This window comes from Virgibacillus senegalensis (assembly GCF_000821245.2).
GTDB lineage: Bacteria > Bacillota > Bacilli > Bacillales > Amphibacillaceae > Sediminibacillus > Sediminibacillus senegalensis.
In genome coordinates this window covers 840,413-898,083 of the sequence record NZ_LN611425.1, presented here as the reverse complement: position 1 = coordinate 898,083, position 57,671 = coordinate 840,413, and the positions used below count along the sequence as shown (strand labels likewise).

The 57,671-nt window shown below is 43.1% G+C and carries 62 protein-coding genes and 1 pseudogene (1 of these 63 cut by a window edge); 62 read left to right on the top strand and 1 reads right to left on the bottom strand.

The annotated features are described in order from the left end of the window. The 7 genes from recG to rnc form a co-directional block, all read left to right on the top strand. Window positions 1–941: the 3' end of an ATP-dependent DNA helicase RecG gene (gene recG, locus BN1067_RS15325; RefSeq protein WP_407701374.1), read on the top strand. The gene continues 1,105 nt to the left of window position 1, outside the view; the window shows 941 of its 2,046 coding nt (coding positions 1,106–2,046); its start codon lies beyond the left edge, outside the window; its stop codon occupies window positions 939–941. Between the two features lie 90 nt (window positions 942–1,031). Further along, entirely contained in the window at window positions 1,032–1,625 is a 594-nt protein-coding gene (fapR, locus tag BN1067_RS15320; RefSeq protein WP_053219703.1) for a transcription factor FapR, read from the top strand. Further along, complete coding sequence (gene plsX / locus BN1067_RS15315) at window positions 1,609–2,610, top strand: phosphate acyltransferase PlsX (RefSeq protein ID WP_053219702.1); 1,002 nt, start codon at window positions 1,609–1,611, stop codon at window positions 2,608–2,610. The genes fapR and plsX overlap by 17 nt, the downstream gene beginning before the upstream one ends. Window position 2,611: 1 nt before the next feature. Beyond that, window positions 2,612–3,559, top strand: coding sequence for an ACP S-malonyltransferase (gene fabD, locus BN1067_RS15310; protein WP_053219701.1), 948 nt, complete (start codon window positions 2,612–2,614; stop codon window positions 3,557–3,559). 2 nt (window positions 3,560–3,561) lie between these two features. Beyond that, window positions 3,562–4,302, top strand: coding sequence for a 3-oxoacyl-[acyl-carrier-protein] reductase (gene fabG, locus BN1067_RS15305; protein ID WP_053219700.1), 741 nt, complete (start codon window positions 3,562–3,564; stop codon window positions 4,300–4,302). Between the two features lie 37 nt (window positions 4,303–4,339). Beyond that, window positions 4,340–4,573: an acyl carrier protein gene (locus tag BN1067_RS15300; RefSeq protein ID WP_053219699.1), complete on the top strand. Its 234-nt coding sequence runs from the start codon at window positions 4,340–4,342 to the stop codon at window positions 4,571–4,573. Window positions 4,574–4,691: 118 nt separating this feature from the next. Next, window positions 4,692–5,378, top strand: a complete 687-nt coding sequence (gene rnc / locus BN1067_RS15295; RefSeq protein ID WP_053219698.1) for a ribonuclease III — start codon at window positions 4,692–4,694, stop codon at window positions 5,376–5,378. Between the two features lie 161 nt (window positions 5,379–5,539). On the opposite strand, the gene BN1067_RS15290 is transcribed toward rnc, so the two are convergent. Continuing rightward, on the bottom strand, window positions 5,540–5,761 hold the full coding sequence (locus BN1067_RS15290) for a DUF1128 domain-containing protein (RefSeq protein ID WP_053219697.1): 222 nt from the start codon (window positions 5,759–5,761) through the stop codon (window positions 5,540–5,542). 168 nt (window positions 5,762–5,929) lie between these two features. Between BN1067_RS15290 and smc the strand changes: the two genes are divergently transcribed. The 55 genes and pseudogenes from smc (at window position 5,930) to BN1067_RS15010 (ending at window position 57,537) form a co-directional block, all read left to right on the top strand. Continuing rightward, window positions 5,930–9,496, top strand: a complete 3,567-nt coding sequence (gene smc, locus BN1067_RS15285; RefSeq protein WP_053219696.1) for a chromosome segregation protein SMC — start codon at window positions 5,930–5,932, stop codon at window positions 9,494–9,496. 22 nt (window positions 9,497–9,518) lie between these two features. Then, the gene (gene ftsY, locus BN1067_RS15280; RefSeq protein ID WP_053219695.1) at window positions 9,519–10,520 is read left to right on the top strand and encodes a signal recognition particle-docking protein FtsY; all 1,002 of its coding nucleotides are present in this window, start codon (window positions 9,519–9,521) and stop codon (window positions 10,518–10,520) included. A 67-nt stretch (window positions 10,521–10,587) separates the two neighbouring features. Beyond that, entirely contained in the window at window positions 10,588–10,914 is a 327-nt protein-coding gene (locus BN1067_RS15275; protein ID WP_053219694.1) for a putative DNA-binding protein, read from the top strand. Between the two features lie 13 nt (window positions 10,915–10,927). Then, window positions 10,928–12,271, top strand: coding sequence for a signal recognition particle protein (gene ffh, locus BN1067_RS15270; RefSeq protein WP_053219693.1), 1,344 nt, complete (start codon window positions 10,928–10,930; stop codon window positions 12,269–12,271). Between the two features lie 82 nt (window positions 12,272–12,353). After that, on the top strand, window positions 12,354–12,626 hold the full coding sequence (rpsP, locus tag BN1067_RS15265) for a 30S ribosomal protein S16 (protein WP_053219692.1): 273 nt from the start codon (window positions 12,354–12,356) through the stop codon (window positions 12,624–12,626). Window positions 12,627–12,640: 14 nt separating this feature from the next. After that, on the top strand, window positions 12,641–12,868 hold the full coding sequence (locus tag BN1067_RS15260) for a KH domain-containing protein (RefSeq protein WP_053219691.1): 228 nt from the start codon (window positions 12,641–12,643) through the stop codon (window positions 12,866–12,868). A gap of 187 nt (window positions 12,869–13,055) precedes the next feature. Further along, window positions 13,056–13,442, top strand: coding sequence for a YlqD family protein (locus BN1067_RS15255; RefSeq protein ID WP_053219752.1), 387 nt, complete (start codon window positions 13,056–13,058; stop codon window positions 13,440–13,442). Between the two features lie 11 nt (window positions 13,443–13,453). Next, window positions 13,454–13,972, top strand: coding sequence for a ribosome maturation factor RimM (gene rimM / locus BN1067_RS15250; RefSeq protein ID WP_053219690.1), 519 nt, complete (start codon window positions 13,454–13,456; stop codon window positions 13,970–13,972). Then, window positions 13,969–14,700 carry a tRNA (guanosine(37)-N1)-methyltransferase TrmD gene (trmD, locus tag BN1067_RS15245; RefSeq protein WP_053219689.1) on the top strand — a complete coding sequence of 244 codons (732 nt, stop codon included), beginning with the start codon at window positions 13,969–13,971 and terminating at the stop codon, window positions 14,698–14,700. The genes rimM and trmD overlap by 4 nt, the downstream gene beginning before the upstream one ends. Window positions 14,701–14,879: 179 nt before the next feature. Next, entirely contained in the window at window positions 14,880–15,224 is a 345-nt protein-coding gene (rplS, locus tag BN1067_RS15240) for a 50S ribosomal protein L19 (RefSeq protein ID WP_053219688.1), read from the top strand. 199 nt (window positions 15,225–15,423) lie between these two features. Further along, complete coding sequence (gene lepB / locus BN1067_RS15235) at window positions 15,424–15,981, top strand: signal peptidase I (protein WP_053219687.1); 558 nt, start codon at window positions 15,424–15,426, stop codon at window positions 15,979–15,981. A gap of 81 nt (window positions 15,982–16,062) precedes the next feature. Beyond that, the gene (gene ylqF, locus BN1067_RS15230) at window positions 16,063–16,911 is read left to right on the top strand and encodes a ribosome biogenesis GTPase YlqF (RefSeq protein ID WP_053219686.1); all 849 of its coding nucleotides are present in this window, start codon (window positions 16,063–16,065) and stop codon (window positions 16,909–16,911) included. A gap of 114 nt (window positions 16,912–17,025) precedes the next feature. Beyond that, window positions 17,026–17,799: a ribonuclease HII gene (locus tag BN1067_RS15225; RefSeq protein ID WP_324777918.1), complete on the top strand. Its 774-nt coding sequence runs from the start codon at window positions 17,026–17,028 to the stop codon at window positions 17,797–17,799. A 14-nt stretch (window positions 17,800–17,813) separates the two neighbouring features. Beyond that, complete coding sequence (locus BN1067_RS15220) at window positions 17,814–19,652, top strand: hypothetical protein (protein WP_053219685.1); 1,839 nt, start codon at window positions 17,814–17,816, stop codon at window positions 19,650–19,652. Continuing rightward, entirely contained in the window at window positions 19,649–19,918 is a 270-nt protein-coding gene (locus BN1067_RS15215) for an EscU/YscU/HrcU family type III secretion system export apparatus switch protein (protein WP_053219684.1), read from the top strand. Before BN1067_RS15220 ends, BN1067_RS15215 begins: the two co-directional genes overlap by 4 nt. 107 nt (window positions 19,919–20,025) lie before the next feature. Further along, window positions 20,026–21,186, top strand: a complete 1,161-nt coding sequence (sucC, locus tag BN1067_RS15210; protein ID WP_053219683.1) for an ADP-forming succinate--CoA ligase subunit beta — start codon at window positions 20,026–20,028, stop codon at window positions 21,184–21,186. 91 nt (window positions 21,187–21,277) lie between these two features. Further along, entirely contained in the window at window positions 21,278–22,180 is a 903-nt protein-coding gene (sucD, locus tag BN1067_RS15205; protein ID WP_053219682.1) for a succinate--CoA ligase subunit alpha, read from the top strand. A gap of 59 nt (window positions 22,181–22,239) precedes the next feature. Further along, window positions 22,240–23,109 carry a DNA-processing protein DprA gene (gene dprA, locus BN1067_RS15200; protein ID WP_053219681.1) on the top strand — a complete coding sequence of 290 codons (870 nt, stop codon included), beginning with the start codon at window positions 22,240–22,242 and terminating at the stop codon, window positions 23,107–23,109. A 229-nt stretch (window positions 23,110–23,338) separates the two neighbouring features. Continuing rightward, a pseudogene (topA, locus tag BN1067_RS15195) lies at window positions 23,339–25,066 on the top strand (type I DNA topoisomerase); the annotation flags it as partial. Beyond that, window positions 25,053–26,741 carry a type I DNA topoisomerase gene (gene topA, locus BN1067_RS15190; RefSeq protein WP_110943515.1) on the top strand — a complete coding sequence of 563 codons (1,689 nt, stop codon included), beginning with the start codon at window positions 25,053–25,055 and terminating at the stop codon, window positions 26,739–26,741. The pseudogene topA (BN1067_RS15195) and the gene topA (BN1067_RS15190), both read left to right, overlap by 14 nt. Window positions 26,742–27,425: 684 nt before the next feature. After that, window positions 27,426–27,794 carry a hypothetical protein gene (locus tag BN1067_RS15180; protein ID WP_053219679.1) on the top strand — a complete coding sequence of 123 codons (369 nt, stop codon included), beginning with the start codon at window positions 27,426–27,428 and terminating at the stop codon, window positions 27,792–27,794. A gap of 251 nt (window positions 27,795–28,045) precedes the next feature. Continuing rightward, window positions 28,046–28,963, top strand: a complete 918-nt coding sequence (gene xerC, locus BN1067_RS15175; protein ID WP_053219678.1) for a tyrosine recombinase XerC — start codon at window positions 28,046–28,048, stop codon at window positions 28,961–28,963. 16 nt (window positions 28,964–28,979) lie between these two features. Beyond that, entirely contained in the window at window positions 28,980–29,528 is a 549-nt protein-coding gene (gene hslV / locus BN1067_RS15170; protein WP_053219677.1) for an ATP-dependent protease subunit HslV, read from the top strand. Between the two features lie 19 nt (window positions 29,529–29,547). Then, window positions 29,548–30,942, top strand: coding sequence for an HslU--HslV peptidase ATPase subunit (hslU, locus tag BN1067_RS15165; RefSeq protein ID WP_053219676.1), 1,395 nt, complete (start codon window positions 29,548–29,550; stop codon window positions 30,940–30,942). A gap of 21 nt (window positions 30,943–30,963) precedes the next feature. Next, window positions 30,964–31,743, top strand: a complete 780-nt coding sequence (codY, locus tag BN1067_RS15160) for a GTP-sensing pleiotropic transcriptional regulator CodY (protein WP_053219675.1) — start codon at window positions 30,964–30,966, stop codon at window positions 31,741–31,743. A gap of 445 nt (window positions 31,744–32,188) precedes the next feature. Continuing rightward, window positions 32,189–32,587, top strand: a complete 399-nt coding sequence (flgB, locus tag BN1067_RS15155) for a flagellar basal body rod protein FlgB (protein WP_053219674.1) — start codon at window positions 32,189–32,191, stop codon at window positions 32,585–32,587. A 3-nt stretch (window positions 32,588–32,590) separates the two neighbouring features. Continuing rightward, window positions 32,591–33,046: a flagellar basal body rod protein FlgC gene (gene flgC, locus BN1067_RS15150; RefSeq protein ID WP_053219673.1), complete on the top strand. Its 456-nt coding sequence runs from the start codon at window positions 32,591–32,593 to the stop codon at window positions 33,044–33,046. A gap of 28 nt (window positions 33,047–33,074) precedes the next feature. Beyond that, entirely contained in the window at window positions 33,075–33,389 is a 315-nt protein-coding gene (gene fliE, locus BN1067_RS15145; protein ID WP_053219672.1) for a flagellar hook-basal body complex protein FliE, read from the top strand. 85 nt (window positions 33,390–33,474) lie between these two features. Continuing rightward, window positions 33,475–35,082, top strand: coding sequence for a flagellar basal-body MS-ring/collar protein FliF (gene fliF, locus BN1067_RS15140; RefSeq protein WP_053219671.1), 1,608 nt, complete (start codon window positions 33,475–33,477; stop codon window positions 35,080–35,082). A gap of 12 nt (window positions 35,083–35,094) precedes the next feature. After that, entirely contained in the window at window positions 35,095–36,105 is a 1,011-nt protein-coding gene (gene fliG / locus BN1067_RS15135) for a flagellar motor switch protein FliG (RefSeq protein WP_053219670.1), read from the top strand. Next, the gene (gene fliH, locus BN1067_RS15130; protein WP_053219669.1) at window positions 36,098–36,853 is read left to right on the top strand and encodes a flagellar assembly protein FliH; all 756 of its coding nucleotides are present in this window, start codon (window positions 36,098–36,100) and stop codon (window positions 36,851–36,853) included. Before fliG ends, fliH begins: the two co-directional genes overlap by 8 nt. Further along, complete coding sequence (gene fliI / locus BN1067_RS15125) at window positions 36,843–38,159, top strand: flagellar protein export ATPase FliI (protein WP_053219668.1); 1,317 nt, start codon at window positions 36,843–36,845, stop codon at window positions 38,157–38,159. Before fliH ends, fliI begins: the two co-directional genes overlap by 11 nt. Window positions 38,160–38,161: 2 nt before the next feature. Then, window positions 38,162–38,608: a flagellar export protein FliJ gene (fliJ, locus tag BN1067_RS15120; RefSeq protein WP_053219667.1), complete on the top strand. Its 447-nt coding sequence runs from the start codon at window positions 38,162–38,164 to the stop codon at window positions 38,606–38,608. A 3-nt stretch (window positions 38,609–38,611) separates the two neighbouring features. Beyond that, on the top strand, window positions 38,612–39,196 hold the full coding sequence (locus tag BN1067_RS15115) for a MotE family protein (protein WP_053219666.1): 585 nt from the start codon (window positions 38,612–38,614) through the stop codon (window positions 39,194–39,196). A gap of 20 nt (window positions 39,197–39,216) precedes the next feature. Beyond that, window positions 39,217–40,608 (top strand): flagellar hook-length control protein FliK, encoded by a 1,392-nt coding sequence (locus BN1067_RS15110; protein WP_053219665.1) that lies wholly within the window; start codon window positions 39,217–39,219, stop codon window positions 40,606–40,608. Window positions 40,609–40,617: 9 nt separating this feature from the next. Continuing rightward, a complete protein-coding gene (gene flgD, locus BN1067_RS15105; protein ID WP_053219664.1) occupies window positions 40,618–41,058 on the top strand; it encodes a flagellar hook assembly protein FlgD in 441 nt (146 codons plus the stop codon). Between the two features lie 14 nt (window positions 41,059–41,072). Next, window positions 41,073–41,444 carry a TIGR02530 family flagellar biosynthesis protein gene (locus tag BN1067_RS15100; protein ID WP_053219663.1) on the top strand — a complete coding sequence of 124 codons (372 nt, stop codon included), beginning with the start codon at window positions 41,073–41,075 and terminating at the stop codon, window positions 41,442–41,444. 95 nt (window positions 41,445–41,539) lie between these two features. Beyond that, on the top strand, window positions 41,540–42,436 hold the full coding sequence (flgG, locus tag BN1067_RS15095; protein WP_053219750.1) for a flagellar basal body rod protein FlgG: 897 nt from the start codon (window positions 41,540–41,542) through the stop codon (window positions 42,434–42,436). A 43-nt stretch (window positions 42,437–42,479) separates the two neighbouring features. Then, the gene (locus BN1067_RS15090) at window positions 42,480–42,698 is read left to right on the top strand and encodes a flagellar FlbD family protein (protein WP_053219662.1); all 219 of its coding nucleotides are present in this window, start codon (window positions 42,480–42,482) and stop codon (window positions 42,696–42,698) included. 4 nt (window positions 42,699–42,702) lie between these two features. Then, complete coding sequence (locus BN1067_RS15085; RefSeq protein WP_234400712.1) at window positions 42,703–43,113, top strand: flagellar basal body-associated FliL family protein; 411 nt, start codon at window positions 42,703–42,705, stop codon at window positions 43,111–43,113. Between the two features lie 35 nt (window positions 43,114–43,148). Next, the gene (gene fliM, locus BN1067_RS15080; protein WP_053219660.1) at window positions 43,149–44,147 is read left to right on the top strand and encodes a flagellar motor switch protein FliM; all 999 of its coding nucleotides are present in this window, start codon (window positions 43,149–43,151) and stop codon (window positions 44,145–44,147) included. Next, window positions 44,137–45,330, top strand: coding sequence for a flagellar motor switch phosphatase FliY (fliY, locus tag BN1067_RS15075; protein ID WP_053219659.1), 1,194 nt, complete (start codon window positions 44,137–44,139; stop codon window positions 45,328–45,330). Before fliM ends, fliY begins: the two co-directional genes overlap by 11 nt. A gap of 21 nt (window positions 45,331–45,351) precedes the next feature. Next, on the top strand, window positions 45,352–45,714 hold the full coding sequence (locus BN1067_RS15070) for a response regulator (RefSeq protein ID WP_053219658.1): 363 nt from the start codon (window positions 45,352–45,354) through the stop codon (window positions 45,712–45,714). A gap of 16 nt (window positions 45,715–45,730) precedes the next feature. Continuing rightward, entirely contained in the window at window positions 45,731–46,405 is a 675-nt protein-coding gene (gene fliO / locus BN1067_RS15065; protein ID WP_053219657.1) for a flagellar biosynthetic protein FliO, read from the top strand. Then, window positions 46,398–47,063 (top strand): flagellar type III secretion system pore protein FliP, encoded by a 666-nt coding sequence (gene fliP / locus BN1067_RS15060; protein ID WP_053219656.1) that lies wholly within the window; start codon window positions 46,398–46,400, stop codon window positions 47,061–47,063. The genes fliO and fliP overlap by 8 nt, the downstream gene beginning before the upstream one ends. Before the next feature lie 21 nt (window positions 47,064–47,084). Further along, the gene (gene fliQ, locus BN1067_RS15055; RefSeq protein ID WP_053219655.1) at window positions 47,085–47,354 is read left to right on the top strand and encodes a flagellar biosynthesis protein FliQ; all 270 of its coding nucleotides are present in this window, start codon (window positions 47,085–47,087) and stop codon (window positions 47,352–47,354) included. 4 nt (window positions 47,355–47,358) lie between these two features. Continuing rightward, window positions 47,359–48,138 carry a flagellar biosynthetic protein FliR gene (gene fliR, locus BN1067_RS15050; RefSeq protein WP_053219654.1) on the top strand — a complete coding sequence of 260 codons (780 nt, stop codon included), beginning with the start codon at window positions 47,359–47,361 and terminating at the stop codon, window positions 48,136–48,138. A gap of 1 nt (window position 48,139) precedes the next feature. Beyond that, window positions 48,140–49,228, top strand: a complete 1,089-nt coding sequence (gene flhB, locus BN1067_RS15045) for a flagellar biosynthesis protein FlhB (protein ID WP_053219749.1) — start codon at window positions 48,140–48,142, stop codon at window positions 49,226–49,228. 17 nt (window positions 49,229–49,245) lie between these two features. Beyond that, window positions 49,246–51,279 carry a flagellar biosynthesis protein FlhA gene (flhA, locus tag BN1067_RS15040; RefSeq protein ID WP_053219653.1) on the top strand — a complete coding sequence of 678 codons (2,034 nt, stop codon included), beginning with the start codon at window positions 49,246–49,248 and terminating at the stop codon, window positions 51,277–51,279. Continuing rightward, window positions 51,276–52,403, top strand: a complete 1,128-nt coding sequence (gene flhF / locus BN1067_RS15035; RefSeq protein ID WP_053219652.1) for a flagellar biosynthesis protein FlhF — start codon at window positions 51,276–51,278, stop codon at window positions 52,401–52,403. The genes flhA and flhF overlap by 4 nt, the downstream gene beginning before the upstream one ends. Further along, the gene (locus BN1067_RS15030; protein ID WP_053219651.1) at window positions 52,396–53,256 is read left to right on the top strand and encodes a MinD/ParA family protein; all 861 of its coding nucleotides are present in this window, start codon (window positions 52,396–52,398) and stop codon (window positions 53,254–53,256) included. The genes flhF and BN1067_RS15030 overlap by 8 nt, the downstream gene beginning before the upstream one ends. A 5-nt stretch (window positions 53,257–53,261) precedes the next feature. Continuing rightward, window positions 53,262–54,347, top strand: a complete 1,086-nt coding sequence (locus BN1067_RS15025; protein WP_053219650.1) for a protein-glutamate methylesterase/protein-glutamine glutaminase — start codon at window positions 53,262–53,264, stop codon at window positions 54,345–54,347. After that, window positions 54,334–56,376: a chemotaxis protein CheA gene (locus BN1067_RS15020; RefSeq protein WP_053219649.1), complete on the top strand. Its 2,043-nt coding sequence runs from the start codon at window positions 54,334–54,336 to the stop codon at window positions 56,374–56,376. The genes BN1067_RS15025 and BN1067_RS15020 overlap by 14 nt, the downstream gene beginning before the upstream one ends. A 48-nt stretch (window positions 56,377–56,424) precedes the next feature. After that, complete coding sequence (locus BN1067_RS15015; RefSeq protein WP_053219648.1) at window positions 56,425–56,895, top strand: chemotaxis protein CheW; 471 nt, start codon at window positions 56,425–56,427, stop codon at window positions 56,893–56,895. Window positions 56,896–56,901: 6 nt separating this feature from the next. Then, a complete protein-coding gene (locus BN1067_RS15010) occupies window positions 56,902–57,537 on the top strand; it encodes a chemotaxis protein CheC (protein ID WP_053219638.1) in 636 nt (211 codons plus the stop codon). Window positions 57,538–57,671 lie beyond the last annotated feature (134 nt).

Here is a 57,671-nt window from a genome sequence, read left to right as displayed (position 1 = left end):
TCCAAGAGGAAGTGGTTTTTCAGGATTTAGGTCTTGTAATAGTAGATGAACAGCATCGATTCGGGGTGGAACAAAGACGTGTCTTAAGGGATAAAGGACTTCATCCGGATGTGTTATTCATGACGGCTACACCTATACCTCGGACTTTGGCCATTACTGCTTTTGGTGATATGGATGTATCGGTAATAGACGAGATGCCGTCAGGAAGAAAGCAGGTTGAGACATACTGGGTAAAAGAAAACATGCTGGATAGAGTATTGCAGTTTATCCAGAAAGAAGTAGACAATGGTCATCAAGCGTACGTCGTTTGTCCGCTGATAGAAGAATCAGACAAGCTCGACATTCAAAATGCGGTTGAACTTTATCAGCAATTACAGGAAATTTACGCCCCGAAAACGGCTGTGGGTTTAATGCATGGAAGACTTCCTGCAGACGAAAAGGAAGAGGTCATGCGGAAGTTCGCCGCCAATGACATCCAAGTGCTGGTCTCCACCACGGTAGTGGAAGTGGGGGTCAATGTTCCGAATGCCAGTGTGATGGTCATCTATGATGCCGAAAGGTTTGGGCTTTCCCAGCTCCATCAGTTAAGAGGACGTGTCGGCAGGGGGGATGCACAGAGTTACTGCATTCTCGTGGCCGATCCGAAAGGGGAAGTCGGAAAAGAGCGGATGAAAATCATGACGGAAACGACTAATGGATTCGAGTTGTCCGAGGAAGACCTGAAACTACGCGGACCAGGGGACTTTTTCGGAAAAAAACAAAGCGGAATGCCTGAATTCAGAGTCGCCGACATGGTACATGATTACCGGGCCTTAGAAACAGCGAGAACCGATGCACAACAGATACTGGCATCAGGGGCGCTGGATGAGAATCCCGTGTTTCAGAAGCTCGCACAGTATGTTTACAACGACAAGATTGTAAAAGGCGAAACGCTTGATTGATAAGGTAGCACCATCGATTTTTTCTTGCATATTCAGATTTGGTATTATATATTACTATTAGTACCTAGTCTTAATTTGGACGGTGGAAAGATGAAGCGAACGAAAAAAGAAAGGCAGTTGCTATTAAAGGACACGATAGAAGATACACCTTTCATAACAGATGAAGAACTGGCAAAAAAATTTGCCGTCAGCATACAAACCATCAGGCTAGATCGGATGGAGATGTCGATACCTGAGCTTCGTGAGCGGATAAAATCGGTCGCGACCTATCAATGGAATGAAACAGTGAAAGCATTGCCTATTGACGAGGTGATCGGGGAAGTCATTGATTTAGAATTGGATGAGCGAGCCATATCGATTTTGGATATTGGAAGCGAACACGTTTTTTCCAGAAATAGGATTGCAAGAGGGCATCATTTATTCGCGCAGGCAAATTCCCTGGCGGTGGCCGTGATCAACGATGAATTGGCTTTGACCGCCAAGGCGGAAATAAAATTCACGAGACAGGTGAAACAAGGGGAAAGAGTGATTGCCAAAGCTTTGGTAACCGGCAATGATGCCAAGGGGAGAACAGCCGTGGAGGTCAACAGCTTTGTTGAAAATGAAAAAGTCTTTTCTGGCAAGTTCCTGATGTTTCGTTCCCATCACCAAAAAGGAGAATCAAGTCATGAAAATAGCGATTGATGCAATGGGGGGCGACCATGCCCCGGATGAGATTGTTGCCGGAGCCATAGAGGCAGTAAAAGAATGGCGGGATATCGAAGTTACGCTTATCGGAGATGAGACGAAAATCTCCCCCCTGCTAAATAATACAGAAAGAATCCATGTTATACATACGACGGAAATGATTACGGGACAAGATGAACCCGTACGTGCAGTAAGGCGGAAAAAGAAAGCCTCCATGGTACTGATGGCAGAGGAAGTAAAACAAAAGCGAGCGGATGCCTGTATTTCAGCGGGTAATACGGGAGCGCTAATGAGTGCCGGATTATTTGTTGTAGGAAGAATGGAAGGGATTGACCGCCCTGCTTTAAGCCCGACATTGCCTACACAAGATGGAAAAGGGTTTCTGCTGCTGGATGTAGGGGCAAATGTTGATGCAAAACCGCAGCATTTACTGCAATATGCCATCATGGGTGCGATTTATTCGGAAAAAGTCCGAAATATTCCCAACCCCCGTGTCGGTCTCCTGAATGTTGGGACAGAGGACGGAAAGGGAAATGATCTGACGAAGCGGGCTTTTGCTGAACTTAAACAGGCTCCAATTCATTTCATCGGCAACGTAGAAGCACGGGATTTACTGGAAGGTGCTGCTGATGTAGTCGTTACGGATGGATTCAATGGCAATATTGCGCTGAAAACGATTGAGGGTACAGCTCTGACGATGTTTTCCATGCTGAAACAGACGTTTATGGCAAATTTGAAAGCGAAGTTGGCGGCAGGTTTAGTTAAACAGGAATTAAAGGGCTTGAAGGACAAGCTTGATTATTCAGAATATGGTGGTGCCGGCTTGTTTGGATTGGCAGCTCCGGTTATAAAGGCTCATGGTTCTTCTAATGGGCGTGCCATTTATAATGCTGTCAAACAGGCACGCAACATGGTGGAATTGAATGTGACCGAGACGATTGAAAAAACGATACGAGAAATGCAGCAGGAAGAGGAGGAATAACATGAAACGAGTTGCTTTTGTTTTTCCCGGGCAGGGTTCCCAGGAAGTAGGAATGGGAAAAGATTTATACGATCATTTTGAAACGGCAAAGCAGCTGTTCGAACATGCAGATAAACAGTTGGATGGCGATCTGACATCACTTATGTTTGAGGGACCCCAGGAAACATTGACCAATACAGAAAACGCCCAACCGGCTTTGCTGCTGACGAGTGCAGCGATTGCAGCGGTTCTAAAGGAACAAGGTGTGGAACCGGTAATGACCGCCGGGCACAGTTTAGGAGAGTACAGTGCACTTGTATCTGCAGGAGCGATCAGCCTTGAGGAGGCTCTTCCGCTCGTTCGCTCGCGTGGCCGCTTGATGGAAAAAGCATATCCGGCTGGTAAAGGATCAATGGCTGCTGTGTTAGGCGGTGATGCGGAAACAATTCAAGCCGTCCTTGATTCTGTAAATGAGGAAACGGGAGAGGTTGTCGATTCTGCCAACTTCAACTGCCCTGGTCAACTAGTTATTTCCGGAACGAAGCAAGGAATTGAAGCCGCTGGAGATAGACTGAAGGAAAATGGGGTAAAACGAGTTCTTCCGTTGAATGTCAGCGGACCATTTCATTCTCGTTTGATGAAGCCAGCTGCGGAGAAATTCGCGGAAGAATTGCAAAAGACTAATCTTACCGATGCTAAGCTGCCTGTCTATGCGAATGTTACCGCTGCTCCAGTGACCAGCCGGGAACAGATTGCGGAATTATTGGTGCAGCAACTGTATTCCCCTGTAAGATTCCAGGAAATCGTCGAGGCGATGTTGAAAAAAGAGCTTGATGCGATCGTCGAGGTGGGGAATGGAAAAGTCCTGACCGGACTGGTGAAAAAAATCCATCGGCGGATGAAGACTTTTGCCGTACAGGATACGGAATCTCTTCAGGCATTTGTTGAATGGTATAAGGAGGAATCTTAAGCATGCTGAAAGGAAAAGCTGCGTTAGTTACTGGAGCTTCCAGAGGAATAGGAAAAGCAATAGCACTTGAGCTTGCCAAGCAAGGTGCAAAAGTTGCAGTCAATTTTGCAGGAAATGAAGCGAAAGCCCAAGAAGTAGTAGAGGAAATTGAGCGGCTTGGCGGAGAAGCTTTGAAAATCAAGGCTAACGTGTCCGAAGAAGCAGAAGTCAAACAAATGATTAAGCAAGTGGTCGAATCTTTAGGCAGCCTGGATATTCTTGTGAATAATGCCGGCATTACGAGAGATAATCTATTGATGAGAATGAAAGAAGAAGAATTCGATCAGGTCATCGACACTAATCTGAAAGGTGTCTTCCTTTGTACGAAAGGAGTCACTCGTCAAATGATGAAGCAAAAGAGCGGAAGAATCATTAATATTGCTTCTGTTGTTGGCGTCAGTGGCAATCCTGGCCAGGCGAATTACGTAGCAGCAAAAGCCGGGGTAATCGGATTGACGAAATCTACGGCTAAGGAACTTGCTTCCAGAAATATTTTGGTTAATGCGGTTGCTCCAGGTTTTATTGAGACCGATATGACAGACCAATTAACAGATGAACAAAGACAAGGAATGCAGGAACTGATCCCGCTTGCCAAATTAGGAAATGGCGAGGATGTAGCAAAAGTGGTCCGTTTTCTTGCTTCTGAAGATGCCAATTATATTACCGGGCAAACCATCCACGTCGATGGCGGAATGGTCATGTGATTTTTTTAAACAATTTCTTTGAAAGGGGGTGAAAGAAATGGCAGATACATTCGAGCGTGTGAAGAAAATCGTAGTAGATCGTCTGGACGTGGAAGAATCCAAGGTAACAATGGAAGCTTCTTTTAAAGATGATTTGGAAGCTGATTCATTGGATGTCGTAGAATTGGTCATGGAATTGGAAGATGAATTCGACATGGAAATTTCTGATGAAGAGGCAGAAAAAATTGAAACAGTAGGTGATGCTGTTAATTACATAAACAGCATTCAATAATAAATAGTTTTTATTTATTTGCTACAGGAAGAATCGTTGTTTATGAAAATGGCAGTATAGAAAAAGTCCCGTTGATAGCGGGGCTTTCTCCATATATATACGAAAGGAGGTGGGCGATATGGACTTTTCAAAGCTGCAGAAACAGCTTGGCATCACTTTTAACGATGAAAGGCTGTTGCAACAAGCGTTTACCCATTCATCTTATGTGAATGAGCATCGGAAAAAGGACTATCAGGATAATGAACGATTGGAATTTTTAGGAGATGCGGTATTGGAATTGGGTGTTTCCCAATATTTGTATCGCGAGTATCCGGAGATGGAAGAAGGAGAATTGACTAAATTCAGGGCTTCTATCGTTTGTGAGCCTTCCTTAGTAAGCTTTGCGAATGATTTAGATTTCTCCGCTTACGTTTTGCTTGGAAAAGGGGAAGAAATGACAGGTGGTCGAAACCGTCCAGCCTTGCTGGCAGATGTATTTGAGGCATTTATTGGTGCCTTGTATCTTGACCAAGGCTTTGATGTTTCGATCGATTTTTTGGAAAAATATGTTTATCCCAAAATAACCAAAGGTGCTTTTTCGCATGCGATGGATTATAAAAGCCAGCTGCAGGAGTTGGTGCAACGGAGCAAGAATAGCAGCATAGACTATGCCATCACGGAAGAGCGCGGCCCAGCCCATAATCGCGAATTTGTTGCCGAGGTTCGAATACAGGGAACAGTTGCTGGTACAGGCTATGGAAGAACGAAAAAAGAGGCAGAACAGCGGGCTGCAAAAAAAGCGCTGGACAGCTATGAGGCAGGCTAACTAAAAGGAGGCATGAGCTTGAAACAGGAACAAGCACAGCCTCCTTTTTTTAGAAAATAAATTGGGGTTCTGTAGCACCTTTTCCGCACAAGTCCTGGGCAATCCACTATTCGTAGACATTTTCTCCGCATGGACAGTCTTCCTCTTGAATGGGATGCCTATTACTTGCGGTGGTCTGCCAGTTCCTGGATGAACGCCTGGGTTTCTGCCACGCTTAGCTGACCTTTGTGTTCAAGCATGTCATGCAGGGATTTTAACTCCTGGTATTTTTCGATGTCGTAATCTTCCGGATTCATAATAGTGCGGTTGACGACCTGCAATTTCTTTGCCATATTGTCAATGATGATAGCCAAGTTTTCCCTCGATGGTTCCTGTAAACTCACATTAACACTCCTCAATATTTTGTGATTCCTTCTATGACCCTACTCTTTATGATAAAATATATTAGTTGAAATGCAAAATTTTATTTGTGATTTTACATATTTCTTGTGGGCGTCTTGTCCACAAATTCCGATACAGAAACAGTTAATTAGTGAATTAGGAGAATGAGTATGTTTCTTAAACGATTAGATACAGTAGGATTTAAATCTTTCGCCGAAAGGATTTCTGTTGATTTTGTACCTGGTGTGACAGCAGTTGTCGGACCTAATGGCAGCGGGAAGAGCAACATAACCGATGCAATCCGGTGGGTGCTCGGAGAACAGTCTGCCAAGTCCCTGCGTGGTTCCAAAATGGAAGATATCATCTTTCAGGGAAGCGATTCCCGGAAAGCGTTGAATATCGCGGAAGTGACTCTGACACTCGATAACAGTGACCAGGCACTGCCGCTTGATTACCAGGAAGTGAGTGTGACTAGAAGGGTTTACCGTTCTGGAGAAAGCGAGTTTTTAATCAACAAACAATCCTGCCGTTTGAAGGATATTGTCGATTTATTTATGGATTCGGGACTTGGCAGAGAAGCTTTTTCGATTATCAGCCAAGGAAAAGTCGAGGAAATTCTCAGTTCGAAGCCTGAAGAAAGAAGATCGATTTTTGAAGAAGCTGCTGGTGTGCTCAAATATAAGCAAAGAAAGAAAAAGGCTGAATACAAACTGGCAGAGACTCAGGAAAATCTTAACAGGATTGAAGATATCATTTATGAAATAGACGGCCAGCTTGAGCCTCTGAAAGAGCAGGCAGCAGTGGCCAAGGATTACTTGCAGAAAAAAGATGAATTAAAAAAAGTGGAAATATCGCTATTAGTTGCAGAAATTGAAGAAATACACGGCAAGTGGAAAAACATTTTGGCAGATATCGAAACCCAAAAACAAAAAGAGATCGCTCTCCAAACAAGTATTCAGCAAAAACAGGCAGACTTGGAAGATGGACGGAGCCAGATCCAGGCAGTGGATGAATCCATCGAAGAGCTACAGGAATCTTTGTTGGACTTGACGAAACAAATTGAACATTTACAAGGAAAAAAGGAACTGATTAATGAGCGGTTCAAGCATTTTGAAGATAACAAATACAAGCTGGAGGAAGAAAACGGGCAGTTAAAAACAAGAACGGCCAAATTGGAAACGGATTTGGCTGCAGAACAGGAAAAACTGGCACGTCTTGAAGCAGAAAGGCGAGCGACGAAAACCAATTTGAAACAGACTACCGATCAGCTTTCCACCTCCAGACAAAATATCGAAGAGCAGATTGAAGAGTTGAAAAGCGATTATATCGAAAGACTTAATGAACAGGCTGCTAAAAGAAATGAAAGACAGTCAATCGCCAGACAGTTAGAGCAAATCAATTTGAAGAAAAACAGTCAGCAGGACAAATTTAAAGGATTGATTGACGAAAGAGAAAAACTGGAAAGGAAACTTGCGGAACTGCAAGGGGAATTGGCCAAACGCTCGGAGAAAAGGATTGAAGCCGAGCAGACGTATGAAAAGCAGAGAAAGACTTTGGAAGCAGATAAAGCAGGATACCAAGAGCTTCAGACCAAGCTTTATCAAGGCTATCAATATATCGAAAAGTTAAAGTCAAAAAAAGAAATGCTGGAGGATTTGAAAGAAGGTTTTCAAGGGTTTTTCCAGGGCGTTAAAGAAGTTCTAAAGGCCAGAGAGGAGAAAGCCTTAACTGGTATCGACGGGGCGGTAATCGAATTGATCGATGTTCCGTCAAATTTGATACCAGCAGTCGAAACGGCACTCGGCGGCCAGGCACAGCATATTGCTGTGGAAGATGAAAACAAAGCCAGGGAGGCGATTAACTGGCTGAAGAAGTATAACAAGGGCAGGGCAACTTTTTTGCCGATCACGGCAATTAAATCAAAATACATTCCCGGTGATTTATTATCGGCTGCAAAAACGCATGAAGGTTTTGTGGGTGTGGGATCCGAGCTCGTCTCTTATCAACCAAAGTACAAAGGGATTGTACAAAGCTTGTTGGGCAATGTGGTGATAGCTGATAACTTAAAGGCAGCCAACGACATTGCCGTTCGGATGCATCGTAGATTCCGGGTTGTTACGCTGGACGGTGACATTGTCAATCCCGGCGGGTCCATGACCGGGGGGGCAAAAAAGAAATCAGGCCAGTCCTTGTTTTCCCGCGAAAAGGATTTACAAGAGGTTACGGATAAATTAAGTGAGTTTCAGACAAAAGCGTTGGAATTTGAACAAAAAGTAAAAACACGCAAACAGGCAAACGATGAGTTGGAGAATACGATTGAAACCCAACGTGAGGTGATAAAAGCAGCTCAAGAGGAGGAACAGGAAATACGGACCTCTGTAAAAGAGATTGAAGTGAAAGTTGCCCACTATAACGAAAACTTAAAATTATATGATCAAGATACCAATCAATATGAAACAGATTATGCTGATTTGAAGCAACGGGAAGCAAAACTTGAAGAGGAATTGAACGGTTTGGAAAAAGTTCTGGAGGGTATCCAGTCCCAAATCGATGAATGTAACCGTCGGCAGTCTGACTACCTGGAAAACCAGGATAAATTACAGGATAGGCATCATCAACTGCAAATCACCATGGCGGAACAAGATGCAACGGTGAACAGTCAGAAAGAAAAATGCCAGTCGCTTAAGCTTCAATTGGAAGAGACGCAGCAGGCACTTCGTGAAAATTCGGAACAACTGGAACAAATGTTAGATTTCCAGAACAATCGAGAAACCGAAGAGGAGATCGATACGAAACTGGAAGAAAAACTGAACCAAAAAAACAAGGTGACAGAATTAATCCAGGCCCGCCGCCAAGAACGAATGAAAAGAACGGAGCAGACTGGTGATCAGGAAAGAGAAATCAAAGAGAAAAACCGGATTCATCAGTCACTGGTCCAAGACTTACAGGATAAAGAGCTGAAAGCTGCCAGGTTCGATGTCGAGCTGGAGAACCGACTGAACCATCTGCAAAACGAGTATGCGTTAACCTTTGAAAAAGCAGCTCAAACTTTCGAAAAGACCAACGATATAGAACAAGCGAAACAATCCGTCAAGTTGATCAAACGATCGATAGAAGAACTCGGCACTGTCAATATCGGAGCGATTGATGAATTTGAGCGAATCAGAGAACGATACGAGTTTTTAACAGAGCAGCAGACCGATCTGGTGCAGGCGAAGGATACACTGTTCGGTGTTATTTCCGAAATGGATGACGAGATGGTGAGAAGATTTGAAACAACCTTTATGCAAATAAAAGAGGAGTTTTCTACTGTTTTCTCGGCATTGTTCGGTGGGGGAAATGCGGAATTGAAATTAACCAATCCTGAAAACATGTTGGAAACAGGAGTGGACATCATTGCCAGACCCCCAGGGAAAAAATTGCAGCATTTAGGTTTGCTTTCAGGCGGGGAACGGGCTTTGACGGCAATCGCATTGTTATTTGCCATCCTGCGTGTGCGTCCTGTGCCTTTCTGTGTATTAGACGAAGTGGAGGCCGCACTTGATGACGCAAACGTCAATAGGTTTGCCAGATATTTAAAAGAGTTTAGCGAAAAGACCCAATTTATTGTGATTACACATAGAAAAGGTACAATGGAGGAAGCGGATGTACTTTATGGCGTGACCATGCAAGAATCGGGCGTTTCCCGGCTTGTTTCTGTCCGACTCGAAGACGCTCCTGCATTAGTAAAAGCATAAAAGCACGAGAAAGGAAGATAAGATGAGCTTTTTTAAGAAACTAAAAGAAAAATTCAGCGGTGATACGGATAAACAAGAGGCACAACCAGAGAAATACAAAGAAGGTCTTTCGAAAACGAGAGGCTCTTTTTCCAGCAAAATTAACGACTTGATGGCTCGCTATCGAAAAGTCGACGAGGATTTCTTTGAGGATCTGGAAGAAATATTGATTTCCGCAGATGTGGGCGTAACGGCAGTGATGGATTTAATCGACGAATTGAAAATGGAAGTGAAACGCAGAAACATTAAAGACAGTGCAGAAATGAAAGAAGTTATTTCCGAAAAACTGGTCGATATATACGATGGAGAATCGGAAGACGGAAAAGAACAGTTGCAGTTGAATGCAGATGGTTTATCTGTCATATTGTTTGTTGGGGTCAATGGTGTCGGGAAAACAACGACAATCGGAAAAATGGCCCATCAGCTGAAGCAGGAAGGCAAAAAAGTAATGATGGCAGCAGGTGATACGTTTCGCGCCGGAGCCATCGAACAGCTGGAAATTTGGGGAGAACGTGCCGGCGTGGATGTGATTAAGCACAATGCCGGCAGTGATCCGGCCGCTGTCATTTATGATGGCATTCAAGCGGCTCGATCCAGAGGTGCGGATGTTTTGTTGTGTGATACAGCCGGACGGTTACAGAATAAAGTGAATCTAATGAATGAACTTGCCAAAGTGAAAAAAGTTATATCCAGAGAAGTGCCTGGCGGGCCGCAAGAGGTGTTGCTTGTTCTCGATGCTACAACTGGACAAAATGCGATGAGCCAAGCCAAAACGTTTTCCGAAGCGACCGATGTATCGGGAATCGTTCTAACCAAATTGGATGGTACGGCCAAAGGTGGTATCGTGCTTGCCATCCGCAATGAATTGCAGATCCCTGTAAAGTATGTAGGGTTAGGCGAGAAAGTGACCGATTTACAGTCCTTCGATGCCCATGCTTTTGTTTATGGTTTGTTTGCCGATATGCTTGAAGAGGAAACAACTTGACAGAAGCTGCCGTAGTTAGGTAGTATTTTCAATGTAAAGGCATTTCACTTAACAAGGAGTGCTCATCTTGCTGGAAAAAACGACAAGGATCAATTTTCTGTTTGACTTCTACCAGGAATTGCTGACTCCAAAACAGCGTAATTACATGGAACTTTATTATTTGGAGGATTATTCACTTGGTGAAATATCGGAAACATTTGATGTTTCCCGTCAGGCAGTATACGATAACATACGACGTACCGAAGCAATGCTAGAAGCCTATGAAGATAAGCTTCACTTGTATAAAAAATTTACAGCACGCACCGATCTGTTGGAACAGATGGGCAGGGCGTTGAAAGAAAATCAGACATCGACCTTAAGGGAATTGGTTGATTCACTTAAAGAACTAGATTAGGAGGGCTCCTTCTATGGCATTTGAAGGCTTGGCCGAACGCCTGCAAGGGACGATCCAGCGCATTAAGGGCAAAGGAAAAGTCACCGAGCAGGACGTAAAGGAAATGACCCGGGAAGTGCGGCTTGCTTTATTGGAAGCAGACGTAAACTTCAAGGTAGTAAAAGATTTTGTTAAACGGATCAAAGAACGTGCAGTAGGGCAGGAAGTAATGGAAAGCCTGACACCTGGTCAGCAGGTAATCAAGGTAGTACGTGACGAATTGACTGAGCTGATGGGCGGCGAACAAAGCAAGATAGCGGTAGCCGACCGCCCCCCAACCGTCATTATGATGGTCGGCCTGCAGGGTGCGGGTAAAACGACAACTACTGGTAAGCTCGCGAATTTGTTGCGCAAAAAGTATAACCGGAATCCACTTTTGGTAGCAGCGGATGTTTATCGTCCGGCTGCGATCAACCAGCTTGAAACATTAGGTAAACAGTTGAGCATGCCGGTGTTTTCTATGGGAACAGAAGCAAACCCGGTTGATATTGCCAATCAGGCAATCGAACAGGCGAAGGCGGACCATCAGGATTATGTGATCATCGACACGGCGGGTCGCCTGCATGTCGACAACGATTTGATGGATGAACTGCAGCAAATTAAAACAAGCGTAAATCCGGATGAAATCTTCTTAGTCGTCGATGCAATGACAGGACAGGATGCTGTCAACGTAGCCGAAAGCTTCAACGAACAGCTGGATGTAACGGGCGTAGTATTGACTAAATTGGATGGTGACACTCGTGGTGGTGCTGCTATATCGATTAAAGCAGTCACGGACAAACCAATCAAATTCGCTGGTATGGGAGAAAAACTGGATGAGCTGGAAGCATTCCATCCGGAACGGATGGCCTCCAGGATTCTCGGAATGGGTGACGTTCTCTCGCTGATCGAAAAAGCCCAGGATACCGTCGATCAGAACAAAGCGAAGGAATTGGAAGAAAAAATGCGCTCCGCATCCTTCACGTTTGATGATTTCCTGGAGCAAATGGGCCAGGTCCGCAATATGGGGCCGCTGGAAGACTTAATCGGGATGCTCCCTGGCGCGAATAAAATGAAGGGCTTGAAAAACGTTCAATTCGATGAGAAGCAGCTCTCTCATGTGGAAGCAATCATCCAGTCGATGACGAAACAGGAGCGCCAGGATCCCAGCATCATGAATGCAGGCCGCAAAAAACGGATTGCTAAAGGCGCCGGCAGGTCGGTGTCGGAGGTCAATCGACTGTTGAAGCAATTTGAAGAAATGAAGAAAATGATGAAGCAAATGACCAACATGCAAAAGGGCAAAAAAGGGAAAGGGATGAAATTTCCGTTCATGTAATGGAAAAACCCTTTACAGACAATTAAACATCTGATAGAATCTAAACTTGTGATAAGCAATATTAATGATGGAGGTGCAAGACATGGCTGTAAAAATTCGTTTAAAGCGTATGGGTTCAAAAAGAAATCCATTTTATCGTGTAGTAGTAGCTGATTCACGTTCTCCACGTGACGGACGTTTCATCGAACAAATTGGCACTTACAATCCGGTAGCTAACCCGGTTGAAGTAAAACTAGATGAAGAAAAGGCGCTTGACTGGATGACTAAAGGTGCTAAGCCTAGTGATACAGTACGTAATCTTTTCTCAAAAGAAGGCATCATGACGAAGTTCCACGATACGAAAAACCAAAAGTAAAGTAGAGTGATATCATGAAAGCCTTAATCGAAACGATGGTGGCACCGTTGGTCGATCATCCGGAGGATATCCAGGTGACTGTTAAGGAAGACGAGGAAAAATTGACTTACCATTTAACTGTCCATCAGGAAGATGTCGGAAAAGTGATCGGCAAAAATGGAAGGATCGCAAAAGCAGTCCGAACGGTGGTTTATGCCGCTGGTTCGGATGAAACAAAGCGAATCTATTTGGATATCATGTAAAAAGGGAAAGGGATAACCTTTCCCTTTTTTCCAAGTTAAAAAAGTTGTCATCCTTTATCTGCCTCTCTAGATCATGCCTAGTCCCGGGGACAGCTTTTCAACGAGTTTTTACGGAGACAGCAAGTTTTTTCATCTGGACAGCTGTTGTGCTGCTTGGAGATATTTGGCGGAAAGGCAGGGGCTGGTATTGCAAATAATTAGGAAAATACCTGTCAAGCAGGTAATTACCGAGAAAAGCAAGGGCAAACTAGTAGAACAATTCAATCAAAACAAACAGCAGCTTGAACAAGAGTGTCAACAATTGCAATTTGAGCAGCGGAAACTACAAAACAAAAAAGGGGTTTCCAAGCACGAAGTAGCAAAACGGTTTCAGCAGGAAATCAAAAAACGCAAGGACAAAATAAAGTGGATTGAATTCCAGTTAGAACAATTGAGCATCCTGCCTATTGGCAGTGAAATAACGGAAGAAGAAGTTGAAACTCTTGTTGAAGTTGAAGAAGGATATAACTGGGATGACATCTCTGATGACAAATCCATTGTCGTTAAGGATGGCATCGTGATTCAAATAACATAGCAGGTGAAGATATGAGTGAAGAAATGTTCAACGTTGGCAAAATTGTAAACACCCATGGAATTAAGGGTGAAGTAAAGGTGTTACGTATTACCGATTTTGATGAAAGATTTGAAATCGGCAGCAGATTGTATTGGTCTGATGGGAAAAATAGCCTCACAGCTCTTACCGTTGACGGGCATCGCAGGCATAAGAACTTTGATTTATTGCACTTTTCCGGCTATGATTCCCTCAACGACGCTGAACCTTTGAAAAACGGTATGCTTCAAGTTAAGGCAGAGCAATTAGAACCGTTGGAAGAAGGCGAATTCTATTATCACGAAGTCATCGGCTGTGAAGTCTATACAGAAGGTGGCGACTACTTAGGGAAAATCAAAGAAATACTGTCACCCGGCGCCAATGATGTATGGGTGGTCAGCAGAAAAGGAAAAAAAGACTTGTTGATCCCTTATATTGAAGAAATCGTCAAAACGATCGATGTGGAACAAAAGCGGGTAACGATAGAGCCGATGGAGGGACTGCTTGACGAATGAAAATAGATGTACTGACACTGTTTCCGGAAATGTTTGATGGGGTGATGAACCATTCTATCTTAAAAAAAGCGCAGGAAGCAGGAGCTTTTCAATATCGATTGGTTAATTTTCGTGAGTATGCCCAAAACAAACATAAAAAAGTGGACGATTATCCATATGGAGGTGGCGCGGGAATGGTCCTGACCCCCCAGCCTGTGTTCGATGCAGTGGAAAACCTGTCAGCAGAGGCCACAGGGAAGCCCCGTGTCGTACTCATGTGTCCACAAGGAGAGCCTTACAATCAATCTAAAGCAATGGAGCTTGCAAATGAGGATCATTTGATTTTCATTTGCGGCCATTATGAAGGGTATGACGAAAGAATCCGGCAGCACTTGGCAACCGATGAAATTTCGATCGGTGATTATGTGCTGACAGGCGGGGAGTTAGGTGCCATGGTCGTAATAGACAGTGTTGTGCGGCTGCTGCCCGGTGTTCTTGGTAATGAGTCATCTGCTCCGGAAGATTCTTTTTCCACCGGCTTGCTGGAACACCCTCATTACACCAGACCGGCCGATTTTCGGGGGCTTCGGGTTCCAGACGTGCTGGTTTCAGGTAATCATAGTAAAATCGATGAATGGAGACGCCTGCAATCCTTGAAAAGAACGTATCAACGGCGCAAAGATTTGCTGGATGATTATCCATTGACTGAAAAAGAGAAAGCGTGGCTGGAAAGTAATGATGATGATTAATCATCATTACCGATCGGTTCGTAGGTCTATTTCCAGGAATCTTTAATTAATAGTTGAAGTAGACCGCTTGATATGGTATATTATTTGTTGTGCTTAAGCGAAAGTTTAAGCTGGATAAACAATGTTCCGCTGTCTTTATTCTTAAGTTATGAACATTGGTTTGGAAGGAGTGTAACAGGATGCAAAACATTTTAGAAGAAGTGACAAAAGAACAACTTCGTACTGATCATCCTGATTTTCGCCCTGGTGATACGGTAAAGGTCCACGTTAAAGTCGTGGAAGGAAACCGTGAACGTATCCAGGTATTCGAAGGCGTTGTTATCAAGCGTCAAAACGGCGGAATCAGCGAAACTTTCACTGTTCGTAAGATTTCTTACGGCGTTGGCGTTGAGCGTACTTTCCCAGTACATTCACCGCGCATTGATAAGATCGAAGTGAGCCGCCGCGGTAAAGTACGTCGTGCGAAACTTTACTATCTACGTAACTTGCGTGGTAAAGCTGCACGTATTAAAGAGATTCGCTAATTTGAATGCAGGAAAGGAGCTTGAAAAGTCAAGCTCCTTTTTTCTACTTAAAATAGGTAATTTGGCCGGGTGGCTAAAAAACAACTGACATGGAAAAATAGGAATCCAGGTGGTGATGGTTACTGCCTGTTGATTGGTATATGCTTTATGCCTAAAAGAAAGATTTCCGGGTATAAAGCTGTTATATGGAGGGAAGATAATGGCCAAAAAAAAGAACGAATGGCTTGACTGGGTCAAAGCACTCTTGATTGCAGGAGTGCTGGCACTCATCGTCAGGATGTTTTTATTCGCTCCCATTGTAGTGGACGGACCGTCCATGCTGCCGACACTGCATAATGGAGACCATATGATTGTCAACAAATTCAATTACCTTGTAGGAGAACCGGAAAGGTTTGATATCGTGGTGTTTCATGCAACCGCCCAAAAGGATTATATTAAGCGGGTGATTGGATTGCCTGGAGATCATGTGGAGGTTAAAGATGACACCCTTTATATAAATGGAGAAGCAGTGGAAGAGCCTTATTTAGAGTCTGCAAAGCAAATGACAGAAGAAAATCAGCATTACACCGTCGATTTCCGTCTGGAAGAACTACCAGGCGGCTATGAAGAAATACCGGAAAATCAATTACTGGTGCTTGGGGATAACCGTGGCAATTCAACGGACAGTCGGTTATTGGGATTGATCTCCTATGATCAAATTGTTGGAGAAGTTCAATTGTTGTATTGGCCATTTGACCGTTTCAGTCTTTACAACTAATGGTTGTTCCACAGAAAGTATGGGAGCTCCTTACGCATTTGTTTTACCCTGTAAGAGATGGAAGAGAATAGGTGGGATACTATGACCATTCAATGGTTTCCAGGCCATATGGCAAAGGCCAAACGTGAAGTTCAGGAAAAATTAAAATTAGTTGATTTCGTCATCGAATTAGTCGATGCCCGAGTGCCGGATTCCTCTCAAAATCCCATGTTGCAAGAAGTACTGCAAAACAAGCCGCGTATGAGAGTATTAATGAAAAAGGATTTGGCTGATCCGGCAGTTACGAGTAAATGGATAGATCAATTTGAATCAGAGGAAGTTAAATCTGTTGCAGTGGATGTCCAAAACAAACAGGATGTTCAGTTGGTGATCAATGCCGCTAAGGAAATGGGCAGGGAGAAACAGGACAAGCTTCAGAAGAAGGGGATCAGGCCGCGCCCATCCAGAGCTATGATATTAGGCATTCCAAATGTTGGAAAGTCAACCTTAATCAACCGGCTGGTAAACCGGAAAATAGCCAAGACTGGCGACCGTCCTGGCGTGACAACCAGTCAGCAGTGGATAAAAGTGAAAAAGGATTTTGAATTGCTTGATACACCTGGTATTTTGTGGCCAAAATTCGAAGATGAATTGGTTGGTTATCGGCTGGCAGCAATCGGTACGATAAAAGATCAACTGCTTCCGAAAGAAGATGTTGCCGCTTTTATTATTGATTATTTAAAGACAAGTTATCCGACTTTACTTCAGGAGCGATATTCTCTGGAAAATGAACCGGATATGGGGATCATCTTTGAGAAAATCGGCAGTTCGAGAGGCTGCCTGGAAAGCGGAGGACGGGTTAATTTCGAGAAAACAGCAGAGGTGATCATTCGTGATTTACGTTCTGGGCGTTTGGGCAGATTGACATTAGAGCAGCCTGATCCTGTATAAAGAAAGATATTTGGACGTCATCCATTACCAAAAAGGCATCCGCTATTCCGGATGTCTTTTCGTGCTTCAACACAAGAAAATTCAGTCGATATAATACATATGGGGGAATAAGAAGTGACTTCTTTTATGAAAATTTCGGAAATAAAAGAACGATTAGATCGTGATCAAGTTTCCGATTCGTTTCTGGAACAGTTACATATGGACGATCGAAAAGGCGTACATAAGCTGGTGGCAGCGTATCAAAAGCGGAAACAAAAAGAATCCGCACAGCAGGAGCTTTTTGTGAAAATGAGCAAATTTGAAAAAAAACATTACCAGCTAGGAAATATAGTAGCCGGAATAGATGAAGCGGGCAGGGGGCCGTTGGCAGGTCCTGTGGTGGCTGCTGCCGTCATTTTAGGTGATTCGTTTTACCTGCCTGGACTGAATGACTCCAAACAATTAAGCAGCCAGACGCGTGAGGAGTATTTCCGTTATATCACTCAGCATGCCACCTCCTATGGGATCGGAATTGCAGATAGCCAGGAAATAGACAAGCTCAATATTTATCAGGCTTCCAAGCAAGCGATGCGCAAGGCCGTAAATGATCTGGCTTTCCAACCGGATCACCTGTTGGTCGATGCCGTCCCGCTGGATGGAATGAATTGTACGGTGGAAGCAATTGTAAAGGGTGACCAAAAGAGTGTTTCCATAGCCGCTGCGAGCATTATAGCCAAAGTTACCAGAGATCGGATGATGCTAGAGTTGGATAAGAGCTACCCGATGTATCAATTTAAAGCGAATAAAGGATATGGAACGAAAACGCATTTAGATGCATTGAAAACATACGGTGCCGCACCTTGCCACAGGAAAAGCTTTTCACCTATCCGCGAACAAATTATGGAGTGAAAGGGGGTTAGATCATGTCTTCGATGAGTCGGACCGCAGCCAATCTATTTCATGCGTTACAGAAGCCAGCAAATGTACAAGCTGCTGTAAAGATGAAACCGGGTCAAATTCTGGCGGGTAAAGTGATGAAGCTTTATCCAGATCAAAAAGCTTCCATTCAGTTTGGCGGAAGGAATATCGTAGCCCAGCTTGAAGCCCCTTTGACAGCTAACGGAAAGTATTGGTTCCAGGTAGCTACCGTGGGAGAGGTAATCCGTTTGAAAGTTTTATCAAGCAGAACAACGGCAGAACAATCGAGTCAAGGCATTGCCGCTTTGTTAGACGAATTAGGGATAAAGAATACAAAGGATAGAACCGCTTTGCTCAACCAGTTAGTAACGAAAAAAATACCATTCCAAAAAGAAACCCTTTTACAAGCATTTCAACTGATGGAAGAGCAAATGGATAAACAAGCAGCCAGATCGACCATTGTCGAAATGATCTCCCGCAAGCTTCCCATGACGGTCTCGGTTTTACAAGCGTTGCAAGCAAAAAAAGCTGAGGGATTTGGAAATTTATTAGCCGATGTGCAAAATAAGCTTACGGGGTTGCAGCTCCCTTCCGAAATGCGTGAAGCACTGTCAATCCGGTTGAATGGATTTACCTATCAAAAAAACACTCCGCTTTTCCAGCTCTTGCAAATGTTTATCGATGACGAAGCAGGAAAAGGGAATTCTGACATATATCAATTATTGAAAAAAGCAGGAATTGTTACAGACTCCGGTTCATTTACCGATTTGCAAAAATCCTTGAAACAGGCGCAAACACCACTTGGCCAGTCAGAAGTACTCCCGTCTTTGCAAAAAGCAAGCCCGGAAGTGGTAAAGGAACTTCAACAGCTGCAGCGGATGCAACTACCGTTGTCGGCTAAATTTATGGAACAACTGAGTTCTCTGACTGAGTTGTCGGAAAGAAAGATAAATGGAGATTTGCTCCCTTCCGGACAGCAAAGAATGGAGGTTCTGAGGACCCAGCTGTCTAGAAGTGATTTTTTTTCTATGCTTTCCACACAGTTGCCAAAACGTTATGTCAATGCATTACAGGAACTTACCCTTGGCACGCCCTCACCACAAGATATTGATGCCGTCAAACAAGTTATCGACCGGCAGCTGCCATCTGGTTCCGTGAATTTATTGGCTCATCTGCTTTCTGATTCATCCGAAGGACAGGGGCTACTACTTTCTGATCCAAAACAGTACTTCTTGAGAAAGGTAGAACAGGTACTACTGTTTTCCGGTTTAAATCACGAGAACAATCTTTCGAAAGATCAACTCGCAGCATTGCCGATCAAAGAACAAACCTTGAAGTCAATTGTTCTGCAGGCCATCTCTGAGAGTGGAAATGGCGGAAATGAGAAACTTAACTCCTTGCTGCATTACTTAAATGGAGTCCAACTAACCCACCACCAGGAAACAGTCAATACCGTTCAGTTTCATTTGATGCTGCCTGGCGACCACATAGGGGTGAAGAACGATATACAAATAGACTTTGAAGGGAATAAGGATGAGGAAGGAAAAATAAATCCGGATTTTTGCCATGTGGTCTTTTATTTGGACTTGGAAAAGATGAAAGAAACCGTAATCGATATGCAAATCCAAAAACGGATGGTCAGCATCACTGTATTTAACGAACACCAAAAGTTGGAAAGTCTTTTTCCTTTATTTAAACCAGCACTTCAGCAAGGACTGGAGCAACTGGACTATCATCTAACATCGGTGCGCTGGAAGCCTTATGGTAAGTTCGAGAACGGAAGCCCCGTCCTTTCTGGGCAAAATGAATGCAATCAGAATAAAGGAGTGGACTACCGGATATGAATGATTATCCATCCAGACGTAAGGCAGCTGCGTTGAGATACGAGGGGGACAAAGCTGCCGCGCCTAAAGTAACAGCTGCCGGGAAAGGGTATGTAGCTGACAATATCATCGCCAAAGCAGAAGCATCCAATGTCCCGATTCAGGAAGATTCTTCCTTGGTAGAACTGCTGGCAGAATTGGATATTAATGAAACGATTCCTGAAGAATTATATCAGGCGGTTGCAGAAGTTTTTGCTTTCGTATACAGGGCAGACAAGAAACTATGAAGTTGAAACAACAGCAATCTATCGATAAGTAATGGTAATGTGTAGACAATTTGTGACGTTTTTTTATACAATGGGTTTGCAGTGAAATTTTGATGGGAGGATGGAAGATGAACATTCACGAGTACCAAGGCAAAGAAATATTGCGAAAATACGGCGTGGCAGTGCCAAATGGCCGTGTTGCTTATACGGTAGACGAAGCAGTGGAAGCCGCAAAAGCACTTGGCAGCAATGTATCCGTGGTGAAGGCCCAAATCCACGCAGGCGGCAGAGGAAAAGCGGGCGGTGTAAAAGTTGCAAAAAATTTGGACGAAGTCCGTACATATGCCGATGAGATTCTCGGTAAGACTTTGGTTACACATCAGACAGGTCCCGAAGGCAAAGAAGTTAAGCGTTTACTAATTGAAGAAGGTTGCGATATTAAAAAAGAATACTATGTCGGTCTTGTGCTGGACCGTGCCACTTCTCGCGTTACGATGATGGCTTCTGAAGAGGGCGGTACCGAAATCGAGGAAGTAGCAGCCAAAACACCGGAAAAAATCTTTAAAGAGGTCATTGATCCAGTGGTTGGTTTAACACCTTTCCAAGCAAGACGATTGGCTTTCAACATAAATATTCCGAAAGAATATTTATCAAAAGCTGTTAAATTCATGCTTGGTCTTTACAAGGTTTTTGAAGAAAAAGATTGCTCAATTGCCGAAATCAATCCGCTTGTAACAACGGGAGAAGGAGATGTCCTGGCGCTCGATGCTAAATTGAACTTCGATGATAACGCTATCTTTCGTCAAAAGGATATAGCAGAGTATCGCGATTTGGACGAAGAAGATGAAAAGGAAATTGAAGCATCGAAACACGATCTCAGCTATATTGCTCTTGATGGAAATATAGGCTGTATGGTTAATGGCGCAGGCCTTGCTATGGCGACGATGGATATTATCAAGCATTATGGCGGCGATCCGGCAAACTTCCTGGATGTAGGCGGCGGTGCAACAGCTGAAAAAGTAACAGAAGCTTTCAAAATCATTCTCTCTGATTCGAACGTAAAAGGCATTCTGGTCAATATTTTCGGCGGTATTATGAAATGTGATGTTATCGCAGAAGGTGTTGTGGAAGCAACCAAACAAGTAGGATTGGAAATTCCACTGGTTGTCCGGTTGGAAGGAACGAATGTTGACTTAGGAAAGCAAATCCTGGCTGACTCCGGCCTGAACATTACGGCCGCTGAATCGATGGCTGATGGCGCGGAGAAAATCGTTTCCCTAGTTAAATAGATTTCAAGATGACAGTGCTTGAAACAAACAAGTATGTTGTCCTGTTAAAAGCTTGGAATTAGTTAGTACAAATCAGAAAGGACGGACGAAGATGAGTGTATTTGTGAACAAAGATACCAAAGTAATCGTACAAGGTATTACTGGCTCTACAGCACTTTTTCATACAAAACAAATGCTTGAATACGGCACCAACATAGTCGGCGGGGTAACCCCGAAAAAAGGTGGTACCGAAGTCGAAGGAGTACCGGTATTCGACACGGTACAGGATGCAGTTAGTAAGACAGGTGCCAATGCATCGGTGATTTATGTACCAGCCCCATTTGCCGCAGACGCAATTATGGAAGCGGTTGATGCAGAATTGGATCTTGCAATTTGTATTACTGAACATATCCCGGTAATGGATATGGTTAAGGTCAAACGTTATATGGAAGGAAAGAAAACGAGATTGGTAGGTCCAAACTGCCCTGGAGTAATCACACCAGAAGAATGCAAAATTGGAATTATGCCTGGTTATATCCATAAAAAAGGCCATATCGGTGTCGTTTCCCGTTCTGGCACATTAACGTATGAGGCTGTTCACCAGTTATCTGAACAGGGATTCGGACAATCGACAGCGGTTGGTATTGGCGGTGACCCTGTAAACGGTACTGACTTTATCGATGTCCTGAAAGCTTTTAATGAAGACCCAGAAACAGAAGCAGTCATGATGATCGGTGAAATCGGCGGAACTGCCGAGGAAGAAGCTGCTGAATGGGTAAAGGCTAACATGACGAAGCCGGTTGTAGGCTTTATCGGCGGTGCAACAGCTCCTCCAGGAAAAAGAATGGGACACGCTGGTGCCATTATCTCCGGTGGTAAGGGAACAGCGGATGAAAAGATCAAAGTGATGAATGACTGTGGTATCCAGGTAGCCGAAACACCTGCGGTCATGGGAGAAACATTGATTGGTGTTTTAAAAGAAAAAGGATTGCACGATAAGTGTAAAACCCATTAACAAATTAGCTGGCTTGAGCATCTCGCTTAAGCCGGCTTTTTAAAAAAAGAGGTGTCATTGTGAAAAAATTTCGGCTGAAATTGCTCCATCTCCATAGATGCCGGGGAGCTACAAGGTCATTGATCAAAAGAATGATAAGCGTCGATCCTGATCTGGCTGGTTTGTATGATTATACATTAAGTGATTTTCGCGAATACTTTTCCCTCTCCGATAAACGTGCCGTTGTACTCTTTCAAGACCTTCATTCCCCTCGAATATTGGCTGCTTTACTAGACGACCTGCGAACGTTTCAAGCCCTTACAATATTTGATCAAACGTTTCCTCCTTTACTTCGAAACATTAAAGATTGTCCTATCGTATTATATGTATGCGGCAATGCCGACCTGCTTTCTCATACCCCCTCTATAAGTGTTGTCGGGACCAGGAATCCGACGAATACTGCCTATGCTAAAATGAACACGATTATGACCCCTTTGATAAAAGATGGCTGGTTAATCGTCAGCGGGATGGCAATGGGAATAGATGGCATAGCCCATCGCCTTGCTATGGATTCCGGGGGTGAAACCATTGCCGTGCTTGGGGGCGGCTTTCGGCACATTTATCCGAAGCAACATAATTATATGTTTCAAGAATTAGCTGAAACGCAGCTCGTCGTATCGGAATATCCACCAGGTTTCCCTCCACAGCGGTACTATTTTCCTGAAAGAAATCGGATTATAAGTGGTTTGACCTTCGGCACACTTGTGGTAGAAGCTAAGGAAAGAAGTGGTAGTTTGATTACTGTAGAGCAGGCACTGGACCAGGGGAAGGAAGTATTTGCCATTCCTGGTTCACCGTTACAACCTGAGGCTGCTGGCTGTAATAAAATGATACAAGATGGGGCTAAATTAGTACAAAATACCTATGATATATTAGAAGAATGGAAGTAAAAAAGTAGCAAATGAAGTCGATTTATGTCAGAATAACAAGAAATCGCTTTCTGTTTTTGGAATGAAAACCGATTGTATGTTTGACAAATCATAAAAAAGTATTTAATAATAGGGAAGATTTATCAAAGAAAATCATAAACACTTCTTGACAACCCAGTAAAAAACAAGTTAAAGAGACTAAATGATCAACGGAAACATAGAGACAGAATACCTCTTGGGAGGAACAAACATGGCAGATTATCTTGTAATTGTAGAATCTCCCGCAAAAGCCAAAACGATTGAACGTTACTTGGGGAAAAAATATCAAGTGAAGGCTTCAATGGGTCATGTGCGGGATTTACCAAAAAGTCAAACGGGAATTGATGTAGAAAATTCATTTGAACCAAAATATATAACGATTCGTGGAAAAGGGCCGGTATTAAAGGAATTGAAAAGTGCTGCAAAAAAAGCGAAGAAAGTCTACCTTGCAGCTGACCCCGATAGAGAAGGGGAAGCAATTGCCTGGCATCTTGCCCATAGTCTCGATATAGACGAAAATTCCGATTGCCGGGTTGTATTTAATGAGATTACCGAAGATGCAATCAAGGAGTCCTTCAAGCATCCCCGCTCCATTGACATGGATTTAGTCGATGCCCAACAGGCTCGTCGGATTTTGGACAGATTGGTTGGATACAACATTAGCCCGCTTCTTTGGAAAAAAGTGAAAAAGGGGCTTAGTGCCGGACGTGTCCAATCTGTAGCTGTAAAAATGATTATTGAACGGGAAAGAGAAATAGAAAATTTCAAACCGGAAGAATATTGGTCGATAGAGGCAGACTTTTTAAAGGATAAAGACACTTTTGAAGGTGCTTTCTATGGCATTAACGGAAAAAAACGGGAGCTTGCGAACAAAGAAGAAGTAGATGAAGTGCTTGGTTCCCTAAAAGGAAAAGAATTTACCATTGATAAAGTCAATAAAAGGGAACGCAAACGGAATCCTTCTCAGCCGTTTACAACATCTTCCCTTCAACAGGAAGCGGCTAGGAAGTTGAATTTTCGTGCAAGAAAGACGATGATGGTCGCCCAACAATTATATGAAGGGATTGACTTGGGCAAGAAACAGGGCATCACCGGCTTGATTACTTATATGAGAACGGATTCTACCCGGATTTCTGAATCAGCAAAAAAAGAGTCTGCATCCTATATTGAAGAGAACTTCGGAAAAGAGTATCTCGGAACCTATAAAAAAGGAAAAAATGCTGAAGGAGCACAGGATGCCCATGAGGCAATCCGTCCGACTTCCATTTATCGCGATCCTAAGTCCTTGAAGAGTATTCTTTCCCGTGATCAATACCGACTCTATAAATTGATATGGGACCGCTTTGCAGCCAGCCAAATGGCTCCGGCTGTGATGGATACGATGACTGTTCATCTGGTTAATCAGGGAGTCGAGTTCCGTGCTTCCGGATCCAAAGTGAAATTTAAAGGTTTCATGAAGGTATATATAGAAGGACGGGATGATAACAAGAAAGAAGAGGATAAGCTACTTCCTGATCTAGAGGAAGGGATGGTAATCAAGGCGGAAGAAATCCGCCCAAATCAGCATTTTACCCAGCCGCCGCCGAGATATACCGAAGCACGTCTAGTCAAGACGATGGAAGAACAGGGGCTTGGCCGGCCATCCACTTACGCACCGACATTGGATACGATTCAGCGCAGAGGTTATGTCACGTTGGATAATAAACGGTTTGTACCGACCGAACTCGGCGAAATTGTGACAGATTTACTCAGCGAATTTTTCCCGGAGATTATCGATGTAGACTTTACAGTCAAAATGGAAAACGATCTTGATTCCATTGAGGAAGGAAAAACCCAGTGGATTCAAATCATCGGTGGATTTTATGAAGGATTTGACAAGCGCCTGAAAAAAGCAGACGAAGAAATGGAAAAAATAGAAATTAAGGATGAACCAGCAGGAATNCCAACAGGCTCGTCGGATTTTGGACAGATTGGTTGGATACAACATTAGCCCGCTTCTTTGGAAAAAAGTGAAAAAGGGGCTTAGTGCCGGACGTGTCCAATCTGTAGCTGTAAAAATGATTATTGAACGGGAAAGAGAAATAGAAAATTTCAAACCGGAAGAATATTGGTCGATAGAGGCAGACTTTTTAAAGGATAAAGACACTTTTGAAGGTGCTTTCTATGGCATTAACGGAAAAAAACGGGAGCTTGCGAACAAAGAAGAAGTAGATGAAGTGCTTGGTTCCCTAAAAGGAAAAGAATTTACCATTGATAAAGTCAATAAAAGGGAACGCAAACGGAATCCTTCTCAGCCGTTTACAACATCTTCCCTTCAACAGGAAGCGGCTAGGAAGTTGAATTTTCGTGCAAGAAAGACGATGATGGTCGCCCAACAATTATATGAAGGGATTGACTTGGGCAAGAAACAGGGCATCACCGGCTTGATTACTTATATGAGAACGGATTCTACCCGGATTTCTGAATCAGCAAAAAAAGAGTCTGCATCCTATATTGAAGAGAACTTCGGAAAAGAGTATCTCGGAACCTATAAAAAAGGAAAAAATGCTGAAGGAGCACAGGATGCCCATGAGGCAATCCGTCCGACTTCCATTTATCGCGATCCTAAGTCCTTGAAGAGTATTCTTTCCCGTGATCAATACCGACTCTATAAATTGATATGGGACCGCTTTGCAGCCAGCCAAATGGCTCCGGCTGTGATGGATACGATGACTGTTCATCTGGTTAATCAGGGAGTCGAGTTCCGTGCTTCCGGATCCAAAGTGAAATTTAAAGGTTTCATGAAGGTATATATAGAAGGACGGGATGATAACAAGAAAGAAGAGGATAAGCTACTTCCTGATCTAGAGGAAGGGATGGTAATCAAGGCGGAAGAAATCCGCCCAAATCAGCATTTTACCCAGCCGCCGCCGAGATATACCGAAGCACGTCTAGTCAAGACGATGGAAGAACAGGGGCTTGGCCGGCCATCCACTTACGCACCGACATTGGATACGATTCAGCGCAGAGGTTATGTCACGTTGGATAATAAACGGTTTGTACCGACCGAACTCGGCGAAATTGTGACAGATTTACTCAGCGAATTTTTCCCGGAGATTATCGATGTAGACTTTACAGTCAAAATGGAAAACGATCTTGATTCCATTGAGGAAGGAAAAACCCAGTGGATTCAAATCATCGGTGGATTTTATGAAGGATTTGACAAGCGCCTGAAAAAAGCAGACGAAGAAATGGAAAAAATAGAAATTAAGGATGAACCAGCAGGAATTGACTGTGAAAACTGTGGTCACGAGATGGTTTATAAAATGGGTCGGTATGGAAAATTTCTAGCTTGCTCCAATTTCCCGGAATGCAGAAATACGAAGCCTATTCTGAAGGAAATCGGTGTTAAGTGCCCGAAATGTAAAGAAGGAAACGTAGTCGAACGAAAATCGAAAAAGCGGCGCACTTTTTACGGCTGTGATCGTTATCCGGAATGCGATTTTATTTCTTGGGATAAGCCGATTGCACGTCCATGTCCGAAATGCGATTCCTTACTGGTCGAAAAGAAATCGAAAAAAGGAACGCAAATCCAATGTACGAATTGTGACTATAAGGAAGAAACACAAAATTGAACAAAGAAAAAAGCATCAGGCTGCGGCTTGATGCTTTTTTTCATTTCCTCGAAAGAGTTGGCTCTATACTGAATGTGGAGCAAAGGAGAAAGAGAGGGATAGGAGTGCAATGTCATGTTATTCTAGAAGTTTTGGCTGTTGGAGGAAGTTTGTCTAGAAGATCAACAAGCGGTCAAAAAGGCTGAAATATTTAACCAGAAAAATATAGATTTTACTCAGTTTTTCATCCTCTAACTCGTTATCTTAAAGCGAATTTGCATAGCAGTGGAAATAAGCGAGACTCCTGCGGAAAAACGGACGAACGAGACCCCACAGCGGGTCTTGCGGGGAGGCTCGGGCGTTCGTCCGCGGAAAGGGAGTTTATTTACACTGCGGTCTTTGTTTAATCGCTATTTTTTCGGGTTGAGTCCTTGGGATAAAGAACTGGTACAGTGAAAGTCACCCCACCACATTTGACTGAGAACCAAAGCTTTTAAAAAGGGTCTTGTATTTCCCTTTTTCAAGCTCGATCAGCTACTCCAAACTTATATTTCCGCTATACTGATTGAAAGGTACAAGCTCTTGTTCGATGTGTATCTCTTTCTTTCCCCCCTCTAGCACATAGTAGGGAAGGTTCCTAAGAAAGAGTTAAACGTTATTTTTCTTGCCGAACAGGGTATGAGAATGGTGAATAGGAGGGATAATATGTCTGAAAAGCGAAAATATTATGTGAAGGTAGATTCCGGAGAAGTGAAGACGGTACCAGCTTTCGATAACAGCGTTGAATATGAAATTGAAGGCGATTATGAGGATAAGTTAAGCTTGGAAAACCTGTTTCATGAACAGCATCTAGCGGGAAGCCGTTCAGCAGAATTACACTATGAGGCTCCCTTTCAAGAAGTAAAAGCAGATCAGGAACGAAAAAAGTATGACGATGAAATGCTGAATATCTATCAACGGATCTATGAACTTGGTACCCCAGAAACGAAAGAAAAAATTAAAGAAATCGGTATCTTGGATCTGGAGAGAGAACCGATAACGTATCAAACCAACAAACCGGAAGATTTAAGTTGACACCAGTACGTATAAAAGATATAATTACCGTTCTGTAAGAGAGTTTACCTTGACAGTACTTTCAGGCTGTTGCTGCGAAGGTTGTCGAATTTCCTCCAGTTAACAGCCGTCTCTTTTGTTTTCCACAGCGTAATAAGGAAACAATGCAGAACAGATAGCGCAATTCTGAATTTTGTTACAATTTAGTAAAATTTATTGCGTGGACGAGGGCACTTGTGTTACTATTTAAACGCCTTGAGCGAGGTGGGGAAATGATAAACTGGAATGACGCAAAGAAAGCCTTTACAGAATACTTGCAAATTGAGAAGAACGCTTCCGAATATACGATTGATTACTATCAAAGTGATATAGAAAATTTTTTCGGTTTTCTGAAACAGCAAGCCATCGATCAATTGGAATTAGTCGATCACCAGGTTGTGCGGACCTACTTGACAACCTTGTATGAAAAAAAGTTATCAAGGAGAAGCGTCTCCAGAAAAATTTCAAGCCTGCGTAGTTTTTACAAGTTTCTCGATCGGGAAACATATGTAGAAGTGAATCCTTTCACACAGGTAACTCTTCCAAAAACGGACCAGCCAGTGCCCGGTTTTTTGTATGCCGAAGAACTGGAACGTTTGTTTGAAGTCAGTGATCTAACAACGGAAACTGGTCAAAGAAACCAAGCTATTCTCGAGTTGATTTATGCTACAGGGATCCGTGTTAGTGAGTGTACTGGTTTGAAGCTGGAGGATATTGATTTTGACATTGGAACATTGCTGGTCAGAGGGAAAGGAAGAAAAGAAAGATACCTACCGTTTGGTCGTTTTGCAGAAGCCGCCATGCAAAACTACATAAATAATGGAAGAGAGAAATTGTTACAGAAAACGGCGAATCCTTCTTCTGCCGTTTTTTTAAACGCTCGGGGAAACCCTTTGACCGCACGCGGATTAAGGCTGATCTTGGAAAAGATGGTTAAAGACGCTGCGCTGACTGTTCATCTTCATCCTCACAAGTTGAGGCATACTTTTGCAACACATTTGCTGAATGAAGGAGCAGATTTGCGGGTGGTTCAAGAGCTCCTTGGCCATGAGCATCTATCTTCGACCCAAATTTATACACACGTAACCAAAGACCATCTACGGAAAATATACATGAACAGCCATCCAAGGGCAAAGCACAAAAATGATTAGTGGAGGAGGTACTTTTATGGAGCCACAACAATTCCATGCCACAACTATATTTGCGGTGCAGCATAATGGGCAGAGTGCAATGAGCGGTGACGGACAAGTGACATTAGGCAATGCGGTCGTCATGAAACATAAAGCTAAAAAGGTTCGCCGGCTATACAGAGGGAAAGTGTTGGCTGGATTTGCCGGATCGGTAGCAGATGCATTCACTTTGTTTGAAAAATTCGAAGGTAAATTGGAAGCATACAACGGGAATTTATCAAGGGCTGCTGTAGAGTTAGCGAAAGAATGGCGCAGCGACAAAGTTTTGCGCAAGCTCGAGGCTATGCTGATTGTTATGGACAAAGAAGAAATGCTGCTAGTATCCGGAACAGGCGAGGTAATTGAACCGGATGATGGTTTGCTTGCAATTGGATCCGGCGGAAATTACGCCTTGAGTGCGGGTCGGGCATTGACCCGTCATTCCAAAGATTTATCTGCAAAGGATATTGCGCTGGCAGCCATGGAAGTGGCCGGAGAAATATGTGTGTATACCAATAACCATATAACTCTCGAGGTGTTAGATTAAAAAAGGAGGGTTTGCTGAGATGGCGTTAAATAAGACACCAAGGCAAATTGTCGAACAACTCGATCAATACATAATTGGTCAAACCAACGCTAAAAAATCGGTTGCTATTGCACTGCGGAATCGCTATAGAAGGATGCAACTTGAAGATAAACTGCGCGATGAAATCGTACCAAAAAATATTTTGATGATCGGTCCGACAGGAGTGGGGAAAACAGAAGTTGCCAGACGTCTGGCAAAGCTTGTCGGAGCCCCGTTTGTAAAAGTGGAAGCAACCAAATTCACGGAGGTCGGTTATGTAGGGCGTGATGTGGAATCCATGGTACGGGACTTGGTTGAAATGGCTGTGCGGATGGTCAAACAGGAAAAGATGGCCGCAGTGATGGATAAAGCGGAAGAACAGGCAAACAAACGGCTTGTCAAAATACTGGTACCAGAAGAGAAAAAACAGAATAACTTTAAAAATCCGCTGGAAATGTTTTTCCCACAGCAAGGCGATGACCAGCAGGATCAGGAACAGAAGAGTGATCATCAGGAAATCGAAAGCAGGCGCAAACGCATCCGTCAACAACTTTCACTTGGGGAATTGGAGGACAGGATGGTCACGATAGAAGTGGATGAGCAGACCCCCTCCATGTTTGACATGCTTCAAGGTTCGGGAATGGAGCAAATGGGGATGAACATGCAGGACGCCTTTGGTCAATTTATGCCGAAAAAGAAGAAGAAACGGCGTCTTCCTGTATCAGAAGCAAGAAAGGTTTTGACACAGCAGGAAGCACAAAAACTTATCGACATGGATGAAGTCGCCCAGGATGCTGTTGAGAAAGTAGAGCAATCAGGGATGATTTTTATTGATGAAATTGATAAGGTAGCTGGAAAAAGCGAGCAATCGGCTAACGTGTCGAGAGAAGGGGTGCAGCGCGATATTCTGCCGATTGTGGAAGGATCGACTGTGGTCACGAAGCACGGTCCAGTACAGACTGATCACATTTTGTTCATTGCGGCAGGGGCTTTTCACATGGCGAAGCCGTCAGATCTGATACCGGAACTGCAAGGTCGTTTCCCGATCCGGGTGGAATTTGACAAATTGTCGATTGAGGATTTCCGCAATATCTTAACCGAGCCTTCTAACGCGTTGTTGAAACAGTATCAGGCTCTTCTGGGTACAGAAGGTATAAAAGTGGAATTTACGGACGATGCTGTGACTAGAATTGCCGAGGTCGCTTTTAATGTCAACCAGGAAACAGATAATATCGGGGCGCGTAGACTTCATACTATCCTGGAAAAACTTTTGGAAGACTTGTCTTTTGAAGCGCCGGATATCAATATGGGGAAGGTAGAAATAACTCCTCAATATGTGGATGAAAAATTAAGCAGTATCGCAAAAAATAAGGATTTAAGCCAGTATATATTGTAAATACATGATTGGAGGATAACAATGGATTTATTAAACCGCACTAGAAAGATTAATTCAATGTTACAAAAAACAACAGGGAAGTCAGTAAACTTCAATGACATGTCTGCTACGCTGAGAGACATTATCACGGCCAATATATTTGTAGTCAGCCGTAGAGGAAAGCTTTTGGGCTTTGCTATCAATCAGCAAATCGAAAATGAACGAATGAAATCAATGTTGGAAGAAAGGCAATTTCCTAAAGAATACACTGATAGTTTGTTTAACATTCAGGAAACTACTTCGAATATCGATATAGACAGCCCATATACCGCTTTTCCTGTGGAGAATAAAGAACTTTTCCAAAAGGGTCTTACGACAATCGTGCCAATCATTGGAGGCGGAGAGCGTCTAGGTACGTTGATCTTAAGCAGACTGACGCAAAGTTTCAATGAGGATGACCTTTTACTCGCTGAATATGGAGCAACGGTTGTAGGAATGGAAATCCTCCATGAAAAAACCGAGGAAATTGAAATGGAGGCCAGAAGTAAAGCTGTTGTCCAGATGGCGATCAGTTCGCTATCGTATAGTGAACTCGAAGCCATCGAACATATTTTTGATGAACTGGATGGAAATGAAGGTCTTCTAGTAGCAAGTAAAATTGCTGACCGAGTAGGGATCACCAGATCTGTAATCGTTAATGCACTAAGGAAACTGGAGAGTGCAGGTGTAATAGAATCCCGTTCCCTTGGCATGAAAGGAACATACATCAAAGTATTGAACAACAAATTCCTCGTTGAATTACAAAAAATCAAGTCCAATTAAGTTGGATGTAGCAGGTTGCCCTTCCTGCTGTTGTGCCGCTTTAATAGCGCACAACGGCAGGAAGGTTTTTTTGTGCCTAAATACCCAGGTCGAAAGAATGGGGTATTTGGAATAATTATGCCTAATTGGAGAATTATTTATTTTTTGGTCACCTAATATTTTCTTTTTGGCAGGAGTGTGTAATAATGAAAACAAAGGAAATAAGACATGGTTCGACATAGAAGGATAAATGTGGAATTGGATATTACAGGGTAGGAAAGGGGACTAAAGTAACAAAAGAGAAAGATTTTATACAGACCTAAAGTCAGATTATCGACAAATTCCATAGACATAGATTTAGAATTAAATTACAATATTCGATATTGAAAGTAGATTTATGACGGTTTATAAAGAAAAAGAAAAATTATTACGAGAAAAGTCAAATTGAATATAGGGGGAAGAGAAAGTGTCTTTCTTTGGAAATACCATTAGCAATTTGGAAAAATCATTGGATTATGCCTCACTTAAGAACCAAACCATTTCAAACAATATTGCTAACGCAGACACGCCGGATTATAAAGCGCAACAAGTTGTCTTTAAGGATGTACTGAAAGATGAAATGAACAGCACCTTTCAAACGAAACGCACAGATGATAGACATATTGACTTTCGATCCGACACTGCACAGCAACCCTTCCGCACCGTTTCCAATCCAAATACTACTTATAATCATAACGGAAACAACGTCGATATAGACAAGGAAATGACGGAGCTGGCTAAAAACCAAATCTATTATCAGGGATTGGTGGACCGAATAAACGGAAAATTCTCAAGCCTTCAGACAGTAATCAAGGGAGGAAGATAATAGATGAGCATTTTTAATGCGATCAATACAAGTGCCAGTGCGCTTACGGCTCAGAGACTAAGAATGGATACTGTTTCTTCAAATATCGCCAACGCTGATACAACGCGGGCGACGATGAATGAAAATGGTGAATACGAGCCATACCGTAGAAAACTCGTTTCATTGGAGGCCAAAACGCCAAGCTTTGATTCTTTTCTTCAAAAGGCTGCCGGTAAAACTTCAAGTCCAGGTCAGGGAGTCCGGGTAAGTGAAATATCGGAAGATGAAGAGCCGTTCAAGGTTGTTTATAATCCCAATCATCCAGATGCCAACCAGGATGGATACGTCCAACTTCCAAATGTCGACCCGCTTGAAGAAATGGTGGACTTGATGAGTGCAAGCAGATCGTATGAAGCGAATGTTACTTCTGTTAATGCAACAAAGAGCATGCTGTTAAAAGCACTTGAAATAGGAAAATAATGTGGGATAAGAAATGGAGGAATAACTTTTGGTTAACATTAGTAACATCGGAAACTATCAGTCGCCGACGGCCGTTTCTTTTCAGAATGGTAATGAAAAGCTTCAGACACCGGCGCAGGCTCAAGGAAATTTTGCTACAAGTTTGAAAAGCGCTATTGATACATTGAACAATTATCAGGTTGAATCAGACAAAAAGACGCAGGCATTGGCCAATGGAGAAATCGATGATTTACACGATGTCATGATTACAGCTCAGAAAGCTAGCGTTACGCTGGAAACGGCAGTTGAAATGCAACGAAAAGCGATAGATGCTTATAACGAAGTAATGCGGATGCAGGTCTAAATTACATAGGCAAATAGAGTATACCGTCCTTTTTCTTATTGGCGACTCCAGATAAGGAAAAGTACGTTTTTTTTGGGGGAAGAGAATGAAACAGAAAATGGACATGTATAAAGAAAAATGGACGAAATTCTGGAGTTCCAAATCTTCCAGGCAAAAAGGAGTCATGATTGGTTCTATCCTATTGGTTCTTTTTTTAATCATCGGTGGATCACTGCTTGCAAATAAAAGCACGATGGTTCCCCTCTATAATAATTTGTCTTTACAGGAAGTGGGACAAATTAAAACAGAACTGGAAGCCAAAGGAATACAGTATGAGCTTCAGGACGCAGGAAAAACGATTTTGGTTCCGGAAAAGGATGCAGACACCCTGCTGGTGGACCTTGCAGCGCAAGGATTACCAAACAGCGGGAATGTAGATTATTCGTTTTTCAGCAACAACACATCATGGGGAATGACAGATAATGAGTTTGACGTCATCCAGCTTGATGCGATGCAGTCAGAAATTGCTAATCTAATAAAAAGCATTGATGGTATTCAAGATGCCAATGTCATGATCAATAAACCGGAAGAGCCGGTATTCGTCAGTGAACAGCCAATGGAGGCTTCCGCTTCAATCGTGTTAAATACACAGCCGGGCTATCAACTAGAACCAGGTCAAATAAAATCTTTATACCACTTGGTTTCCAAAACAGTGCCGAATCTTCCTACTGATAATATCGTCATCATGAATCAAAATTTTGAGTATTTTGACTTCAACGATACAGCTACGGCTGGTAACGGAGATACGTACACATATCAGCAAAACATCAAACAGGACATTGAACGCGATATTCAGCGCAGGGTCCAGCAAATGATTGGCATGATGGTCGGAAACAACAAGGTAATCGCTTCGGTTACTGCGGATGTTGATTTCACCCAAGAAAACCGGGTCGAGGAATTGGTGACACCGGTAGATGAAGAAAATATGGAAGGTTTGCCTGTAAGCGTTGAAAGCATCAAAGAATCTTATACGGGCGGTGCTCCGGAAGGCGGAGTAGCCGGGACCGGAGAAGAGGAAGTGGTCAACTATCCAGCTGGTGAGGAAGGCCAGGATGGTGATTACGAAATGGTAAAGGAATCGGTTAACAATGAGTTTAACCGAATCAGGAAAGATATCGTCGAAAGTCCTTATAAAATAAGAGACATCGGAATCCAGGTAGCTGTTGATAACACTAAATCAGTCGATAACGAAACGGGTGAGGTTGAATATTTATCAGCTGCTGAAGAAGCAACAGTTGAAGACGGAATTTCCTCGATCCTTGATTCCATCATTACCACTTCTATTGACAAAGAGTATGGTGAGGTGAATCCGGAAGAAAAAGTATCCATTGTCCTTCAGGAGTTTAATGGCAGTCAAAGTTCTTCCGCTCAGCCGCAATCCGCCATACCTGTCTGGATGTATATACTTGGCGGAGCATTGATTGTTATCATTATAGCCTTGATTTGGATGCTTTGGAGAAGCAAAAATGCGGACGAAGAGGAAGAGTACGAATATACCGAAGAAACCTATACACCTCAACAGGTTTCCATTCCGGATATTGAGGAAAGTCCGGAGACAGAAGCAGGGGCACGAACAAAACAATTGGAGAAACTTGCTAAAGATAAACCGGAAGAATTTGCGAAACTACTTCGCAGCTGGATTGCAGAAGATTAGGGGGCAACCTTTATGGCAAGATATAAAGAATTAACCGGAAAACAAAAGGCCGCAATATTGCTGATTTCTCTTGGTCCAGATGTCTCCGCTCAAGTATATAAGCACCTTACAGAGGAAGAGATCGAAAAATTAACTTTGGAGATCTCCTCTGTAAAAAAGGTTGAAGCTGAACAGAAAGAGCAAATTCTCGACCAATTTCATCAAATTGCATTAGCTCAGGACTACATTTCCCAAGGGGGAATAAGTTATGCAAAAACGGTCTTGGAAAAGGCGCTTGGCCAATCGGAAGCAGATAATATCATCAGCCGGCTTACTTCTTCCCTGCAGGTCAAACCGTTTGATTTTGCTCGGAAAGCTGAACCTTCCCAGGTGTTGAATTTTATTCAGAATGAGCATCCACAGACCATAGCACTTGTTCTTTCCTATCTAGATCCGGAACAAGCAAGCCAAATACTATCCGAGCTGCCTCAGGAGATGCAAGCCGATATCGCTAAAAGGATTGCGTTGATGGATTCTACCTCTCCTGAAATTATAACGGAAGTAGAACAAATTTTGGAGCGGAAATTGTCTGCAACCGTTACGCAGGATTACACACAAACAGGCGGAATTCAGGCAGTGGTCGAAGTGTTAAACGGTGTTGACAGAAGTACAGAGCGCACCATTCTAGATGCTCTGGAAATACAAGATCCAGAACTTGCAGAGGAAATCAAGAAGCGGATGTTCGTATTCGAAGATATTGTAACGCTTGATAACCGTGCTATTCAGCGGGTCATCAGAGAAGTTGAAAACGATGATTTACGCTTGGCGTTGAAAGTGGCAAGCGAAGAAGTGAAAAACATCGTATTCAACAATATGTCCACGCGGATGGCCGATACCTTCAGAGAAGAAATGGAGTTCATGGGACCGGTAAGACTGCGGGATGTCGAAGAATCTCAATCCCGGATTGTTTCCGTTATTCGCCGGCTGGAAGAGCTTGGTGAGATCGTCATTGCCCGTGGCGGAGGAGATGATGTGATTGTCTGATAACTATTCTATTCATTCTTCCGGTGGCCGGAAAGTAATCGGAATAAAGCCGGTGACGATGCGGGAGAAACCTGATCTCCAAGAAGCTGGAGGAGAACTTGAGCAAACGGAATTAAAGTTAGAACAGGCACGATCGGCCCTGGAAAAAGCGAAAATGGAGGCAGAGCAACTGATCAGTTCGGCAGAGCGCCAGGTTGCAAAGAAGCAAAGCGACTGGGAAGCTCAGAAGAAGCTTTTATATGAAGAAGTGAAACAAGAGGCTTATCAGGCTGGTTACAATGCTGGTCGATCCGAGGCCAAAAAGGAATATGAGGAGCATGTGAATAAGGCTCGTCAAATGGTAGACCTTGCGCAGCAGGATTACCAGACTATCCTTGACCAAAGTGAAGTCGCCTTGTTGGAGTTGAGCATGAAAGCTGCTTCTAAAATAGTTCACCGAGAACTGGAAACGGAAGATGTTTTCCTTGACATTGTTAAACAGGTACTAAAAGAAGCTAAACAACAGGAAAAAATAGCTGTATATGCTCATCCGGAAGATTATGAACTGATGATCAGCCAGCAAGATGAACTACGCAATATCGTTGTCGGTGAAGTGCAGCTCCATTTTTACCCGGATGCAGAGTTATCCAGGGGAAGTTGTATTGTCGAGTCCACTTACGGCAGGATTGACGCGAGTGTCGATACCCGGCTGCTTGAACTGAGGCAGAAATTATTTGAAGCGTTAAGGGAGACCCCAGATGAAGATTGAGAAATACCTCGATGTGATCGAACGGTTTGATAGTTATAAGCGTTTTGGGAAAATCCATCGCGTCATTGGGTTGATGATTGAATCGCAGGGACCTGAAGCGAGTATAGGCGATGTCTGCCTTATCCATGCTAGTTCACAGCAAAATGATACCATTCCGGCAGAAGTGGTAGGTTTCCATAATGAGAAAGTTTTACTTATGCCTTACTCTCAACTGAAACATGTCGGCCCTGGTTGTTTGGTGGAAGCGACAGGACAGCCGTTATCAATAAAAGTCGGCAGAGGTTTGATCGGCAAAGTTGTTGATTCGTTGGGTAACCCCCTGGATAATTCGCAATTACCAAAGGGGCTGAAATCCTATCCTTCAGAACAGCCGCCGCCGAATCCTATGCTGCGTCCGCCAATCGATGAACCCATCCAGGTAGGAGTGAAGGCGATTGACACGATGCTCTCTGTAGGAAAAGGTCAACGAGTAGGGATTTTTGCAGGAAGCGGTGTTGGGAAAAGTACGCTCCTTGGGATGATTGCGAGAAACAGCGAGGCAGATATCAATGTGATTGCATTGATTGGAGAGCGTGGCAGAGAAGTCCGGGAATTTATCGAGAAAGATCTAGGAGAGGAAGGTTTGCGGAAGTCTGTAGTCGTCGTTGCTACTTCTGATCAGCCTGCTTTGATGCGGATCAAGGGAGCTTATACAGCAACTGCCATCAGTGAATACTTTCGTGACTTAGGCTATAACGTCAACTTGATGATGGACTCGGTAACAAGGGTCGCCATGGCGCAGCGTGAGGTCGGACTTGCAACAGGAGAACCGCCAACAACAAAGGGGTATACACCATCTGTATTCGCAATATTGCCTAAATTGCTGGAAAGAGCGGGAACAAGTGAATCAGGTTCTATTACCGCTTTCTATACCGTACTGGTAGATGGAGATGACATGAATGAGCCGATAGCGGATACGGTAAGAGGTATATTGGATGGGCACTTTATCCTTGATCGCAAACTTGCCGAACAAGGAAGATTCCCGGCGGTGAATGTTCTTAAATCAGTGAGCAGGGTCATGCCGCAAATCATTTCCCCTGAACACCAGCAAGTGGCTGGAAAAATAAGGTCATTGCTTGCAACCTATGAGGAAAACCACGAACTAATACAGATAGGTGCATATAAACGTGGAACGAACAGGGATATTGATGAAGCGATTCAGTTTCAACCAAAGCTGATCGACTTCTTGAAGCAGGGGACAGACGAGAAGTTTTCCAGTGATGAAGGCTTGCTTCAAGCCGTTAATTTAATATCGGGTGGTAAATGATAATGGCAAATGCAAAAACATTGGAAAAATTATTGGATTTAAGAGATCGAGAGAAGCAAACAGCGCAAAAAGACTACCAATTGTCAGTAGAACGATTTGAAGATGTTGCTTCGCAAATGTATTTTCTACTGAAAAAAAAAGAAGATGCCGAAGCGGCTTATCGGCAGGAAGTGAGCGCATCTGTATCGATAAGTGTTTTATCGTCGCATTCCGACTATATCGCAAAATTGAAGGCAAAAATAGAAAGCCTTCAAACAGCTGTCGGTAACGCTCGAAAGGAAATGGAAGCTAAACAGGATACGCTTTCTGCTGCTTACATTGAAACAAAAAAATTTGAGCGGATGATAGAACGAAACAAAGAAAAACAACACGCAGTTTTAAAAGCTGAAGAATCGAAGCAGATGGATGAGATATCCACTGTCCAGTTTAACAAGAGCAGGGATTGGTGAGTTATGGCAAGCAAATCCGAGCATGAAAAAAAGAAACCAGGCATTCTTCAATGGTTACTGTTTATTTTAATTCCTTTGATTTTGGCTGGGACCATCGCAATCATCATCATGATTGCCGCTGGAATCGATGTTTCAGGGTTCGCCAAAAAGTATGGAAGTCAGATACCGGGGGTCTCCTCACTCGTATCAGAGGAAACAGAATACGGAGAAGCCGAGCAACAGCGTTTAACTGCGGCAATAGATAGCAGAGATGAACAAATTGACCAATTGGAATCGGAGCTGGAAGCCAGAGAGGCAGATATAGAAGATTTAAATGAGCAAATTAATACGCTCCATCAACAACTGGAAACGCAACAAGAGGCTGCTGAAGAAGAGCCGGCTTCGAATGTAATAAAAGACATATCGACTTCTTTTCAAAATATGGAGACAGACAGGGCAGCTGAGATACTGGCCAATCTTGAGGATGATACTGCGTTAGCCGTGATGGGGATCATGTCCAAAAAGACGTTAGGCGAGATCTTAGGAGAAATGGATGCGGAAGAAGCTGCCAGGCTGACTAATGCCTATGCATCCGAGGAAACTCAGTAACCTTGAAAGGAGGTGAAATCGTGAATAGTATCGGGTTACTTACCGTACGGCCAAACAAATCCTCCATTCAACAAGCTCCATCAGGAGAAGCAACGGTTGGGGATGGATTAAGAAGTGTTTTTAAGGACTTGATGAAGCAGGAAAACTTGGAAAAGCAACAGGATGAATCAGGTGTACAGGATAAAACTACCGAACTTCTTTCGACGTTGAAAGATTTGAACATTGATTTAACAGATGAAAATTTGAAAGAACTAGAAGCATTAACGCCAGAGTTGCAAGCTTTGTTTGCTGATATGCTCCAAAATGGAAAAGCGATGGAAGATTCTGTTGAAGGAAATCCAACAGAATTGATCACCGTATTGCTGCAAAGCATGAAGAACAGTGGTGGCATGGGGGAAGAAGCAGGTGGAGAAGGGTTGCCAGCTAACGCAGTGATGGCAAATTCCTCGGAAAAAATGACAGGCTACTTCCGAAATCAACAGGCTGTCTTGATGCAACAGGTCGAGGGGGATCTTCTTCCTGGTCACGCAGGGAATAAGGCTTTCCAGGTGATTTGGGAACAGGCGCAAAAGGTTCTCGCTGGAATTGAAGGAAACATTCCTACTACAGAGCAGGAAGCAACTCTAAAAAAATTACTTCAACAGTGGATTCATCAAGAAAAGTCAGCTGGAACAACGAATAACTCGCTTGCTGTTACAAGTGAACCTGGTTCTAAAGGGGAAACAAAGCTGCAAAACGTTTGGCAACAACTTGTATCCGCGTTTCGCAGTCGAGAAAACCTCTCTTCTCAAAAGCGCTATTCAGGTAATTCCACTGTGACGACGGCAGATATCGGTAAGTGGGTAAGACAAGCTTTGGCAAAGCAGGCGGAAGAAGGTTCACAGAAACAGCCAATAACGATGCAGCAGACTGCCTCTAGCATGCCGGTTTCGAAAATTGAGCAATATGTCGTCCATTTAAACCAAACAGGTAGTCAGGAAGCAAATCAAAAACAACTGACAGAAACCTTGCAAAAAGCAATTCTGGAAAGCAATTTTTTAAAAAGCAATGGAGCGAAAGAGCTTTCCCTAAAATTGCGTCCAGCCCAAATGGGAGAAGTAATGATAAAAATGACCCAGCTCAATGGGGAAATGACGGTCAAAATAACTGTTACAAGCCAAGCAGCCAAGGACTTACTCGAAGGGAACGTGCATCAGCTTAAACACATGTTTTCCCCGCAGCAAGTCGTAGTCGAAAAACAGGACGCACAATTCCTGCAACAGGATAACAATCGTCATGCAGGACAACAGAACAGCAGCAGTACGGATCAGTCTGATCAGGAAAGCGGCTTCCAAGATGAATCCAGAGAATCCTCAGAGGAGGAGACAGATGGAAAGAGTTTTGCTGAACTGCTCATGTATGAGAAAGTGTAGGTGATAAAAATGACAAAAATAGACAATTCCTATTATTTAAGTCAGCAGCCGCGTGGCACCACTAACCCAAATCTAGGGAAGGATGAGTTTTTGAAAATTTTGATGGCCCAGCTGCAGAACCAGGATCCGCTGAATCCGATGGAAGATAAGGAATTCGTTTCTCAAATGGCCAGCTTCTCCTCTTTGGAACAAATGACCAATATGGCAAGTTCCATGGATCGTTTAGTTGATTCCCAATCTATATCTCCTGTGCTTCAATACAGTCATTTAATCGGCAAAGAGGTTTCTTATAATAAATATGACGAAGAAACTGGCAAAGTAGCCGAAACACTGACAAGCGATGTAACTTCAGTCAGCCAAGAGAGTGGAAAGGCTGTATTGGAATTAAGCAATGGAGAGAAGATTTTTGCGGATGAAGTTTTAAAGGTAAGCGGCCCATCAACTGACTAAGAAGGGTGGTTAATATGAATCACCGGATACAACCTTTACAACATCCAATATCTTTAGTACCCCAACCGACAAAAATTGAAACATCCAAACAGCAAAAAAGTTTTAAAGAAACATTGTCGGGCGTACAAGGGTTGAAAGTTAGCAAACATGCAGAACAGCGCATGAATGAACGAAATATTACCATCGGCCGGGAGCAATGGCGGAAGATATCGACAAAAGTAGGAGAAGCCAAACAAAAAGGAATAACAGATTCATTGGTGTTAACAAATGATGCTGCTTTGTTGATAAGCACGAAAAACAATACCGTGGTTACTGCCATGGAGCGTTCCGAGGCCGGCAGCAGAATATTTACCAATATAAACGGAACCATCGTGATGGATAGTTAAGCTTTGGGCTGGACCCGAAAGGGAGGCCGCAATTTGCTGAATGATAGAGGCAAATTCTAGTGAAAGAAAAAATTTCTGAAAAGGATGTTGATCAAATGTTACGTTCTATGTATGCAGGAATATCAGGTATGAAGGGGTTTCAAACAAAATTAGACGTCATTGGTAATAATATAGCGAATGTGAATACCTCCGGTTTTAAAAAAGGACGAGTAACTTTCCAGGATATGATGAGTCAATCGATGTCCGCGGCAGAAGGCCCGGTTGTACAGGGAGGGGCCGCCATTCGAGGTGGTGTGAATCCTTCTCAAGTTGGGTTGGGCTCACAAGTAGGTTCCATCGATAACCTACATACTGTTGGGAACCTTCAGACAACCAACCGAAGTCTTGACTTAGCTTTGGAAGGGGACGGAATGTTCGTGTTAGGTGAAGATGCCAATGGTGATGAGAACTTTACATTTGGCGGCAATGAAATGACGTTCACCAGAGCCGGTAACTTCTACTTGGATGACGATGGTTACATTGTCAATTCGGATGGTAAATATTTGCTTGGCCAAACTGGAGCACCAGAGGATGATGGCGGATTAGGCAGAATCCAAATTCCAGAAGATGCGGAAAGCTTCAGTATTCAAAGTACTGGGGAAGTTACGTATGTAGACCCGCAAGATGGTGCCACAACTGCCGGTACCATCAGACTTGCTAAATTTTCAAACCCGGGTGGTCTGGAAAAACTGGGTTCAAACACTTATCAGATGACTGCTAACGCAGGGGTTTACACAGATGGCGATAACGCTTTTAATAGCATTGATGATTTAGTCATTCCTGGACAAGATGGAGGAGCTTCGGTCGTATCCGGCGCTTTGGAAATGTCCAATGTTGACCTCGCAGAAGAATTTACGGAGATGATTACAGCGCAAAGAGGCTTCCAGGCCAACACGAGAATCATCACCACATCAGATGAAATCCTTCAAGAACTGGTCAACCTGAAACGTTAACCAAAAGGGGGAATGGGGGCAGTAAACCGCCCCCTTCAATAAAATGATAAAGCTCACTAGATTAAATGGAGATACATTCAGTTTAAACGCTGTTTATATTGAACAGATTCAATCATTTCCTGATACGACCATTTCCCTAATCACGGGAAAAAAATTAGTTGTAAGAGAAACGGAGAATGAAGTAAACATGTTGATTCAAAAGTATTATCAAACCATTGGTTTGCAAGGCTGCGTAATAGAAGCCGGTGATTTGCATGAGTAGTAATATGATTAAATCCTTGGTTGTCATTCTGCTGGTGCTTGTCATTGGTGGTGCGGCAGGTATGGTATTCGTGTTGACCGCGGATGGAGAAGAAAATCAATCGGACGAGCAATCTTTGGATGAAATGGTTGAGTATTCCTTTCAAACTGAAGAGATGAGCACCGATTTAGAAGATGGGAGCTTTGTCCGGATTCAATTTCAAATTGTCGCAGATAGTGAAAAGGCAAAGGAAGAAGTGGAAAAACGGGAGTTCCAGACACAAAACATATTGATTAAAGAGCTGGCAAAAATGGATCGGGATGCATTTAAAGAAGGCTTATCTAATTTGGAATCGATTATGAAGGATAAATTAAACGAAGTAATGCATGAGGGAAAAATCGTCGATGTTTATACCATCCAAAAAGTATTACAATAAGCAGTTAGAAAGTCTCCAGATAGGAGGTGACGGATATGGCGCAGGAAGTACTTTCCCAAAATGAAATAGATGACCTTCTATCTGCTCTGTCTTCAGGAGAGATGGATGCAAGAACATTACAACAGGAACAACAAGAAAAAAAAGTAAGAGTATATGATTTTAAAAGAGCATTGCGTTTCTCGAAGGACCAAATACGAAGTCTTTCAAGAATACATGAAAACTTTGCCAGATTGTTAACTACCTATTTTTCTGCTCAACTGCGTACGTACGTGCAGATTTCGGTTGCCTCTGTCGACCAAATTCCCTACGAAGAATTTATCCGATCGATACCGAAAATGACTATTTTAAATATTTATAGTATGGCACCTTTAGAAGGAAGGCTTATTTTTGAATACAACCCGAATATTGCTTATGCCATGCTTGATCGACTTTTGGGCGGAAAAGGCAGCAGCTTAAATAAAGTGGAAAATTTAACTGAAATCGAAACGACGCTCATGTCGCAGTTGTTTGAGAATGCGCTGGAAAACTTACAAGAAGCGTGGAGTTCTGTCATTGATATCGATCCCATGCTGGAAGAATTTGAAGTCAACCCTCAATTTCTTCAGCTTGTGTCCCCGAATGAAACGGTGGTGGTCGTTTCACTGAATACCACCATTGGGGAGAGTAGCGGCATGATCAATATCTGTATCCCACATGTCGTTTTGGAACCGATTATTTCCAAGCTATCGGTCCATTATTGGATGCAGACGAATACAAAGGAAAGCAACCCAAAGGAATACGAGGATTTGGCACATACAATCAGTCGTGCTGAGGTGGATGTCAAAGCGATATTGGGAGAATCGACTATAAATGTTAATGAATTGCTGAACTTGAAAAATGGTGATCTTATTCACTTAAATCAGGCGATCGATCAGCCAATGACATTGAATGTAGATGAACAGCCCAAGTTCTATGTGCAGCCTGGTAAACAGAAAAATAAAATGGCTGTTCAAGTCTTAAAGGAAATACAAGGGGGGAACGACAATGATGAATGACGACATGCTGTCCCAAGAGGAAATAGATGCTCTCTTAAAGAGTACAGATGATAACGAACCAGCCGAAGATACACAGGAGAATACGGTTCAAAATCCCCCGGTGGACGACTATTTAAATTCAGTCGAAAAAGATGCTTTGGGAGAAATCGGTAATATATCTTTTGGCAGCTCGGCAACAACTCTTTCCACGTTGTTGAATCAGAAGGTGGAGATTACAACCCCCACCATTTCTGTCATTCACAGGGAGAACTTACGCGATGAGTTTCCCCAGCCTTATGTTGGCGTGGAAGTAGAATATACAGAAGGATTTTCAGGGGTTAATTTGTTTGTCATCCAATCCAGAGATGCAGCTATCATCGCTGATCTTATGCTAGGCGGAGACGGACAAGCCCCTTCTGAGGAATTAAACGATATCCACCTAAGCGCGGTACAAGAAGCAATGAATCAAATGATGGGTACCGCTGCAACCAGTATGTCTACGGTCTTTACCAAACGTGTAGATATCTCACCACCTGCTATAAGCATGCTTGACATAGAGGCCGATCGAGGAACAAAACCGATAGATTCCGATATTCTTGTTAAGGTTTCTTTCCAATTGCAGATCGGTAACTTAATAGATTCAAACATTATGCAGCTCTTGCCGATCCATTTTGCCAAAGAACTAGTTGATCAGTTGTTGAATCCTCCATCGGAAAACAATCAGGCAGAGGAGCCGATACAGCAGGAACAGCCAGCTGCGAAGGCAGTTGAGACAAATCAACCATCTCGTTCAGAAGCGAATCATAATTTGCAGGCACATGCAGGGAATTCTGCCAGCAATAATCAGGAGCCTAGTTATATAGGAAACGCGGCCGGCAAAGCATCTGATGTCCAGCAAGCGGAATTTTCCAGTTTTGAACAAACGGAATTACCAGCCAAAGAACAGCGTAACCTCGATATTCTGATGGACATCCCGCTGAAAGTGACAGTAGAATTAGGTCGTACAAAACGATCCGTACAGGAAATCCTCGAGCTGTCATCAGGTTCGATTATTGAGCTGGATAAACTTGCCGGGGAACCAGTAGACATCAATGTCAATGATAAATTGATTGCAAAAGGCGAAGTCGTGGTCATTGATGAAAATTTCGGCGTTCGGGTGACGGATATTGTAAGCCCGAGAGACCGTATAAAAAAATTGAACTAGATTTTGAGAGGGGTAATATAAATGGGACAGACAGTATTGATTGTAGATGATGCAGCTTTCATGCGAATGATGATCAAGGACATTCTAAGCAAAAACGGATTTGAAGTAGTAGGGGAAGCACCAGACGGGGCTCAGGCTGTCGAAAAATATAAGGAACTTACTCCTGACCTAGTAACGATGGATATTACGATGCCTGAGATGGATGGCATTGCTGCCTTGAAGGAAATCAAGCAAATCAATAACGATGCAAAAGTAATTATGTGCTCGGCAATGGGTCAGCAAGCGATGGTTATCGATGCTATACAGGCGGGCGCGAAAGATTTTATCGTCAAACCGTTTCAGGCAGACAGGGTAATTGAAGCAATTCAAAAAGTATTAGACTGATAATAAGTGGTGAAAAATGTTGAAAAAACTTAGTATGCTGGCATTTGTCTTCCTTGCACTTTGGTTTCCGCTCACGGTAGCGGCAGCTCCAAGTGTGAATGACTGCATAGGAAAGCAGAGTGAGGAATGTACGCCAGATTCTGGCTCAACGACCGACAATGACAGTGAAAGCGAAGGCAGTCAGGAAAATCAATTAGAACCGGCGGATGAATCTTCTTCAGGATTGTTCTTTTACTTTGTCCGGTTAATCCTAGCTCTTGGATTGGTATTAGCATTGATATACTTCTTGCTGAAGTTTTTAAATCGAAAAAATAAAATGTTCCAAAAAGTGAGGGCGATGGAAAACATTGGCGGAATCTCGCTGGGACAGCAAAAATCGCTGCAAATCGTCCGCATAGGAGACAGACTATATGTGGTAGGGGTCGGCGACAATGTTGAATTATTATCGGAAATAACCGATGAAGCAACCAGGGAAGAATTGCTTCATGCTGAAGGAGAAGCAACTGATTTCAATCCAGTCAATTTCCTGACTTCGGTTATCACAACTGGCAAAAATGCCGCTTCTAAAACCGATGGGGAAAAGCAGCAGCATTTTTCAACAATGTTCCAGCAAGAGCTGAACAAGCTGAAAAAAGGAAGAAAACGATTGATTGAAAGCCGACAGAACAAGGATGAAGATAGCAATGAATGAATTTATAGAGGTGTTTTCCGGTTCAGATCCAGGAAGTATTTCGACTTCCGTTCGACTGATTTTACTATTGACAGTCTTTTCGCTGGCGCCAAGTATATTAATTTTGATGACTTGTTTCACCAGGATTATTATTGTTCTGTCGTTTGTCAGAACGTCATTAGCTACTCAGCAAATGCCGCCCAATCAAGTACTTATTGGGCTGGCGCTGTTTTTGACATTTTTCATTATGGCACCGACATTCCAGGAGATTAACGAAGAAGCCCTCTCTCCTTTGATGAATGAAGAGATATCATTGGATGAAGCCTATGAAAATGCCAGTCTACCAATCAAAGATTTTATGGCAGGCCATACACGACAGAAAGATTTGGCATTGTTTATGAATTACTCACAAATGGAGCAGCCGGAAACCATTCAGGACATTCCACTTACAACGATTGTTCCTGCTTTCGCGATAAGCGAATTGAAAACAGCTTTCCAAATGGGATTCATGATTTTCGTGCCATTTCTTGTGATCGATATGGCAGTAGCAAGTGTTCTTATGTCCATGGGAATGATGATGCTTCCTCCGGTTATGATCTCTTTGCCATTTAAAATTCTGCTGTTTGTCCTGGTGGATGGCTGGTACTTGATCACCCATTCCTTGTTAAGCGGATTTTAATGATGAAAGGAGAAAGATCTTATGAGCGGTGATTTTGTCATCTCCCTGGCTCAGCAAGGGATTTACACAATTTTAATGGTAACAGGTCCATTACTGATTTTAGCGCTTGTTGTCGGGCTTTTAGTCAGTATTTTTCAGGCAACGACCCAAATTCAAGAGCAAACACTTGCTTTTATTCCGAAGATTGTCGCTGTCCTTGTAGGGCTTGTATTTTTCGGACCCTGGATGCTGACAAGAATGGTAGAATTTGCAGCAAATATCTTTCAGAATTTAAACCAGTTTGTAGGTTGACCAGATGCTTGAATCAATCAATTTATCCAGTTTACCTGCCTTTTTGCTGATTCTTGTCAGGGTGACTTCTTTTTTTGTCACTGTGCCGATTTTTTCCTATAAAAACATTCCGAATCATTTCAAAATCGGTTGCAGTTTTTTCCTGGCTTGGATTATGTATTATACGATTTCGATACCTGAAATTGTATTAGACGAAACCTTCATTTTATTGGTTTTTAAAGAAGCCATTGTAGGACTTTTCCTTGGACTGATTGCCTACATGATTCTGGCCGCTTTGCAAGTAGCAGGCGGATTTATCGATTTTCAAATGGGATTTGCCATCGCCAATGTTATTGATCCGCAGACAGGTGCACAGAGTCCGTTGACTGGACAGTATTTTTATACGATTGCTCTTTTATTTCTTCTAGTGGTGAATGGTCACCATTTATTGATAGATGGCATCTTTTACAGTTATCAAACAGTTCCGCTCGATGCTTTTATCCCTTTTGGAAACGAGGCATTTAGCGAACTGATTACGCAGACAATGAGCAGAATGTTCTTGATCGCTTTTCAAATGGCGATTCCGGTGGTCGGCTGTTTATTCTTAGTGGACGTTGCATTGGGTATCATCGCCCGTACCGTGCCACAGTTGAATGTATTTGTCGTTGGACTTCCATTGAAAATTCTCGTCAGTTTTATCGTTCTTTTACCTTTTCTCGGATTGTATGCGGGATTGGTGAAAAATTTATTTGGAATAACACTTCAAACCATGCGCAGTCTTTTGGAAATATTCGGAGGTGCTTAAACTGGAATTATCTCTCGATTTGCAATTTTTCGCTGGCGAAAAAACAGAAAAAGCAACCCCGAAAAAGCGGCAGGACTCTAGAAAAAAAGGGCAAGTTGCCAAGAGTCAGGATGTAAATACAGCAATTTTGTTGTTTTTCGTCTTTCTACTTTTTATTGTACTTGGCGGTTATTTGAAAGACATTATGTTGGAAATGTACCAGCATTCGTTTACAGAGTATATTAATTGGGAGGTTACTGAAACCTCTGTCCATCAGGTATTCCTGGAATCGACCATAGAGATGAGTAAAGCTGTTGCTCCTATCATGGGAATCGCAATCGTAGCAGGCCTTGCATCGAATTTTATGCAAATCGGTTTTTTGTTCACGGGAGAACCATTAAAACCCAAACTGAATAAAATCAATCCTCTTCAAGGGGCCAAAAAGATTTTTTCGGCCCGGGCATTGGTGGAACTGGTAAAGTCATTATTGAAGATTTTCTTTATCGGGATGATCACTTTTTCTATTTTATGGATGAACAAAGATGAAATGATGCAGCTCGCCGCCAAAGATGTGGACAGTTCGCTCGCATTTTTCGGCAATACAACCATCACGATGGGGATAGCGGCTTCCATTGCACTGCTAATTATTGCCGTGATTGATTACGCTTATCAAAAATACGATTTTGAAAAAAGTATCCGGATGTCGAAAAATGATATCAAGGATGAACATAAAAATATTGAAGGTAATCCTTTGATTAAATCAAAAATAAAAGAAAAACAGCGGCAGATGGCGATGAGGAGAATGATGAGTGAAATACCTCAGGCTGATGTAGTCATCACGAATCCTACCCACTATGCTGTCGCGATAAAATATGATGAAACAAAAGCAGATGCTCCTTATGTGGTAGCAAAAGGAGTAGATTATGTAGCCTTCCGGATCAGGGAAATCGCGAAGGCAAATGAAGTAATGATGGTAGAAAACCGGCCTTTGGCGCGCGGATTATATAATGAAATCGAAATCGGCGACATCATCAGTGAAGATTTTTTCCAAGCGGTAGCTGAAGTGCTGGCTTATGTATATAAAATTGGACACAATGCCTCAAGTAAGTGATTTAAGGAGAGAGTTACATGGCAATCAGAGATTTATCGGTTTTATTAGGCGTTATTTTAATCATTATTATGTTGGTCATCCCTTTGCCAGGATGGCTGTTAAGTGTTTTCATTCTATGCAATATATCCTTAGCGCTTATTGTCATATTGGTGTCCATGAATACAACAGAGGCATTGCAGTTCTCGATTTTTCCTTCTCTATTGCTGTTGATGACGCTTTTCCGTCTGGGATTGAACGTTTCGACAACAAGATCGATCCTTTCAAAGGCAGAAGCAGGAGGGGTAGTAGAAACGTTTGGTACTTTTGTAATCGGGGATAACCCTTTAGTAGGTTTTGTCGTCTTTGCTATTTTGGTGATTATCCAGTTTCTTGTCATCACAAAAGGAGCAGAACGGGTCTCCGAAGTAGCAGCCAGATTTACTCTCGATGCCATGCCTGGTAAACAGATGAGCATTGATGCCGACTTGAATGCCGGGATGATCTCCGAGCAGCAAGCCAAGGAGCGCCGGGAAAAAATTGAGAACGAAGCAGATTTTTATGGGGCAATGGATGGTGCCAGCAAATTCGTTAAAGGAGACGCGATTGCAGGAATCATCATCGTCCTGATTAATATCATATTCGGTTTGATTATCGGTATGGTACAGATGGATATGAGCTTCCAGGAAGCCATCACCACATATATGCAGTTGACAGTAGGGGATGGATTGGTAAGTCAAATTCCGGCACTCTTGATTGCTACTGCTACTGGAATTGTCGTTACCCGTGTGGCTTCTGAAGGGAATTTGGGGACGGATGTAACCACTCAACTATTCCGTTATCCTAAATTGTTGTATATCGCAGCAGGTACGATTTTCTTTCTTGGTTTGACACCGATCAATTTCTTACTGACAACCATGATAGCGGGGGTTCTTTTGTTTGGAGCTTATTGGCTGGGCAAGGAATTGGAACAGCCGGATTTGCCTACTGTCGAAGAGGAAGAAGAAGCAGAGACTGATCACATGAAATCTCCGGAAAATGTCGTTCAGCTGTTGAGCATGGATCCAATTGAATTTGAATTTGGCTATGCACTGATTCCGCTGGCTGATACGAGCCAAGGTGGAGATTTGCTTGACAGGGTTGTCATGATTCGAAGACAGCTGGCTATAGAGTTGGGAGTGGTTATCCCTGTAGTCAGGATAAGAGATAATATCCAGTTGAATCCAAATGAATATCGTTTAAAGGTAAAAGGTAATGAAGTTGCCAGAGGAGAGCTGCTGCTTGATCACTATCTGGCAATGAGTCCAGGAATCGATGACGATTCTATCGAAGGAATCGATACACAGGAGCCTGCATTCGGATTACCGGCAAAGTGGATAAGTGAAGAACTGAAAGATGAGGCAGAATTATCGGGGTATACGGTAGTAGATCCGCCGTCTGTCGTTTCTACGCACATCACAGAGGTTATCAAACAACATGCCCACTTGCTGCTTGGAAGACAAGAAACGAAACAGCTTATCGACCATTTGAAGGAAAGCTATCCGATTTTGGTCGAAGAGGTCACCCCGGAACCATTGTCAACAGGAGATATCCAAAAAGTTTTGGCAAAGCTGTTACGAGAAAATGTTTCCATCAGAAATCTGCCAATCATTTTTGAAACACTTGCTGATTTCGGGAAGATGACCAGTGATACAGAATTGTTGGCTGAGTATGCGAGACAGTCGCTTGCCTCGCAAATTACCAGGCAATATGTGGGTGAGGAAGGGAAACTGCGCGTGATAACTGTATCCAATGAAGTGGAACAGGTACTGGCTGAAAATGTTCAGCAAACAGAACATGGCAGTTATTTATCGTTAGACCCGGAAACACAGCAGATCATGATTCGGTCTGTAACCGAACAGGTAGAACAAGCTTCACTTCGGGAAGAAACACCGATCATTCTTTGTGCACCATCTATCAGAATGTATTTGAAACAATTGCTGGACCGTTATTTTCCGCAAGTTATTGTTCTATCTTACAATGAATTGGAACCAAACCTTGAGATTCAAAGTATTGGGGTGGTGAACGTAGCATGAAGGTGAAAAAATTTACAGCGCCTACTATGCCGGAAGTCATGCAGAAAGTCCGCAAAGAGCTTGGAGCCGATGCAGTCATTCTCCATTCAAAGGTAATCCATACGGGCGGGTTGTTGGGGTTGTTTAAAAAAAGGAACATAGAAGTGGTTGCTGCTTTGGATAAACAACAAGAAAAACAGAAAAAGGACAGCAAGCTGGAGGTTAAACCGTCTCGTGATAGCATAAAAACAAAAGAGATGGAAGCCGAACAGCCAAAAATAGACCAGAGCCTGGTGCAGGAACTGAGAGATTTGAAAAGTCTTATCGAATTAAATAGCAATACAGGGAATCAGCCTGTATATCCAGCGGCCTACCAATTGTTTTACCAGCATTTGCTTTCTCAAGGAATGGCACAAGAAACGGCAGAAAAATTGGTTTCCGGTATGCATGAACACCGTCCCGATGCTGCGAGGAACTCATTCGTGGATGTTTTGGCAGAGGAATTGGATCGAATGTTCCCCCCTGATGCTTTTGAAGGAATTAACTATGATAAAAAATTCGTGCACTTTGTAGGACCGACTGGTGTTGGTAAAACAACAACCATCGCCAAGATAGCGGCTAGCAGTGTGTTAAAAGATAACAAGAGAGTTGCATTTATCACGACCGATACTTATCGAATAGCAGCGATTGACCAGTTGAAAACCTATTCCAAAATACTGGATATACCAATGGAAATTGCTTACACCTTGGATGACTACCGTTCGGCACGGGAAAAATTCAAAGAATTTGACCTTGTCCTGGTAGATACAGCCGGGAGGAATTTCAGAGATAAGCGATATGTAAAAGAATTAGCTGAGATCATTGATTTAAATCAGGATATCGATACGTACCTTGTTTTGTCATTAGCTGCGAAAAGTGCTGACTTATTGGAAATTTACCGGCAGTTTGAATCGGTACCCATCAAGCAGTTGGTTTTTACAAAGAAAGACGAAACAGCGAGTTATGGAGCGATGGCCGACCTGACGATGGCCTCCGGGAAAGGGATTGCCTATTTAACTACAGGTCAGGATGTGCCGGACGATATCGAGTCCGTCGACGTCAAAAAACTTGCTGGATGGATAGCTGGTGGATTTGCCGATGAATGATCAGGCTGCAAATTTACGTCGCAAAGTCGAAGCAAAGCTGAACCCGATACAGGCAAAAACCATAGCGGTTGTAAGTGGAAAAGGAGGAGTCGGAAAATCCAATTTCGCTTTAAATTTCTGTCTTTCTCTGGCAAAGCGGCAAAAGAAAGTATTGCTATTTGATCTCGACATCGGCATGGGAAATATCGATGTGCTTTTAGGCAGAAGCAGCAAGTATTCCATTGTTGATATGTTTGAAAAGCAATTGCCGATCCAGGATGTGATGGAAACAGTGTCGGATTCGTTCGCTTACATTTCCGCTGGATCAGGTCTGACTGATATTTTTTCCTGGAATGATGGACAATTTCATTATTTTGTTCATCAATATGAAAAGCTTACTGATTTATTCGATTTTATCATTTTCGATATGGGGGCAGGAATTACAGAGGGAAGCGCCAATTTTTTGCTTGCAGCAGATGAAGCAATCGTTGTCACCACACCAGAGCCAACTTCTCTGACAGATGCTTATGCCATGATTAAGCATATTACCAGGAAAGATCAAGAGTTACCGTTGTATTTACTGATAAACCGGATTCCAAATGAACGTATCGGCAAACAAACAGCAGCCCGTCTTCAACGCGTGGCCGGTCAATTTTTGGGAAAAGAATTGATCCTCCTAGGGATGTTGCCGGATGATAAAGCGGTAGTAAAGGCTGTGATTAATCAAACTCCTTTTGTTGAGAAACAACCGAGAACGCCTGCCGCCAAGGCTGTCATGGAGACGGCCGATGTGTTTCTTGGTTGTGGTATACCTGAGGTCTGGAAAACTTCTTCCTTTATTAAAAAGCTTTCACATTTCATCAAAGAGAGGTAGTTAACATGAAACCGATACGGGTAATGGTGGTAGACGACTCAGCATTCATGAGAAAAATGATAGGAGATATATTGCATTCCGATTCCCGGCTCCAAGTAGCGGGAACGGCCCGTAACGGGCAGGATGCATTGGACAAACTACCTAAGTTGGACATTGATGTCATAACCATGGATATAGAGATGCCGGTTTTGGATGGGATCAGCACGTTAAAGCGCATCATGGAAAAGCAGGCGGTACCAGTGGTGATGCTTTCCAGTCTTACCACACGAGGGGCCGACAGTACGATGGAAGCCATGGATATCGGAGCGGTAGACTTTATCGCTAAACCTTCTGGTTCCATCTCTTTGGATATAAATAATGTCAAAGACGAAATCATCGATAAAGTAATCCATGCTGCAGGGGTAAAAGTAAACGATACAACAACCAGACAACTTGCGACTCGGGCATTGCCTCCACGACCCATAGAGCTTCCGAAGAAGCAATCGCTGAAAAAAATAGTGGCGATTGGAACATCGACTGGAGGACCCAAAGCATTGCATGAGGTACTGACACGTCTTCCGGGCAATTTTCCTGCACCGATTGTAATCGTTCAGCATATGCCGCCTAACTTTACAAGGTCGCTTGCTAACAGATTGGACTCCTTATCTGAACTGCATATAAAGGAAGCGGAAAACGGGGAAGTGTTGCAAAATGGTACTGCTTATATAGCTCCTGGCGGTTTTCATTTGCGGGTGAGACAAATCGGCAGGGCGCTAGCAGCTCATGTAACCGAAGAAGCCCCGATAAAAGGACATCGTCCCTCTGTCGATATTTTGTTCGAATCTTTGGCAAACCAAACGCTATGCCAAACAGTCTCGGTCGTGATGACAGGCATGGGAGCAGATGGGGCAGCAGGTGTAATTCAGATGAAAAAAGCGGATTCGAATGCGGTTGTAATCGCTGAATCACAAAACAGTTCAGTGGTTTATGGAATGCCCCAAGCGGCAGTGAAAACCGGTTACGTAGATTTGGTAAAAGATCTTGGGGACATCAGCAACGTTTTGATAGACCAATTTTTGGCTAATGGGGGAATCAATTATGGAAACGAATGAATATCTAGAGGTATTTATAGACGAAAGCAAAGAACATATCCAATCCTTGAATGATCATTTGCTTGAACTTGAAAAAAACCCGACCGATTTGACGATGGTAAGCGAAATCTTTCGGTCTGCCCATACGTTGAAGGGGATGTCTGCGACAATGGGTTATCAGGATTTGGCTGATTTAACGCATAAGATGGAAAATGTCCTTGACGCTGTGCGAAATCATCAGTTAAATGTGACGACAGAAATTTTAGATGTGGTTTTCGAAGCTGTCGATTCACTGGAGGAAATGGTAATGGACATCGCTTCTGGAGGTCAAGGTAGTAAAGACGTCGCATCTTTGGTTGAACAGTTGAATGCCATCGAACGAGGAGAGACATTTCAGGAAAACACAGGAAGCACTTCTTCATCTTCTTCAGAACCTGACAGCCCTATCCAATCAAATTTGGCTTCGACTATCGATGAATTTGAAAGAACGGTACTGCGGGAATCAGCCGATCAGGGATATCAAAATTTGGAATTACATATCACGTTACGAGAAGATTGTCTGCTTAAGGCAGCAAGAGTATTCATGGTGTTTGAAATCCTCGAACAATCAGGGGAGGTAATCAAATCACTACCGACCGTACAAGATCTGGAGGATGAAAAATTTGAACAATTTTTCTCCGTTCTGCTAGTGACCAAAGAAAGCCCTGATGAATTAGAGAAGAAAGTCATGAAAGTTTCAGAGATTGAGACAGTTACGGTGCATACTTTTACTGCCGAAGAACAAACAAATCGTGCGGGATCTTCTGTAAACAATCAAGCGTCTTCTTCTGAACAGGGGAATACAGCAGTAGCAGAAGCCCCCGCAAAGTCAGAAATGGAAACAGCGAAAAAGGCCCCAGTCAGCACTAAGACCATCAGAGTGAATATCGACCGACTGGATGCGTTGATGAATTTATTCGAAGAGCTGGTTATTGACCGCGGTCGTCTGGAGCAAATTGCAGACAGTTTAAAGCATGCAGAATTACAAGAAACCGTCGAGCGGATGACCAGAATATCGGGTGACTTGCAAAACATCATTCTAAACATGCGTATGGTGCCGATCGACCAAGTATTCAACAGGTTCCCTAGAATGGTTCGACAGCTGGCGAAGGATTTAGGAAAACAAATCCACCTGGAAATTGAAGGGGCAGAAACAGAACTGGATCGTACGGTAATCGACGAAATTGGCGATCCGCTTGTTCACTTGATTCGAAATGCTCTCGACCACGGGGTCGAGCTGCCGGAAGTAAGGGAGCAAAAAGGAAAGCCGAGGGAAGGTTCATTAAAGCTCAATGCCTATCACAGCGGCAATCATGTCTTTATCGAAATTAGCGATGACGGAGCTGGGATCAACCGCGAGAAAGTCATAAACAAAGCGATTTCCAATGGTGTGGTTTCAAGTGAGCAGGCAGATGCCTTAACGGAAAGACAAGTGTATCAATTAATCATGGAAAGCGGTTTTTCAACTGCTGATAAAATTTCCGACGTCTCAGGACGAGGAGTAGGACTGGATGTCGTCAAGAATACGATTGAATCTTTAGGCGGAAACATTACCATCGATTCAGAGCTTGACAAGGGCTCGGTATTTTCCATCCAACTGCCGCTGACACTATCGATTATTTCTGTGATGCTGGTAGAAATAAAAGAAGAAAAGTATGCCGTGCCTTTGTCCTCGATTATCGAGACAGCTGTCATTAAGAAATCGAATATCATGTCTGCCCATAATAAAAAAGTGATTGACTTCCGTGGGAAGGTTGTCCCGTTAATCGATCTACAAGACGTTTTTGAAGTGCCGGGTGAAAAACTTGATGAAGAGTACTGCTCCGTTGTCATCATCCGAAAAGGCGAAAAAATGGCCGGACTTATTGTTGACACATTCATCGGGCAGCAGGAGGTAGTGTTGAAATCGCTTGGCAATTACTTGACGGATGTATTTGCCATTTCCGGGGCTACCATCTTAGGAGACGGCCAAGTAGCACTGATAATCGATAGTAACTCACTAATTATGTAGACAAGTAGAACATTTCGAGAATAAAACCAAAATCAAGGAGGGCATAGCATGCCACAAGAAAACAATCAGGATATTAAGGCCATTATATTTCAATTGAATGAAGAGGAATTTGCCATACCTGTGAATCAAGTAAGCTCCATCGAACGGATGCAGCATATTACCAGAGTACCTCAGACAGAATCTTTTGTGAAAGGTGTAATCAACTTGCGAGGCGTGGTGACACCTATCATCGATTTACGCAGACGGTTTGGATTAGACGAAGCCGAATTTACAGATAGCACCCGGATGATCATTGTCTATATGGATGAAATGGAAGTAGGATTGATCGTGGATGCAGCTTATGATGTAATCGATATACCTAAGGAAGCGGTCGAGCCTGCCCCGGAAGTAGTAGGCGCTGTTGACGTGGATTATATAGAAGGGGTTGCTAAACTGGAAGATCGATTGCTCATATTATTGAACTTGAATAATGTATTAACCGATGAAGAAGTTCAGACTTTGAAGACTGTAGAAGGATAATTTCCGATGTCTTTTATCGAAAAGCTATCAACTTATCAACTTGATACGTTAAAAGAAATCGGCAATATCGGGGCAGGGAATGCAGCAACAGCTTTGTCAAAGCTGCTTAACCGGAAAATTGAGATGCAGACGCCATCCGTTAGGATCGCCAGTTTTGATGAAACGATGGAAATAGTAGGAGGGGCAGAAAAAGTTATTGTTTCTGTTTTCCTGCGCATTGAAGGAGAAGCCCCTGGCAGTATGTTTTACTTGTTGTCTCCTGAGCAAGCAGAGCGATTTGTCCATCATATTACCGGTAGTGATGATTTCTCTTTTGCAAATCCTCCTTATCCAGAAATGGGGTTATCGATATTGCATGAAATTGGCAACATACTTTCCGGTTCCTATTTGACCGCCTTGTCTGATTTCACGCAGCTGAACATGCAGCCATCGGTTCCGTCCTTGTCGATGGATATGGCCGGGGCGATTATTTCGGAAGGGCTGATAGAACTATCGCGGGAAAGTGATTATGCCATCATAATCGATACGATGATACAGGTACCAGAAAGTGAAACAGAGGAAATAGAAGGGCATTTCTTTTTGCTTCCTGATCCGGAATCATTTGAAAAAATTTTTACGGTTTTGGGAGTAAATGATCAATGAATGCGACCAATCAAATTGTAAAAGTAGGCATTGCGGATTTGAAAATTGCCAGTGCGCCAGATTCCCTTCGGACTACCGGACTAGGGTCTTGTGTAGGGGTAGTCATCTATGACCCTTCACAAAGAATGGCGGGG

Coding starts and splice junctions, on each gene's coding strand:
- fapR (WP_053219703.1), top strand. CDS start 1,032: ATGAAGCGAACGAAAAAAGAAAGGCAGTTGCTATTAAAGGACACGATA.
- flhA (WP_053219653.1), top strand. CDS start 49,246: ATGGCAATCAGAGATTTATCGGTTTTATTAGGCGTTATTTTAATCATT.
- BN1067_RS15085 (WP_234400712.1), top strand. CDS start 42,703: ATGATTAAATCCTTGGTTGTCATTCTGCTGGTGCTTGTCATTGGTGGT.
- sucD (WP_053219682.1), top strand. CDS start 21,278: ATGAGTGTATTTGTGAACAAAGATACCAAAGTAATCGTACAAGGTATT.
- flgG (WP_053219750.1), top strand. CDS start 41,540: ATGTTACGTTCTATGTATGCAGGAATATCAGGTATGAAGGGGTTTCAA.
- BN1067_RS15015 (WP_053219648.1), top strand. CDS start 56,425: ATGCCACAAGAAAACAATCAGGATATTAAGGCCATTATATTTCAATTG.
- ftsY (WP_053219695.1), top strand. CDS start 9,519: ATGAGCTTTTTTAAGAAACTAAAAGAAAAATTCAGCGGTGATACGGAT.
- fliG (WP_053219670.1), top strand. CDS start 35,095: ATGGCAAGATATAAAGAATTAACCGGAAAACAAAAGGCCGCAATATTG.
- trmD (WP_053219689.1), top strand. CDS start 13,969: ATGAAAATAGATGTACTGACACTGTTTCCGGAAATGTTTGATGGGGTG.
- BN1067_RS15010 (WP_053219638.1), top strand. CDS start 56,902: ATGTCTTTTATCGAAAAGCTATCAACTTATCAACTTGATACGTTAAAA.
- ffh (WP_053219693.1), top strand. CDS start 10,928: ATGGCATTTGAAGGCTTGGCCGAACGCCTGCAAGGGACGATCCAGCGC.
- xerC (WP_053219678.1), top strand. CDS start 28,046: ATGATAAACTGGAATGACGCAAAGAAAGCCTTTACAGAATACTTGCAA.
- fliQ (WP_053219655.1), top strand. CDS start 47,085: ATGAGCGGTGATTTTGTCATCTCCCTGGCTCAGCAAGGGATTTACACA.
- BN1067_RS15180 (WP_053219679.1), top strand. CDS start 27,426: ATGTCTGAAAAGCGAAAATATTATGTGAAGGTAGATTCCGGAGAAGTG.
- BN1067_RS15020 (WP_053219649.1), top strand. CDS start 54,334: ATGGAAACGAATGAATATCTAGAGGTATTTATAGACGAAAGCAAAGAA.
- BN1067_RS15300 (WP_053219699.1), top strand. CDS start 4,340: ATGGCAGATACATTCGAGCGTGTGAAGAAAATCGTAGTAGATCGTCTG.
- rplS (WP_053219688.1), top strand. CDS start 14,880: ATGCAAAACATTTTAGAAGAAGTGACAAAAGAACAACTTCGTACTGAT.
- fabD (WP_053219701.1), top strand. CDS start 2,612: ATGAAACGAGTTGCTTTTGTTTTTCCCGGGCAGGGTTCCCAGGAAGTA.
- fliY (WP_053219659.1), top strand. CDS start 44,137: ATGATGAATGACGACATGCTGTCCCAAGAGGAAATAGATGCTCTCTTA.
- BN1067_RS15100 (WP_053219663.1), top strand. CDS start 41,073: ATGAATCACCGGATACAACCTTTACAACATCCAATATCTTTAGTACCC.
- fliM (WP_053219660.1), top strand. CDS start 43,149: ATGGCGCAGGAAGTACTTTCCCAAAATGAAATAGATGACCTTCTATCT.
- BN1067_RS15115 (WP_053219666.1), top strand. CDS start 38,612: ATGGCAAGCAAATCCGAGCATGAAAAAAAGAAACCAGGCATTCTTCAA.
- BN1067_RS15220 (WP_053219685.1), top strand. CDS start 17,814: ATGTCTTCGATGAGTCGGACCGCAGCCAATCTATTTCATGCGTTACAG.
- BN1067_RS15260 (WP_053219691.1), top strand. CDS start 12,641: ATGAAAGCCTTAATCGAAACGATGGTGGCACCGTTGGTCGATCATCCG.
- flgC (WP_053219673.1), top strand. CDS start 32,591: ATGAGCATTTTTAATGCGATCAATACAAGTGCCAGTGCGCTTACGGCT.
- hslU (WP_053219676.1), top strand. CDS start 29,548: ATGGCGTTAAATAAGACACCAAGGCAAATTGTCGAACAACTCGATCAA.
- ylqF (WP_053219686.1), top strand. CDS start 16,063: ATGACCATTCAATGGTTTCCAGGCCATATGGCAAAGGCCAAACGTGAA.
- flhF (WP_053219652.1), top strand. CDS start 51,276: ATGAAGGTGAAAAAATTTACAGCGCCTACTATGCCGGAAGTCATGCAG.
- rnc (WP_053219698.1), top strand. CDS start 4,692: ATGGACTTTTCAAAGCTGCAGAAACAGCTTGGCATCACTTTTAACGAT.
- codY (WP_053219675.1), top strand. CDS start 30,964: ATGGATTTATTAAACCGCACTAGAAAGATTAATTCAATGTTACAAAAA.
- fliI (WP_053219668.1), top strand. CDS start 36,843: ATGAAGATTGAGAAATACCTCGATGTGATCGAACGGTTTGATAGTTAT.
- smc (WP_053219696.1), top strand. CDS start 5,930: ATGTTTCTTAAACGATTAGATACAGTAGGATTTAAATCTTTCGCCGAA.
- fliP (WP_053219656.1), top strand. CDS start 46,398: ATGAATGAATTTATAGAGGTGTTTTCCGGTTCAGATCCAGGAAGTATT.
- fliO (WP_053219657.1), top strand. CDS start 45,731: ATGTTGAAAAAACTTAGTATGCTGGCATTTGTCTTCCTTGCACTTTGG.
- BN1067_RS15030 (WP_053219651.1), top strand. CDS start 52,396: ATGAATGATCAGGCTGCAAATTTACGTCGCAAAGTCGAAGCAAAGCTG.
- fliJ (WP_053219667.1), top strand. CDS start 38,162: ATGGCAAATGCAAAAACATTGGAAAAATTATTGGATTTAAGAGATCGA.
- BN1067_RS15090 (WP_053219662.1), top strand. CDS start 42,480: ATGATAAAGCTCACTAGATTAAATGGAGATACATTCAGTTTAAACGCT.
- fliR (WP_053219654.1), top strand. CDS start 47,359: ATGCTTGAATCAATCAATTTATCCAGTTTACCTGCCTTTTTGCTGATT.
- fliF (WP_053219671.1), top strand. CDS start 33,475: ATGAAACAGAAAATGGACATGTATAAAGAAAAATGGACGAAATTCTGG.
- rpsP (WP_053219692.1), top strand. CDS start 12,354: ATGGCTGTAAAAATTCGTTTAAAGCGTATGGGTTCAAAAAGAAATCCA.
- fabG (WP_053219700.1), top strand. CDS start 3,562: ATGCTGAAAGGAAAAGCTGCGTTAGTTACTGGAGCTTCCAGAGGAATA.
- plsX (WP_053219702.1), top strand. CDS start 1,609: ATGAAAATAGCGATTGATGCAATGGGGGGCGACCATGCCCCGGATGAG.
- lepB (WP_053219687.1), top strand. CDS start 15,424: ATGGCCAAAAAAAAGAACGAATGGCTTGACTGGGTCAAAGCACTCTTG.
- sucC (WP_053219683.1), top strand. CDS start 20,026: ATGAACATTCACGAGTACCAAGGCAAAGAAATATTGCGAAAATACGGC.
- flgD (WP_053219664.1), top strand. CDS start 40,618: ATGACAAAAATAGACAATTCCTATTATTTAAGTCAGCAGCCGCGTGGC.
- BN1067_RS15215 (WP_053219684.1), top strand. CDS start 19,649: ATGAATGATTATCCATCCAGACGTAAGGCAGCTGCGTTGAGATACGAG.
- BN1067_RS15070 (WP_053219658.1), top strand. CDS start 45,352: ATGGGACAGACAGTATTGATTGTAGATGATGCAGCTTTCATGCGAATG.
- hslV (WP_053219677.1), top strand. CDS start 28,980: ATGGAGCCACAACAATTCCATGCCACAACTATATTTGCGGTGCAGCAT.
- rimM (WP_053219690.1), top strand. CDS start 13,454: ATGAGTGAAGAAATGTTCAACGTTGGCAAAATTGTAAACACCCATGGA.
- BN1067_RS15025 (WP_053219650.1), top strand. CDS start 53,262: ATGAAACCGATACGGGTAATGGTGGTAGACGACTCAGCATTCATGAGA.